Annotated in this window: 55 protein-coding genes, 2 tRNA genes, 1 rRNA gene, 1 other RNA gene and 1 other annotated feature (2 of these 60 running past the window's edge); of the genes, 17 read left to right on the top strand and 42 right to left on the bottom strand. The window is 46.8% G+C overall.

The genetic code is table 11. The features are described 5' to 3' along the window. The 4 genes from dnaX to ACKKE8_RS00475 all read right to left on the bottom strand — a co-directional run. Positions 1-1,398 carry the 5' portion of a DNA polymerase III subunit gamma/tau gene (gene dnaX / locus ACKKE8_RS00490; RefSeq protein WP_409176527.1) on the bottom strand. Its footprint begins 300 nt before the window's first position, so 1,398 of the gene's 1,698 nt are visible here — the first part of the coding sequence; its start codon is at positions 1,396-1,398; the stop codon falls past the left edge of the window. Between the two features lie 138 nt (positions 1,399-1,536). Beyond that, entirely contained in the window at positions 1,537-2,970 is a 1,434-nt protein-coding gene (locus tag ACKKE8_RS00485) for an ATP-binding protein (protein WP_409176526.1), read from the bottom strand. Between the two features lie 230 nt (positions 2,971-3,200). Then, positions 3,201-3,465: signal recognition particle sRNA large type (ffs, locus tag ACKKE8_RS00480), an RNA gene on the bottom strand. Between the two features lie 55 nt (positions 3,466-3,520). Further along, a complete protein-coding gene (locus ACKKE8_RS00475; protein WP_409176525.1) occupies positions 3,521-5,284 on the bottom strand; it encodes an HD-GYP domain-containing protein in 1,764 nt (587 codons plus the stop codon). Positions 5,285-5,496: 212 nt separating this feature from the next. On the opposite strand from ACKKE8_RS00475, the gene ACKKE8_RS00470 reads away from it, so the two are divergent. After that, the gene (locus ACKKE8_RS00470; RefSeq protein ID WP_409176524.1) at positions 5,497-6,387 is read left to right on the top strand and encodes an EamA family transporter; all 891 of its coding nucleotides are present in this window, start codon (positions 5,497-5,499) and stop codon (positions 6,385-6,387) included. A gap of 123 nt (positions 6,388-6,510) precedes the next feature. Here the strand turns inward: ACKKE8_RS00470 and ACKKE8_RS00465 are convergent, their stop codons facing one another. Both ACKKE8_RS00465 and ACKKE8_RS00460 read right to left on the bottom strand, forming a co-directional pair. Beyond that, positions 6,511-7,170: a DedA family protein gene (locus ACKKE8_RS00465; protein ID WP_409176523.1), complete on the bottom strand. Its 660-nt coding sequence runs from the start codon at positions 7,168-7,170 to the stop codon at positions 6,511-6,513. A gap of 12 nt (positions 7,171-7,182) precedes the next feature. After that, a complete protein-coding gene (locus tag ACKKE8_RS00460; RefSeq protein WP_409176522.1) occupies positions 7,183-7,782 on the bottom strand; it encodes a class I SAM-dependent methyltransferase in 600 nt (199 codons plus the stop codon). Between the two features lie 237 nt (positions 7,783-8,019). Between ACKKE8_RS00460 and ACKKE8_RS00455 the strand changes: the two genes are divergently transcribed. Then, the gene (locus ACKKE8_RS00455) at positions 8,020-8,328 is read left to right on the top strand and encodes a DUF4870 domain-containing protein (protein ID WP_069852527.1); all 309 of its coding nucleotides are present in this window, start codon (positions 8,020-8,022) and stop codon (positions 8,326-8,328) included. A 77-nt stretch (positions 8,329-8,405) separates the two neighbouring features. Here ACKKE8_RS00455 and ACKKE8_RS00450 read toward each other — a convergent pair whose 3' ends face one another. The 8 genes from ACKKE8_RS00450 to ACKKE8_RS00415 form a co-directional block, all read right to left on the bottom strand. Continuing rightward, on the bottom strand, positions 8,406-9,038 hold the full coding sequence (locus tag ACKKE8_RS00450) for an NAD(P)-dependent oxidoreductase (protein WP_409176521.1): 633 nt from the start codon (positions 9,036-9,038) through the stop codon (positions 8,406-8,408). A gap of 189 nt (positions 9,039-9,227) precedes the next feature. After that, entirely contained in the window at positions 9,228-9,617 is a 390-nt protein-coding gene (locus ACKKE8_RS00445; RefSeq protein WP_409176520.1) for a rhodanese-like domain-containing protein, read from the bottom strand. Between the two features lie 24 nt (positions 9,618-9,641). Further along, positions 9,642-9,908 carry a metal-sensitive transcriptional regulator gene (locus ACKKE8_RS00440; RefSeq protein WP_012683835.1) on the bottom strand — a complete coding sequence of 89 codons (267 nt, stop codon included), beginning with the start codon at positions 9,906-9,908 and terminating at the stop codon, positions 9,642-9,644. A gap of 92 nt (positions 9,909-10,000) precedes the next feature. Next, the gene (locus ACKKE8_RS00435; RefSeq protein WP_017246905.1) at positions 10,001-10,486 is read right to left on the bottom strand and encodes a DsrE/DsrF/DrsH-like family protein; all 486 of its coding nucleotides are present in this window, start codon (positions 10,484-10,486) and stop codon (positions 10,001-10,003) included. An 84-nt stretch (positions 10,487-10,570) separates the two neighbouring features. Further along, positions 10,571-11,359, bottom strand: coding sequence for a sulfite exporter TauE/SafE family protein (locus ACKKE8_RS00430; protein ID WP_409176519.1), 789 nt, complete (start codon positions 11,357-11,359; stop codon positions 10,571-10,573). Positions 11,360-11,699: 340 nt separating this feature from the next. Beyond that, the gene (locus tag ACKKE8_RS00425; RefSeq protein WP_409176518.1) at positions 11,700-11,924 is read right to left on the bottom strand and encodes a sulfurtransferase TusA family protein; all 225 of its coding nucleotides are present in this window, start codon (positions 11,922-11,924) and stop codon (positions 11,700-11,702) included. Positions 11,925-12,112: 188 nt separating this feature from the next. Continuing rightward, complete coding sequence (locus ACKKE8_RS00420) at positions 12,113-13,264, bottom strand: MBL fold metallo-hydrolase (RefSeq protein ID WP_409176517.1); 1,152 nt, start codon at positions 13,262-13,264, stop codon at positions 12,113-12,115. Positions 13,265-13,277: 13 nt separating this feature from the next. Continuing rightward, positions 13,278-13,859 carry a sulfurtransferase TusA family protein gene (locus ACKKE8_RS00415; RefSeq protein WP_409176516.1) on the bottom strand — a complete coding sequence of 194 codons (582 nt, stop codon included), beginning with the start codon at positions 13,857-13,859 and terminating at the stop codon, positions 13,278-13,280. 175 nt (positions 13,860-14,034) lie between these two features. Here ACKKE8_RS00415 and ACKKE8_RS00410 point away from each other — a divergent pair, with 175 nt between their 5' ends. Further along, the gene (locus ACKKE8_RS00410) at positions 14,035-14,463 is read left to right on the top strand and encodes a DUF4275 family protein (RefSeq protein WP_409176515.1); all 429 of its coding nucleotides are present in this window, start codon (positions 14,035-14,037) and stop codon (positions 14,461-14,463) included. 80 nt (positions 14,464-14,543) lie between these two features. On the opposite strand, the gene ACKKE8_RS00405 is transcribed toward ACKKE8_RS00410, so the two are convergent. Together ACKKE8_RS00405 and ACKKE8_RS00400 are read right to left on the bottom strand one after the other, a co-directional pair. Continuing rightward, the gene (locus ACKKE8_RS00405) at positions 14,544-15,854 is read right to left on the bottom strand and encodes a penicillin-binding transpeptidase domain-containing protein (protein ID WP_409176514.1); all 1,311 of its coding nucleotides are present in this window, start codon (positions 15,852-15,854) and stop codon (positions 14,544-14,546) included. Continuing rightward, complete coding sequence (locus tag ACKKE8_RS00400) at positions 15,838-16,359, bottom strand: RNA polymerase sigma factor (protein ID WP_409176513.1); 522 nt, start codon at positions 16,357-16,359, stop codon at positions 15,838-15,840. Before ACKKE8_RS00400 ends, ACKKE8_RS00405 begins: the two co-directional genes overlap by 17 nt. 147 nt (positions 16,360-16,506) lie before the next feature. On the opposite strand from ACKKE8_RS00400, the gene ACKKE8_RS00395 reads away from it, so the two are divergent. Then, positions 16,507-16,950 (top strand): GNAT family N-acetyltransferase, encoded by a 444-nt coding sequence (locus ACKKE8_RS00395; protein WP_409176512.1) that lies wholly within the window; start codon positions 16,507-16,509, stop codon positions 16,948-16,950. A 63-nt stretch (positions 16,951-17,013) separates the two neighbouring features. Here the strand turns inward: ACKKE8_RS00395 and ACKKE8_RS00390 are convergent, their stop codons facing one another. Both ACKKE8_RS00390 and ACKKE8_RS00385 read right to left on the bottom strand, forming a co-directional pair. After that, a complete protein-coding gene (locus ACKKE8_RS00390; protein ID WP_409176511.1) occupies positions 17,014-18,762 on the bottom strand; it encodes a methyl-accepting chemotaxis protein in 1,749 nt (582 codons plus the stop codon). A 524-nt stretch (positions 18,763-19,286) separates the two neighbouring features. Continuing rightward, positions 19,287-19,375, bottom strand: a tRNA-Ser gene (locus tag ACKKE8_RS00385). Positions 19,376-19,534: 159 nt separating this feature from the next. Here ACKKE8_RS00385 and ACKKE8_RS00380 point away from each other — a divergent pair. Then, a complete protein-coding gene (locus tag ACKKE8_RS00380; RefSeq protein ID WP_174231699.1) occupies positions 19,535-20,254 on the top strand; it encodes a pseudouridine synthase in 720 nt (239 codons plus the stop codon). A 46-nt stretch (positions 20,255-20,300) separates the two neighbouring features. Here ACKKE8_RS00380 and tadA read toward each other — a convergent pair whose 3' ends face one another. Beyond that, a complete protein-coding gene (gene tadA, locus ACKKE8_RS00375) occupies positions 20,301-20,783 on the bottom strand; it encodes a tRNA adenosine(34) deaminase TadA (RefSeq protein WP_409176510.1) in 483 nt (160 codons plus the stop codon). A 183-nt stretch (positions 20,784-20,966) separates the two neighbouring features. Between tadA and ACKKE8_RS00370 the strand changes: the two genes are divergently transcribed. The 6 genes from ACKKE8_RS00370 (at position 20,967) to nagE (ending at position 26,950) form a co-directional block, all read left to right on the top strand. Continuing rightward, complete coding sequence (locus ACKKE8_RS00370; RefSeq protein WP_056496045.1) at positions 20,967-21,464, top strand: ribonuclease H-like YkuK family protein; 498 nt, start codon at positions 20,967-20,969, stop codon at positions 21,462-21,464. 368 nt (positions 21,465-21,832) lie between these two features. Beyond that, complete coding sequence (gene glcT / locus ACKKE8_RS00365; protein ID WP_409176509.1) at positions 21,833-22,690, top strand: glucose PTS transporter transcription antiterminator GlcT; 858 nt, start codon at positions 21,833-21,835, stop codon at positions 22,688-22,690. A gap of 129 nt (positions 22,691-22,819) precedes the next feature. After that, positions 22,820-23,317, top strand: coding sequence for a PTS glucose transporter subunit IIA (locus ACKKE8_RS00360; protein ID WP_409176508.1), 498 nt, complete (start codon positions 22,820-22,822; stop codon positions 23,315-23,317). 30 nt (positions 23,318-23,347) lie between these two features. Beyond that, a complete protein-coding gene (locus ACKKE8_RS00355) occupies positions 23,348-23,614 on the top strand; it encodes an HPr family phosphocarrier protein (RefSeq protein ID WP_012683821.1) in 267 nt (88 codons plus the stop codon). A 31-nt stretch (positions 23,615-23,645) separates the two neighbouring features. After that, positions 23,646-25,358 carry a phosphoenolpyruvate--protein phosphotransferase gene (gene ptsP / locus ACKKE8_RS00350; protein ID WP_409176507.1) on the top strand — a complete coding sequence of 571 codons (1,713 nt, stop codon included), beginning with the start codon at positions 23,646-23,648 and terminating at the stop codon, positions 25,356-25,358. Between the two features lie 152 nt (positions 25,359-25,510). Continuing rightward, positions 25,511-26,950 (top strand): N-acetylglucosamine-specific PTS transporter subunit IIBC, encoded by a 1,440-nt coding sequence (gene nagE, locus ACKKE8_RS00345; protein WP_409176506.1) that lies wholly within the window; start codon positions 25,511-25,513, stop codon positions 26,948-26,950. A gap of 293 nt (positions 26,951-27,243) precedes the next feature. Here the strand turns inward: nagE and ACKKE8_RS00340 are convergent, their stop codons facing one another. Beyond that, positions 27,244-27,456 carry a helix-turn-helix domain-containing protein gene (locus ACKKE8_RS00340; protein WP_017246886.1) on the bottom strand — a complete coding sequence of 71 codons (213 nt, stop codon included), beginning with the start codon at positions 27,454-27,456 and terminating at the stop codon, positions 27,244-27,246. Between the two features lie 166 nt (positions 27,457-27,622). Here ACKKE8_RS00340 and ACKKE8_RS00335 point away from each other — a divergent pair, with 166 nt between their 5' ends. Continuing rightward, on the top strand, positions 27,623-27,979 hold the full coding sequence (locus ACKKE8_RS00335) for a helix-turn-helix domain-containing protein (RefSeq protein ID WP_409176505.1): 357 nt from the start codon (positions 27,623-27,625) through the stop codon (positions 27,977-27,979). A 95-nt stretch (positions 27,980-28,074) separates the two neighbouring features. On the opposite strand, the gene ACKKE8_RS00330 is transcribed toward ACKKE8_RS00335, so the two are convergent. After that, positions 28,075-28,422, bottom strand: a complete 348-nt coding sequence (locus tag ACKKE8_RS00330; RefSeq protein ID WP_409176504.1) for a winged helix-turn-helix transcriptional regulator — start codon at positions 28,420-28,422, stop codon at positions 28,075-28,077. Between the two features lie 197 nt (positions 28,423-28,619). Between ACKKE8_RS00330 and ACKKE8_RS00325 the strand changes: the two genes are divergently transcribed. After that, entirely contained in the window at positions 28,620-29,030 is a 411-nt protein-coding gene (locus ACKKE8_RS00325) for a DoxX family protein (protein ID WP_173620790.1), read from the top strand. A gap of 66 nt (positions 29,031-29,096) precedes the next feature. On the opposite strand, the gene ACKKE8_RS00320 is transcribed toward ACKKE8_RS00325, so the two are convergent. Next, positions 29,097-29,705 (bottom strand): hypothetical protein, encoded by a 609-nt coding sequence (locus ACKKE8_RS00320; protein WP_409176503.1) that lies wholly within the window; start codon positions 29,703-29,705, stop codon positions 29,097-29,099. 93 nt (positions 29,706-29,798) lie between these two features. Here ACKKE8_RS00320 and ACKKE8_RS00315 point away from each other — a divergent pair, with 93 nt between their 5' ends. Next, positions 29,799-29,975 (top strand): hypothetical protein, encoded by a 177-nt coding sequence (locus tag ACKKE8_RS00315; protein ID WP_170207346.1) that lies wholly within the window; start codon positions 29,799-29,801, stop codon positions 29,973-29,975. A gap of 69 nt (positions 29,976-30,044) precedes the next feature. On the opposite strand, the gene ACKKE8_RS00310 is transcribed toward ACKKE8_RS00315, so the two are convergent. From ACKKE8_RS00310 to ACKKE8_RS00300, 3 genes are all read right to left on the bottom strand, one after another. Then, positions 30,045-31,226 carry a NupC/NupG family nucleoside CNT transporter gene (locus tag ACKKE8_RS00310; protein ID WP_409176502.1) on the bottom strand — a complete coding sequence of 394 codons (1,182 nt, stop codon included), beginning with the start codon at positions 31,224-31,226 and terminating at the stop codon, positions 30,045-30,047. Between the two features lie 141 nt (positions 31,227-31,367). Continuing rightward, entirely contained in the window at positions 31,368-31,775 is a 408-nt protein-coding gene (locus ACKKE8_RS00305) for a RidA family protein (protein ID WP_409176501.1), read from the bottom strand. 91 nt (positions 31,776-31,866) lie between these two features. Further along, complete coding sequence (locus ACKKE8_RS00300; protein ID WP_409176500.1) at positions 31,867-33,441, bottom strand: hypothetical protein; 1,575 nt, start codon at positions 33,439-33,441, stop codon at positions 31,867-31,869. A 179-nt stretch (positions 33,442-33,620) separates the two neighbouring features. On the opposite strand from ACKKE8_RS00300, the gene ACKKE8_RS00295 reads away from it, so the two are divergent. After that, positions 33,621-34,046, top strand: coding sequence for a hypothetical protein (locus ACKKE8_RS00295; protein ID WP_409176499.1), 426 nt, complete (start codon positions 33,621-33,623; stop codon positions 34,044-34,046). A gap of 39 nt (positions 34,047-34,085) precedes the next feature. Here ACKKE8_RS00295 and ACKKE8_RS00290 read toward each other — a convergent pair whose 3' ends face one another. Beyond that, positions 34,086-34,616, bottom strand: coding sequence for a hypothetical protein (locus ACKKE8_RS00290; protein ID WP_409179050.1), 531 nt, complete (start codon positions 34,614-34,616; stop codon positions 34,086-34,088). 1,038 nt (positions 34,617-35,654) lie between these two features. Between ACKKE8_RS00290 and ACKKE8_RS00285 the strand changes: the two genes are divergently transcribed. Then, entirely contained in the window at positions 35,655-36,932 is a 1,278-nt protein-coding gene (locus ACKKE8_RS00285) for a hypothetical protein (protein WP_409176498.1), read from the top strand. A 346-nt stretch (positions 36,933-37,278) separates the two neighbouring features. Here the strand turns inward: ACKKE8_RS00285 and ACKKE8_RS00280 are convergent. The 15 genes from ACKKE8_RS00280 to guaB form a co-directional block, all read right to left on the bottom strand. Next, a tRNA-Arg gene (locus ACKKE8_RS00280) sits at positions 37,279-37,355 on the bottom strand. A 176-nt stretch (positions 37,356-37,531) separates the two neighbouring features. Beyond that, positions 37,532-38,542, bottom strand: a complete 1,011-nt coding sequence (locus ACKKE8_RS00275; protein ID WP_409176497.1) for a histidinol phosphate phosphatase domain-containing protein — start codon at positions 38,540-38,542, stop codon at positions 37,532-37,534. Further along, complete coding sequence (locus ACKKE8_RS00270) at positions 38,536-39,336, bottom strand: DeoR/GlpR family DNA-binding transcription regulator (RefSeq protein WP_409176496.1); 801 nt, start codon at positions 39,334-39,336, stop codon at positions 38,536-38,538. The genes ACKKE8_RS00275 and ACKKE8_RS00270 overlap by 7 nt, the downstream gene beginning before the upstream one ends. Further along, entirely contained in the window at positions 39,320-40,339 is a 1,020-nt protein-coding gene (locus tag ACKKE8_RS00265) for an ABC transporter ATP-binding protein (protein ID WP_409176495.1), read from the bottom strand. Before ACKKE8_RS00265 ends, ACKKE8_RS00270 begins: the two co-directional genes overlap by 17 nt. Next, positions 40,339-41,127, bottom strand: coding sequence for an ABC transporter permease (locus tag ACKKE8_RS00260; RefSeq protein WP_409176494.1), 789 nt, complete (start codon positions 41,125-41,127; stop codon positions 40,339-40,341). Before ACKKE8_RS00260 ends, ACKKE8_RS00265 begins: the two co-directional genes overlap by 1 nt. Beyond that, positions 41,124-41,969 carry an ABC transporter permease gene (locus ACKKE8_RS00255; protein WP_409176493.1) on the bottom strand — a complete coding sequence of 282 codons (846 nt, stop codon included), beginning with the start codon at positions 41,967-41,969 and terminating at the stop codon, positions 41,124-41,126. The genes ACKKE8_RS00260 and ACKKE8_RS00255 overlap by 4 nt, the downstream gene beginning before the upstream one ends. 60 nt (positions 41,970-42,029) lie before the next feature. Then, positions 42,030-42,839 carry an alkaline phosphatase family protein gene (locus tag ACKKE8_RS00250; protein ID WP_409176492.1) on the bottom strand — a complete coding sequence of 270 codons (810 nt, stop codon included), beginning with the start codon at positions 42,837-42,839 and terminating at the stop codon, positions 42,030-42,032. Next, positions 42,829-43,926, bottom strand: a complete 1,098-nt coding sequence (locus ACKKE8_RS00245; RefSeq protein ID WP_409176491.1) for an ABC transporter substrate-binding protein — start codon at positions 43,924-43,926, stop codon at positions 42,829-42,831. Before ACKKE8_RS00245 ends, ACKKE8_RS00250 begins: the two co-directional genes overlap by 11 nt. A 191-nt stretch (positions 43,927-44,117) precedes the next feature. Beyond that, a complete protein-coding gene (gene aceA, locus ACKKE8_RS00240; protein ID WP_409176490.1) occupies positions 44,118-45,407 on the bottom strand; it encodes an isocitrate lyase in 1,290 nt (429 codons plus the stop codon). Between the two features lie 26 nt (positions 45,408-45,433). After that, complete coding sequence (gene aceB, locus ACKKE8_RS00235) at positions 45,434-47,041, bottom strand: malate synthase A (RefSeq protein ID WP_409176489.1); 1,608 nt, start codon at positions 47,039-47,041, stop codon at positions 45,434-45,436. A gap of 420 nt (positions 47,042-47,461) precedes the next feature. Further along, a complete protein-coding gene (gene serS / locus ACKKE8_RS00230) occupies positions 47,462-48,742 on the bottom strand; it encodes a serine--tRNA ligase (RefSeq protein WP_409176488.1) in 1,281 nt (426 codons plus the stop codon). Between the two features lie 52 nt (positions 48,743-48,794). Then, positions 48,795-49,020: a binding site (T-box leader), on the bottom strand. 127 nt (positions 49,021-49,147) lie between these two features. After that, a complete protein-coding gene (pdxT, locus tag ACKKE8_RS00225) occupies positions 49,148-49,723 on the bottom strand; it encodes a pyridoxal 5'-phosphate synthase glutaminase subunit PdxT (protein ID WP_409176487.1) in 576 nt (191 codons plus the stop codon). A 10-nt stretch (positions 49,724-49,733) separates the two neighbouring features. Then, the gene (pdxS, locus tag ACKKE8_RS00220; protein ID WP_012683798.1) at positions 49,734-50,618 is read right to left on the bottom strand and encodes a pyridoxal 5'-phosphate synthase lyase subunit PdxS; all 885 of its coding nucleotides are present in this window, start codon (positions 50,616-50,618) and stop codon (positions 49,734-49,736) included. A gap of 105 nt (positions 50,619-50,723) precedes the next feature. Further along, positions 50,724-52,040, bottom strand: coding sequence for a D-alanyl-D-alanine carboxypeptidase family protein (locus tag ACKKE8_RS00215; RefSeq protein ID WP_409176486.1), 1,317 nt, complete (start codon positions 52,038-52,040; stop codon positions 50,724-50,726). Between the two features lie 188 nt (positions 52,041-52,228). After that, a complete protein-coding gene (gene guaB / locus ACKKE8_RS00210) occupies positions 52,229-53,689 on the bottom strand; it encodes an IMP dehydrogenase (RefSeq protein ID WP_409176485.1) in 1,461 nt (486 codons plus the stop codon). 166 nt (positions 53,690-53,855) lie between these two features. On the opposite strand from guaB, the gene ACKKE8_RS00205 reads away from it, so the two are divergent. Beyond that, positions 53,856-54,869 (top strand): YaaC family protein, encoded by a 1,014-nt coding sequence (locus tag ACKKE8_RS00205; RefSeq protein ID WP_409176484.1) that lies wholly within the window; start codon positions 53,856-53,858, stop codon positions 54,867-54,869. Between the two features lie 108 nt (positions 54,870-54,977). Here ACKKE8_RS00205 and ACKKE8_RS00200 read toward each other — a convergent pair. Continuing rightward, a 23S ribosomal RNA gene (locus ACKKE8_RS00200) occupies positions 54,978-56,771 on the bottom strand (it continues 1,135 nt past the right edge of the window).

Below are 56,771 nucleotides of genomic sequence, written 5' to 3'. Positions count from 1 at the left end.
GTACTGGATCTTGATCTTTTTCAGTTCGGTCAAAATTTGACTCCACTGCCCGCGCACCTGTCTCGTCAAATTCTCATCCATGGCCTTCGCGACTTCCCTGACTCTATTCAACGGGGTTCGTGAACCACCAGAAGCCGCAGCTATGCGCCTTGGCTCGTTCTTGCGCGTTTCTTCGGCCTTTTGCTGGCCGGGAATGCTCACCTGACCTTGCATTACTTGAACCAAACGCTCTTCCAAAACGCGGATGCGATTGGACATCGCGATCAGTTCCTCGCTGTTAACGGGTGAGGCACCCATAGATTCCGTCGCATTCGCATTAGGCTGGCACATTTTGACAAGGGTTAGTTCAACCAGCACCCTTGCATAGGTCGACCATTTTAATTGCGACAAAGCCTGATTGCAGGTCTCAATCGCTGCGTAAAGCACCGGAAACGAGTACAGTTTTGCAACCTCTGCAAATTGATCATCAATCATGGTCCGCTCGACAATCTCTTCTAGCTGCGGCGCTGTCTTCAATAACAGCATATCGCGGTAATAGTAGAGGAAATCGTGCAGGAATTGCTCCGGGTCTTTCCCTTGCACCATGACTTGATCAAATTGCTCCATAACTTGCGCAATATCATTTTCGGCAATATGTCGCGCAAGCACAGAAAAGTAAGATTGGGCAACTGTGCCCGTAATCTGCATAATATCACTAGCACGAACCTCGTCCTTGCTATAGCTAATCGCTTGGTCCAACAAGCTAAGAGCATCACGGGCTCCACCTTCAGCCATCTTCGCTACGAGCTGCAGGGCCTGCTCCTCCACCTGCACCCCTTGTGATTGGCAAATCCTTTGCAAAAGATCAACCATCACTCTCAGTGGAATTCGGTGAAAATCAAAGCGCTGGCAACGAGAGATAATCGTAGCTGGTAGCTTGTGTGGCTCTGTCGTCGCCAAAATAAAAATGACGTGGGACGGCGGCTCTTCGAGGGTTTTTAACAAAGCGTTAAATGCCTCTGTCGTCAGCATATGCACCTCATCGATGATGTACACTTTATACCTGACGTCGCTAGGGGCAAATTTCACTTTATCGCGAATATCGCGGATCTCTTCAACACCACGGTTGGATGCCGCGTCGATTTCCAGCACATCGGTTACAGAACCGTTGGAGATGGCTCTACACGTATCGCATTGATTGCATGGCTCACCATCTATGGGCTGCTCGCAGTTCACTGCTTTCGCCATAATTTTGGCTGCACTTGTTTTTCCCGTACCTCGGGGACCGTTGAATAAATAGGCATGGGACAGCCTATTTTCGCGTAAAGCATTACGCAAGGTTGTCGTAACATGCTCTTGTCCGACTACGTCTTGAAAAGTCTGCGGTCGGTATACGCGGTATAGCGCGGTATAAGCCATGTTCGTGTGACACTCCCCATCTGCACAGTCCTCTTCTATATCCTTTTCAGTATACACGATTGCCACCGTTCGTACAAAGTGAACGGACATGTCTCACAGAAAAACGCCCCGTTCACAATTGTGCGGGACGCATTCTTCTTAATACGGCAGCATGATATGGAAGGTCGTCCCAAACCCTTTGGAGGAGACACGGATTTGACCGCCAATATCGTGAATGATTTTTTGGCAGACAGACAATCCGAGCCCTGTCCCTTCCTCTTTCGTCGTAAAAAACGGATCAAAAATCTTATCAATAATGTAAAGCGGGATGCCCGGACCTGTATCGTGAATATCGATACTCACTTTGTCTCCATCCTGATCGAAATGATGGGAAATCCGAAGCGACCCTTGCTCTCCCATTGCTTCTATTCCATTTTTGCAGATATTAATGAACACTTGCTTCAATAGCTCGGTATCCCCGACGACCATCGGAAGCTTACCCCGAGAGGCAAACTGGACATCAATTCCGTACAGATTCGCCTGTGACTCGACGATTGGCAAAATTTCCTCAAAAACAGTATTTAAGTCGACCATGGAATATTGAATATTACGCGGCTTACTCAATAATAGGAATTCACTGACTAAAGAATTGATGCGATTGATTTCGGTGAGCATGATTTCGGTGTACGTTTTCTCCCTGTCCATGCCGCTGTCACCGAATAACCTGAGGAACATTTGCAGAAATCCTTTGATTGAGGTAAGCGGATTGCGAATCTCGTGTGCTGTACCAGCAGCAATTTGCCCGATCATCGCCAAGCGTTCATTCCGCTCGAGTTTTTGGGCGAAGGATCGCAGGTTTGTTATGTCTTTGAAAAGAATAAACGCCCCTACTGTTTTCCCTGACTCGTCTTGGAGCGTATTTGCGTCGACAATCAGCTCATAGCGTTGGTTGTCATTGGTCCAGGAAGTCGCGACATTTTGCAGCTTTACGCCTTCCAACAGTTCTTTTTTAATGAACCGATGCGGTTCGGGGATGCCGCTAAATACTTGATCGACGTGTTTATTGATAACGTCCAGTCTCTCCATGCCCAGCAGCTTGCACGCCGTCTGACTGGCTTCGATAATGATCGATTTCTCGTCGAGGATAAACAAGCCCATGCTTGTATCATAGGTCAGTTTGGTCAGCAAGCGTTGCGACAAAAGCTGGTCGCTTTCTTTTGCGAGTTGGGGAAAATGGATCATGTACAGAAGTTCTTCTGCTTGCTGCACCATGATCATGACAGATGTGCTCCTGCATCTCCCCTGTTTATCACACCATTCCAGTTCGACCTCGCCTTTGGTTCCCACTTCTTCTTCCTTTCGCAAATATTCCTCATACAGGTGCTCCATGGAACCCCGATGGGGAAGAAGAGAGCTGATAGGCTGATTGATAAGTTGATCGCGTGAATATCCGGTTACACGAAGCAGTTGTTCGTTGACCTCCACGATACTACCCGCTTGATTCACCAATAAAACGGCAGTAGGCAGTTGATGCATGAACCGCTGCAATCGACCGGACGAGCCAACGAGATGTAACGAAGAAAGAGCACTCATAGCTTGTCCCTCCTGGCCTATGACGTATTTTGAAAGGAAAGAAACCAAATCCTTTCCGCCTATTATGAAAATTCGTGAAAATGCTCGTAAAACCTTCATTCTATCCACCTGAAAAGCACGGAAATGTTTCGCTAGTTATCGTCAATTTCCAACAAAAAATAATTGGATCGCAAAATAAAAATAGCATGCTTCCCTTCGGAAACATGCTATCTGTACATGCGTGATAAGTACCGTGCACCTATCTTCGATAATCCTTATCCGAGCGTTACTTATGGTAGCAGCTCAGAGCAGGCTACCCTGCGGCACACGCGATGATCCACTTATGGCTGCTTCCTTCCGGACCTGACCAGATTCATGGGTTCGCGTTGCACAGGACCCGCTCCTCAACACCGCCGCCATAAGGCAGCCTCACATAAGAAAACCTAGGATAGGAATTCAACCCTGCTATTGCGGATTGCAGGTTACAGGGCACCGCAACCTCCCCGTCTAGCACGGTAGAACTAGAATACCAAAGTTAGTAGCCGATAGCAAGGAGTAAACCTATCCAGTGCTAGGAAATCTCTCTATCCTTACTAACTCTTCCCTTACAATCCGCCGATTGTGTAATCTGAATAGCTCCATCTTCAAAAGCCTTCTTAAAAATCGAAACAATGGAGGGGTCGAACTGTGTTCCTTGGCATCGCAGGATTTCTTCGTACGCCTCTTTTGCGGACATGGCTTTGCGGTAGGAACGAGTAGAGGTCATGGCATCAAACGTATCTGCAACGGAAAGAATACGCCCAATCAGCGGGATTTCTTCCCCTTCGAGCTGATCAGGGTAACCTTTTCCATCCCATCGCTCATGATGATGCCGTACCCCTGGACTGATATGTGACAGGTTTTCTATCTGCTCCACAATTTCTCCGCTGATGATGGAATGAGTTTTCATGCATTCATACTCATCAGGTGATAGCTTTCCTGTTTTTAAAAGGACGTGATCAGGAATGGCTACTTTTCCGATATCATGCATTAAGCCAGCATAACGTAAATCATTTCGTGAAACTGCTAGTTGCTCCTGTTGCTGTAAATAATCGTAAATGATAAGGGCATAGTGCGTAACTCGTTCTGTATGTCCTGCTGTATAAGGGTCCTTCATCTCTACGGCTAAATAAAAGCTGCGAACGATTTGATCCAGGCTCTGTTGCGAATACTCTCGCTCTCGGATAATTAACGCATGCATCTGTTCTGCCATCGTGTTGAACTTATTTTCCAGAAGAATTATTTCTTTCATCCCCCGTATCGGGACGCGTATGGAAAAATCACCGTTCAACAAGGAGTCAGTAGCGGATACCAAGCTATAGATCGGCTCACCAATCCATTTTGATAATCGATGAGCCACATAACAGGCAAATAAAACAACGATAAAAAGGGTGAAAAAAAAGATGAGGTTCAATCGTTGCAATCGTTCATTAATTCCTTCTCTCGGCAACCATTCAAAATAAGCACCGCCGCTTTTTTCAGATACTTGACGGTATACGTAAATATCCTTGCCTTGGATGAGCAAGGAAAAGAGTCCATCTTCATTAGATTGTTCCCACTGACTGCGTGCCATTTCATAATAAGGTAGCACCGAAACATGATTTCCAATCATAGCTTTATCGGTGTGAATCATAATGGTTCGGGAGGGGGAAAGGACTACCATGCCATACTCTTTTGGAACGACATAAGTACGGATCCAGTCTGTCAGTTTATCCAGATCAATTTCCACTAATAAAAGTCCCGTAGCTTTTGGATTCGAACTCTCCAGACGCTTCTCGAGAAAAAATGATTTTGGCCACCCCTCTTGCTCCCTTTTGGTAAGGAAATTTACCCTGTTTTCTCCGGTTCCCCATTGCTCACGTTCCAGAGATTGATTATCCGTACTCCAGCTCTTATCTTCGCGTAAGGAGAAAACTCTTCCATCCTCACCGAGAAAAACAATATTTCCTACCACATTTTGGTTACGGGAGAAACGCTCAAATAGATTTTGGACGGCTTGTTCCTGCGATGTCCATTCACGCCTGAAGCCAATCTTTTTTGCTTCGACAAAAGATGGTTCCTCTGTTATTCGCCTGGTCAGTCTATTCGCCAATTCATCGGTATCCTTTTGGATAGACTGAAAAAGGGACAAAAGCCGTTCATCGACGAGCCCTATATTCGCATCCATGTTCGTCTCGTACAGTACAAATACTGCCTCTTCGGCTTCTTCATAAAAAAGGAAGCAAATAAGAATAGTAGGGCCAAGAATCAACAATAAAAATGTGGAAAATAATCGATCCCTCCACTTCAGGTACACGAGCCTCCCCCTTTTTTCTGAGCTGTTCCAAACCTATAGCTACTCCATTTGTAGTGGGTACGATTACATAGTGTCATTTCACTATTTCCCGCTGGGATCAAACGTAAACCTTTGTTCGGATCAAAAATGGAATCTTCCTCATCCATAGACAAACGGACGCCTTCGTAATATCCTAGCTAAGAATTATTATCGTATGTGAGGAGATGCATCAGATGAGATACATCCTCCTGGTTTTTCTCGGAGCATGTAGTTACGGCATACTTTCAACCATCGTAAAGCTTGCCTACAAGCAAGGCTATTCGCCTGCAGAAGTAATTGGTGGGCAAATGTTTTTGGGCTTTGTGCTCACCTGGCTACCGGCTCTTTTCTTCCTGCGGACCAAGCCTTCCCTTCCCCAGTTGCTATTATTGGTCACCGTAGGTCTGTCTGTCGGTTCCACGGGAATTATGTACTACAACGCCCTGCAATATATCCCAGCCTCGATCGCCATCGTCCTTTTGTTTCAGTTCACATGGATGGGCGTACTGGTTGAAGCTGTGATGACTCGCCGAATGCCTGGAAAGGAGACGATTTTTTCCCTCCTATTGCTGCTGGCAGGGACCCTTCTTGCAGGGGGAATTTTTGAGAGCGGCGGATTGGCCCAATTTCATATCCTTGGTGTCGTCTTCGGTCTTCTCTCAGCCGTATCTTTTACGTTGTTTATTTTGTTCAGCGGGAAAATCGCCATTGCTGTTAATCCGTGGATTCGTAGCTCCAGCATGGCGACGGGCTCTTTTCTGTTGGCCAGCCTGATTTACCCACCTGTTTTTCTAGTTAACGGAGCATTGTTGGACGGGTTGTTTCCATACGTATTTTTGCTCGCCTTCTTCGGTATTTTGATCCCGACGGTTTTTTTCAATTATGGTATGCCCCACATAGGCCCGGGGATGGGAGCTATATTAGGAGCAGCTGAGCTACCGATGGCTGTGCTCTCCTCCTATGTCATTCTGAATGAATCTGTCTCTATACTCCAAGTGAGCGGTGTCGTGATCATTCTACTCGGAATCATCTTGCCGGAATGGATGCGCCAGCGAAACATTCGAAGAAACAAGGCTACCTCATAAACGTTGTCCAAAGCCCATCCATTGTGCCACTGCCGCACATACGGACGGGCTTTTTTATGATAAAAAGCAAAAACCCTCTGCTTTACGCAGAGGGTTGCTGACTTCGTCATTATTACATTCAGATTACTCTTGTCGATCACGATCGATCATCATAGGCTGTGGTGTAGCTGCGATGCTTTTTTGTTTTCTCCAAACGGTAAAGCCATAATAAGCAGCAGCAATGAGAACCAGCACACCTAAGACAGAGAAAATCACGGTCCGATTATTCAATAAGGCCACATAAGAAGTAAGCATCTCCACCTTATTTCCCATGAAATGACCGAGCAAAAACAAGATCAACGTCCATACAAAGCCGGTTGTGTACGAAAACAGGGCGTACCGTGGAAACGTCATTTTCCCGATCCCAACCAAGTAAGGAACCACATGCCTGACGACAGGAAAGAAATAGCTGATACATAGAGCGTAGCTTCCGTAACGATCGAGTAGCGACTGCGCTTGATCTACATACTTGTTCATTCCTTTTTTGCGACTAATCCAGTTCAATGCAGGTGCACCTAGCCATCTCCCGAGCACATATCCTAATGACAGCCCAGACACTACACCCAAATAGGTCGCAATAAATGCAGGAAAAACATGTAGAAGTCCCATCGAGGTCAGCACTCCTGCAGACAGCACGATCACCTCGTCAGGAATCGGCATACCAACAATCCCTAGCCATAACATAAAGAAAAGAGCAAAATAGCCAAACTGACCCACAGACTCGGACAGCATATCGACAATCATTTAGAAATCCTCCTAGCCGACACCCTTGCCATCATCCTTCCGGCAAATGTAGACAAAGGCAGGTGGCAGATTCAATGGAACCATCTTCACCGATACTTGCTCAAATACAGAGGAAAGCTGCTTTTTCATTTGCAGCGAATATTGAAAGGCGACAAATACTCCGCCTGGTTTTAGCGCATGATATACCTGATCCATAATTTGATCGCGCAGCTCTTGTGGGAAGTTGGCAAATGGCAGTCCTGACAAAATACAGTCGGCTTTGCCCAATCCCGCTTCCGAAAGAACCCGATTCAAATCTACCGCATCTTCGTGGAATCGTACATCGGGAAATAGTGGTTCCAACCTTTTGCGCATCTTGGTCTCCTTTTCAAAAGATACCAGTACGGCTTCCGGTTTTTTCTTTAGCTCGATCCACTTCGTAAAAATCCCCGTTCCTGCTCCTAATTCCACAATTGTATGTGCTTGCTCCCAGTCGATGGGCGCAACCATTTGTTTACAAAGCGCACGGGAGCTAGGAGTAATACTGCCTACTTGGCCTGGTGACTGCAAAAAATTATAGAAGAACATCAGCCGATCCTTCATGCTGGATGGATGATGACAATCGATCATCATGTCAATATGCTCCCTTCTCAGTTCTTGCTTATCCATTATCATATCCAAAAAACATTACGAATTATCTACCAAAAACGAAAGATTTTCTTACTACTATAACAGTAAACGAATGGAAATAAAAATTCCTCCGTCTATAGTCGGATCAAATAATCACGCTCATGATGGTTTTTTGAGTGATTTCCATAGGTTACAATGACAGTAGATCAAGTTTTACATCTAATCAAGGAGGACTTATTTATGGATTATAAAGGTGTAAAAGTCATAACGCACGCTAGCACATTTTTTGCACCGATCCTTGTGCCCATTCTTGTCTGGCTGCTCGTACAAAATCGTGACGCCAAAAATATGGCGCTGCAAGCTTTGTTCTTCCACATCATTATGACGGTGCTTATCGCTATTTCCTGGTTCTTCACCTTCCTGTTGATTGGGATTCCGTTCCTGATTGTGTTTGGACTGATGGCGATCTACTACCCGATCAAAGGTATCATCTATTCTTTAAATGGACGCCCGTTTTCCTACCCATTCGTCGGTGGGATTGGTAGATAACCTCGATACACAACAAAGACCAGCTATCCTTTAGAGGAAGCTGGTCTTTGTGTTAAGGAGCCTAATTTGAATCGAGATTAGGAGCCTACTGTGAAGCGCTCATTGCGATGCTTCGGATTTTCGATTTCATCGAGCATGGCTACAGCATAATCGGCATAGCTCACATAGCTCTGTCCGCTAGCGTTCACTAACAGATGGTCTTTTCCGAGTCGGTACGCACCTGTTTTCTCCCCTGCTGGGTCAAAAAAGGCAGATGGACTGATATAGGTCCATTGAATGCCGTTTGACTCTTCCAATACACGCAGGTACTCTCCATGCTTTTGCGCAGTTGCCAAGTAAGCCTTAGGGAACTCAGGAGTTTCTACTAGGCGCAGTGTTTTGGCTTCGTCTACAAACAGACTGCCTGCACCACCTACAACGAGCAGTCGTGTAGAAGGAGCACCCTTCAACGCTTCAATCAAAGCCTTCCCTGATTCTACATGCAGTTGTTCTTGACCTGCTGGTGCCCCAAAAGCATTCACGACTACGTCAAAGCCATTCAAATCTGCTGCTGTCAGGTCAAACACATCTTTCTGAATCACAGCTACATCGGCTTGCTCGATTTTGGATGCATCACGCACAATCGCTGTCACTTGATGACCACGATCCAACGCCTCTTTCATAATCACCTTACCCGCTTTACCGCTTGCTGCTACAATTGCAATTTTCATGATGATATTCCCTCCGTTTTGTACGTTGTAGATGTAACTGAATTAGTTACAACTCTCTCAAAAAGAATAGGCGTTACCGCATCGCCTTGTTGTAATCATTTTAGTTACAACTAAACAAAATGTCAACCCTGTTTTTTCATCGGATAAAAAAAGCACCCGGGTATTCACACATACACCAGGTGCTAGCTGTTACTTCTTTTTCGTCAGACCATTCCAGGTAATGAACCCGCTTTGCAGATGGGCCATCTGCGGAATGCCGTGTTTTTTTAAAATTTTTGCTGCCTGCTTACTACGCATCCCGCTCCGGCAGTATAGCAATATATCGTTTTTGCTGGAAATTTCTTTTGCACGATGGTCGAGCTGAGACAAAGGGATGTTCACCGCTGATGGAATATGACCCGCTTTATATTCGTGTGGCTCACGTACATCGATGAGCAACACCCTGCTTTTTTGGTTGACCCGTTCCTTGAACTGATCTGTTTTGAGATTTTCTAATCCCTTCACAGGAAGGAAGCGAGAGACCAAATACCAAATGATGATCGCGTAGCCTAACAGCAAAAGAATCGTAGTGAAACTCATAGGAAGCTCCTCTCCAAAATCGGTTTAACGGCTCTTGACCAAAAGCTCTACGGCTTCTTTCACCAGCTTGCTAGTGTCTCCTCCAGCAGCCTGCTCTTCTAACAAACAGCGTTGCAGGTTTTCCGCTACAATCTGGGCAATAGCCTTATCTGAAGCGTTGCGAACAGCGGAGAGCTGCGCTACTACGTCTTTGCAGTTTTTCTGCTCGTCCATCATTTTCAGCACACCGCGGACTTGTCCTTCGATTCGTTTTAAACGTCTTTTGATATCGTCACTGTAGTTGTAATCCATATGAATTCCTCCTGTTTCACGACAAGGCATACGTATACAGGTATCTTATGCGAAATTCAGGTAATGTCAAGCAAGCTGCCTATGCGTGCTGTTTAAATAAACAGGTTTACTTTTGCCTGTGTCGCATCCCCCAAATAAGCGGCTACACCTGCATACTCCATTCCGTCGAGCAATTCCTCCTGTTTGAGACCGAGCAAGTCCATCGTCATCGTACAAGCGACCAGCTTCACTCCCTGCTCCTGAGCCAGCTCGATTAGTTGTGGAAGCGTCAGGGCATTGTGTTTTTTCATGACATGCTTGATCATCTCTGGTCCCATGCCCATCATGTTCATTTTAGACAGTCCGAGCTTCTTGGCACCCCTTGGCATCATCCAACCGAACGCTTTTTCAAGCCATCCCTTTTCTACCTTCACGATCTCGTCCTTGCGCATGGTATTCAGTCCCCAGAAGGTGAAGAAAATCGTGACATCATGATCATAGGCCGCAGCTCCGTTCGCAATAATAAAGGCTGCAATCGCTTTATCCAAGTCACCGCTGAACAACACAATCGTCGTTTTTTCTTTTTGTTGTTTTTCCATGTAAGAACACTCCTTTACAATACTTATACTTGTATAGGTATAAAAATAAGCGAAAGAAGCTTTTGCAACGAAAAGCATCTTTCCTTATAGAATGTCACTCCAAATCTTGATAGCCGTTCCACAGATCAGCACTATCAGGCCATAACGCAGATATTTCACATCGCTCTTGGCGCTGACCATACTGCCTACCGGTGCCCCCAAAACACTTCCGATGACCGTATACAAAACGGGCAAGAGCGGAATTTGCCCACCCGACAGCTTCCCGATCACACCACCTATTGCGGAGATGAATACAATAGCCAAAGATGAGGCAATCGTCACACGCGTAGGTATTTTCAGTACGGTCAGCATAATCGGAATGAGGATGAACGCTCCCCCTGCACCGACAATCCCGGATACGATTCCTACGGCAAACGCAGTACCAGCAGCAATGAAGCGATTATATGCGACTTCCCCAGCTGCCGCTTCTGTCCCCCTATTTTTCACGAGCATCAAAATCACGGCGATGATCGCCAGTATCCCGTACACCAAATTGATGCTTTCATTCGACAAGTATTGGGAGAGAGCCGCACCAATCAAGCTACCCGCCAAGATGCTTGCCCCCATATCTCTAACGAGTCCTTTATGAATCAGGGGCGAGCTTTTCCCGTTTCTTTTGCGGAAAGCCAGTACGCCAGACAGCGACGCGAAAAATACTTGAAACATCGATATCACCGAAACTTCCTGGGCGGAAAACTGCGCCACACCTAGTGCCGATGGTATAAACAGGAGCATCGGATAGCTGATGATCGCTCCGCCAATCCCGAGCAATCCGGAAAAAAAGGAGCCGACAAAACCGAGAGAGACCATGAGCAGAAGCAGTAAAACGTCCATATATCCTCCTCGCATTCCTACCTAACACATCGGAATGCTCAACCCTCTTTTCAAATGAACCTTCTTCAAGTAAAATTAATTCCAAGTAAATAACTGTGAATAAGGTGATTTAAATGATCCGCTTTTTCAAATCCATTTTTCAGCATCGGTGCCCCACCTGCCAAGAACCTTTGCGCTCACACAAAAATGCCTTGTTCAGTGAAAAGCAATGCCCTAATGGCCACTACAAAGAAGAAATCTATACGCACCTTGGCGTACGTATCGTTTATGAAAATCAAGAGTAAGCGAGCACTACTTGAACCGTTAGCGGCTTCATTCAAACGTGCTCGCTTTTGTCTCCCTACAGCTTTTTCACTAAAAATTTGTACACACCGTTCTCAATCTCGTGTGAAACCAGCTCATTCCCGGTTTGCTTGACCCAAGCAGTAAAGTCGTTCAGAGAGCCTTTGTCCGTCGAGAGTACTTCCATGGTTTGACCGGATTGCATTCCGTCCATTGCCTTTTTTGCTTTGACGATTGGCATCGGGCAAGCCAGACCTTTTGTATCTACCATAATATCCGCCATTTTTCATTCCTCCTGTTATATAAATGCGTGTTCAAAAAGTCGGCTTTTCAGCACCGAGAAAGTGGTGAGAACCTGAAAAAGGAGGAGCGGAGTGTAGGGGACCTACATGAGCACCGGACTTTGAAGGTGAACGCCAATTTCGATGCCGATTCAACTTTCAGAACTACTTCGTGATCAAAAGACGACCGTTATTTATCGTGAATGGCGCAGCGATTTGGCCCTACTTCCATCTCTTGTTGTTCCTCTTCGCTCGGTTTTAATTTCCCCATGTTCACTTGACGAATCTCTTGATACGCATTCGGCTGCGGCGGCAAATGATGCGTAACGATATGCCGGAATTCACTTTCATCCGCAATCGTTAGCCCTGGATTGTTGCGATACAAATCACCCAAACGAGCAGATACGACACCCATTGGTCCAAGCTCGGTGTAGCTGCCAAAATGAGCAGGCAACACGACTAAATGCTCGGGAAGCTCTTTATATCGATTATACAAGGTGTTGTGCAGGTCTCCCACCCAATCTTCTGCTTTCCCAGCCAAATCCGGGCGTCCGATCGAAGCTACGAACAGACTGTCTCCCGTGAGAAAATACGTATCATCAACAATCAGTGAGGTACTCCCTATGGTATGTCCAGGTGAATAGATCGGCAGGATCGCGATTTTGGTTGCACCTACCTGAATTTCCTGCCCTTCCTCTAGTTTACGATAGGAATACGTAACTTCTTCCGCATCTTTTTCTGGAAGCCAATACGATGCATCGACTCGATCTGCCAGTTTCTTTCCACCGGAAATATGGTCGGCATGCAGATGAGTATCGATGGTGTGCTTGATCGTCCACTGATGCTTTGCTGCAAATGCTTCGTACACATCCGTCATCCGCAGTGTATCGACGACAGCCGCCTCCCTTCCTGATACGATCATGTAAGACAAGCAGCCTTTTCCAATGCGGACAAACTGATAAATCGCACCGCCATCACGGAGGTCACCCACCTTCACGGGCTCCAGATGCTCACTCCACGCCTTCATTCCTCCTTGCAGGTAAGAAACATCCGTAAAACCCGCTTTTGCTAGCATCTCTGCGACAAAAATGGACGAGCCCTCTTTTGCACAGACGACCAACACCTTCTGTTTCACAGGGATTTTCTCAAGAACGGACTCCACTCCATCCAGCAAATCAAAGTAAGGAATGTTCATGCTCACTACTCGATGTCCTTCGATTTGCCAAGCCTCGTAATCGCTCGTATTGCGCACGTCGAGAATAAACAATTCCTCCTGTGCAAAGAGAAGCTGAGTTAGCTCGTGTGCTGTCATTGCCTTCACGCCTGTTTGTTGTTCCATCATCTTTCTCTCCCCCTTATTGTTTTTCTACCGGGCCATTCCAGCCAGACATACCCGGTACTACATTAGTGATTTTGGTAAAACCTTTTTCGGCCAGCAACTGACAAGCCATGTCGCTGCGTTTGCCGGATCGGCAGATGATATAGATGTCGTCATCGGGCTGTAGCTCATCCAAGCGCTCTTCCAATACTCCCAGGGGTATTGAAATGGCTACAGGAATGCGATGAAAAGCGTATTCTGCCGGTTCTCGCACATCAATGAGTGTCAGCTTCTCGTTGGCCTCCAGCTTTTTTTGCAGTTCTTCATTGGATATGGTCCGCAGGAAGTTCGCCTCCTCCTTCACCTCATGGGTACTCGCTTTTCGCAGGAAATGCTTCCAGACTTCCCCCTCCTGAATCGTGTCCAAAAATTCATGCCCGGTATTGTTTGCCCAGCTCTTCAGGTCAGCCAATGACCCTTTATCCGTCGCCTGTACTTTCATCACTTGACCCGGTAACATCTCTTCCATCGCTTTTTTTGTGCGTACGACAGGCATTGGACATGCCAAGCCTTTGCAATCTAATGTTTTATCAGCAGAAAAATTCGATTGTACAGACATGTTGTCTACCTCCTACGTTTTGAGTGGAAATGTGATCAATCAACTATATACATATACCCCTACGGGTATTATAATATGCGCCTAGTTTTTCTTTGTCAATAGGCGAGACGTGACCGACCCACTCTTTCATACGTATTTTCTTAGAGATGAACTTGTACCAACATGGAGGCGCCCAATGAAACTAGCTGATCGGATGAAGGAGAAGAACACGAAGACAACGGAGCTGTCTATTTGGGGACCTTACTTACGGGAAGAATGGGAGAAGCATTTTGCGAGCCATCTGACCGAAGAAGATAAAGAGAGGCTTTTTCTCAAAAATAAAGACGGCTACCAGGGGTATCTGTGGCATTTATTCAGCAATAAGCTGAGGGATTGTCTTGAACGAGAGGAAGCGGATGAGGCCTTTCAGCAAGTGGCCCATGAGTCATACTATGTGTTTTACCAGCTTTCCAACGAAGTGTTGATCTTGGAAAATGCTGCGAAGTTTTCTGTCGCGGACTTGGAAATGGAATACGATGTGTATGTCGTGGATAAGGATTTTACGTGGACGTATGTGAAGACCCATGAAACCAAGTGGTGTGGGCCTTATTTTTGTAGGAAGTAGAACGGGGAAAACAAAGAGAGGAAGCATACGGATACCTTTAGGGGTATGCCGCCATGCTTCCTTTTTGATTGATGGGTGGATTATCGTTCTTGGAGATACTGCAAACTGTTTTCCATGATCTCTTTGAAAGGGGGGGCAACAATTTCTTGTCCCCATAATCTTACCCAGAGGTCTGTATTCGGGTTATCAACAGATATGTAAACTAATAGCTTTGGATCATCGCTTGGTGCAAATCCGATAAACGAATACGTATATTTTCCTTCGATGAAGTTTCCTTGCTGGTCGCGTTTCCCCACTATTCCTGTGCGCCCAGCGACTGCATATTCTTTTATGGAAAAGGCTGTATCTAAGCCAGGTTTGTTTTTTACTACCACTTCTAAAACTTCTCGAACCTGTTTGGCTGTTTCTTCTGATATGACTCGACGCCCTTTGTCAATGTGATTCCTTTCCTCCCTCGTGACATGGGGTTTCATCAATTCACCCCCGTTGGCGATGGCCCCAACAGCAGCTACTTGTTGAATTGCAGAGGCAGAACCCCCAAGTCCATAAGCTGCCATTGCTTTATCATAGGGAGTATCCATGTTTGGTATCTTTCCAGGCTGTTCATTGATTTGTTCGGTACCAGTTTTCGCTCCAAAACCGAACCGTTCATAATATTGCTGCAACGAATGATTGGTTAACTGTTCACTGAGCTTGGCAAAAGCGATATTCGAAGAACGTTGGATACCTTCTAAATACGAAATCTGTCCCCACCCTGCACCATTATTGTGGTCTTTTATAAACTTGCCCGGGGTAATTTCGTAGGTTCCGGACTCGTAGGTTTCGTAGTTCTTATACTTTCCCTCTTCAATAGCAGCCGCCAATGTCACGATCGGAAATGCGGCGACAGGATCTGGTTTCGCTTTTACTATATCTGGAACCCGGTCATTGGCATCCTGTTTTCTCAGATTCATCCCAAGAATTTCCCCGGTATTTGGATCGGTAACGATTACCGTCATATTCTCGGGCTGATAGGCTTTGTCGGTCTTATGTATCGCTTCTTCTACATACTCCTGAATTTGTGAATCGAGGGTCAGAACCATATCTGCTTGGGGTGGAGTTTCCGCGGCTTGTGCCTTTTGACTCTCCCCTGTATTCATCTGTTGTGCGCTTGGCACGGAAGGGGTTACCTCCAGAGGCATCCACTGATAACCGATAAACAATAAAGCAAATGAAGCAGCTACGCCCCCGATGACCTTGGCATACTTTTTGCGCCTTTTCATCTGTATGAGCAACTCCTTTTCTTGACGGATATGACTCGCGATTTCACGTCGCTTGTCCTCGTCCATCTGAAGCGACGGAAATGATTGAAGCATTGTGCTTATCTCTTTTTCTTCAAAAGATGATGTCATGTAGATTGACCTCCCTGCCCATTTGTTTTTGCAATTCCTTGATGGCTCGATGGAGCGTCGTGCTGACTTTTGCTTCACTCCAGCCCAAGATTTCTGCTGTCTCTGCTGTAGATACTCCCTCGATCAATCGCAGGATTAGAACCTCTCGATACGTGGTTTTGAGGTGATTCATCGCTTCATAAACTTCTTGCAATTGTTCCTTTAACACCAGTGCCTTCTCAGGAGTGCGCTCTTTGGAAGTGAGGAGTCGGAGGACGTTTTCGGGGAACCAATCCATCATTTTTTGCTTTCTCCTATAATCAATCGCTGTATGGCGCGCGATGGTCAGAAGCCATGTCTTGGGCTGTGCCCTGCCTTCGTAGCTTGATACGGATCTTAGCGCCTTCGTAAAAACTTCCTGGACTAAATCCTCGACATCTCTACGTCCGGTAAAATACGCGAGGTAATTGTAAATATCATTGCCGTATTGCTGGAACCATCGCTCTATTCGGTCATCGGAATCCATTCGTACGCTCCTTTATGAAGTTTGTATCTTATTAGACGCAAAAATGAAATTTGCTTACAGTTTTTGTGATATAAAAAAGAAAATGCTGTCCCACCTGAGTCATTATCCAGGAGGACAGCACCCAACAACGAATTGAGGCATTCAAATATGGGAGAAAAAAGTGTGAGAGAAATCAGGGTCGCGGATTATCGTGATATTTATTTGTTAAACCTAGAATTTAACCCGAATCTGCATCTATTTACCGAAGATCAGGTAAGAGAGAAAATTGAAATCATTACAAAGAAAACAAAAGATATGATCTTTGTTTGTGAGCAAAACAACGAAGTCATCGGATATATTCACGGAAGCCCCTATGAATTGCTTTTTTCCGACTCTCTCGTAAACGTCCTGGGGTTTGTTGTGAAAGAAAAACATAGGAATCACGGTGTAGGCAACATGTTGATTGAACATCTTGAACAGTGGGGAAAGCGCAATGGATTTTCTGGGATGAAGCTGTTATCCCATCCAAGTCGCACACATGCTCACAGGTTCTATGAGCGACGTGGCTATCTATTTACAAAGGATCAGAAAAATTTTATAAAAAAGTTCTAAGCTAATGAAAAAACGCTTCTCCTGCCGCCCAGGGCAGCAGAAGAAGCAGTCTAATGTTTTAATCTATACTTTGAACTTGTTAATCTGCTCCTGAAGCTCCTCAGCCATCTTGGAGAGGGAACCCGCAGACGAAGCGATCTCCTCCGTGGAAGCCAGCTGCTGCTCCGTAGCGGCAGAGACGTTATTCACGCCGCCCGATGCTTCTTCCGCAATGGCTGAAATCTTCTCCACGTAATGGACGACCTCGTCCGTGCTTGCCGCCATCTGTTCCGCGCCTGCGGATACTTCCTGAATCTCGCCCGCGACCTTGTTGACCGCATTCGAGATGTTCTCAAATGCCTGTCCAGCTGCTGTGACAATCTCCATGCCGCTTTGCGTTTCGTCGCTGTTCATTTTGACTGCCTCAACCGCCTGCCTTGTATCATTCTGGATCAGCTGCACCAGGTCAGTAATGCGCTGCGCAGACAATGAGGATTCCTCGGCCAGCTTCCGAACCTCTTCGGCAACGACAGCGAAGCCGCGGCCATGCTCTCCAGCTCTTGCGGCCTCAATCGCCGCATTCAGTGCCAGCAGGTTCGTCTGACTCGCCAAATTATTAATGACCTCGGTGATCGTTCCGATCTCTGCCGAACGTTCTCCCAGTCCCGTAACCAGCTCCGATAGGGATGTGATAGAATTACGGACAGTATTCATCTGTTCGACCGCTGACTTGATGATCATATTTCCTTCCGCAGACTGGTTGGCCGCGTCAACGGCCGATATCGATACGCTCTGTGCCAACTGTGCGATCTGTTCCGAACCCAAAGCCATTTCGCCCATGGCCTGAGAGGAACGCTTGACAATATCCACCTGCTCGGAGGTACCCGTAGCCAATTCCTCCACTGTTAGGGTAATTTGCTCGGATGCCTTCGCATTTTGCTCTGCGCTGGCTAACAGTTCTTCCGACGAAGCTGCTACTTGCTCAGAAGTCGTAGCTACTGATTCAATCATAGCGCGCAGATTCGCCGTCATCGTGTTGAAGGATGCCGCCAACGTGCCCAGCTCGTCCTTGTTACGCAGCACAATCGTCTCGCCCGTTAGATCGCCACTCGCAATCCGGACAGCCGCCTGATTTATTTGCTGGATTGGCTTTGAGATGATATGTGCCATGAAGAAGGCGATAAGCAGCGCAATGGCCGCCGCTACGAAAGTAGCCACAAGAATGATGACAAACGCTTGCTGGGAAAGCTCCGAAGCGCTTTGACTAACCTTTCCGGCCCCCTCATTGTATATATCGATTAATTTGACAATATTATCATTGGCCGTGTACCACAAAGGGTAGGCCACGCTATGTAACTTACTTGCCTCATCATATTTGTTTTCTCTGCCCAACTTCACGAACGCAGGCATTTTTTCCAAATAAGCATCGTATTTGGTGTTAAACTCTTCAAACAGATTGACAATCTCACTGCCTTCCGCATTGCTGGCATACACAAGCGTCTTCAGTTGTTTCCGTTCATCCTCGATCTTGGCAAGCAGTTGATCCAGAGCCTCCTTCTGCTTCGTGAGCTCCTCCTCGTTCTGTTCAACGATAATGTTGAGCGCAAGACGCTCCACGTCGGAAATGTCTCCATTCACCGTGCCAAGCAGGGTAACCGCTGGCATCCATGACTTATCGATATCCCCGGATATCATGGTCAAATCTCTGATCTGGCTTAATGCAAATGTACTCACAAATGCTAGGAGCGCAACAACTGTAAGAAACCCCGCCAGTAATTTGGTGCGAAGTGTAAGCCCTGTTTTTCCTGTTGCATTTCCCAACTTGCCGCTCATAATCCCCACTCCCCCAGCTACAAATAGATAAAATATATAATGAATATATCTAATTAATATATCGTCATATAACACAATGAAGTATAGAGTGAAAAACGAATTTTATTCTTTATACATCAACAAAACGTACGGCTTTAAGTACGACTCAAAATTGCTTCATGCTTTTGCACACGGCTGTAATAGGTAATTATTGTTAAACCCTCCTGCTTCTGACTGCGGGGCCTACCGAACGCAACGCCGCTTGCCTTCGCAACCTTGATCTCTTCTGCCTGCCGCTGTCTGTTCTTCTTCCGCTCCTGCTCGGCCATGTAGACCAGTATACTCAAGAATTGATCAAGGGTTTTGGAATGAAAAAGGGGGTATCTCAAAAGTCGATTTTCCGACTTAGAGACACCCCCTTTTTCTGTGAAACATTATATACAGGCAGAGCTGATGTTGAAGTATATTCTTGCCAAAAAATGGAAGCATATCTCCGCCTCATCGGCAAAAATATGCTTCATTCTCTTCGATCTGAAAAATCTAAGCGGAGAGAGTGGGATTCGAACCCACGCACGCCTCACGACGCCTAACGCATTTCGAGTGCGTCCCCTTATGACCACTTGGGTATCTCTCCATATTTGGTTTATCAGAAACATTACTTACTATAGCAAAATACAGTCAAAAATGCAAGTCCGATTCCTCTGCATGCCCCTTGATTTGCGCGGCTCATTAGGCCAAACTAATAACAACACACACGATTGGTATCCGATCAGAAGAAAAGTGAGGAACATATATGAAACGTGAACGTTTGGACAAGGTGCTGGCCAATATGGCAATCGGCACGCGCAAGGAAGTGAAAGCATTAGTGAAACAGCGACTGATCGTCGTGGACGGCGTTGTCGCAACAGACCCGGGGATGCATGTCATTGCCGAGGAACAGGAAATCCTTGTGGATGGAGAACCGCTTAACTTTAAGCGCTGGGTATACGTTTTGCTGAACAAGCCGCCTGGAGTGGTTTCTGCTACAGAGGACAATGTCCATGAAACCGTAGTGGACCTGCTCCCATACGAGTGGGCAATCAAAGTGCATCCGGTAGGCCGACTGGATATTGATACAGAAGGTCTCTTGCTCTTGACCAATGACGGTCACCTCTCCCATAGCCTCTTGTCCCCGAAAAAGAAAGTGGACAAGGAGTACTTTGCCCGCATCGATGGCCGGGTCACTGAGCACCATGTACAGGAGTTTGCCAAAGGCGTGGAATTAGAGGACTTCACGACACTGCCAGCCAAGCTGGAGATTATCTCTTCGGGAGAAACATCAGAGATTCGCGTCACCATCATGGAAGGAAAGTTCCATCAGGTAAAGCGGATGTTTGCTGCTTTCGACCTGCAGGTCACCTATCTGCAACGGATTCGCATGGGCCCGCTTCACCTTGACCCGTCACTTGCCCCTGGTGAGTATCGCGAACTGACCGAAGAAGAGCTGCACATGCTGCAAAACGTAAACAAATAAAAACCGCCTGCATGTGAGTTGCAGACGGTTTGTCCAGACAGCCCGGTCATTCCTGTACCGGCTGTCTTTTTTTTCGCAATCCACGAAAGAAGTCCTTGAGCATCTGCCCGCATTCCTCTGCAAGAACCCCCTCTATGACTGGCACTTGATGATTGAAGCGCGGTTCCTCCAATAGGTTCATTAATGTCCCGGCACAGCCCGCCTTCGGATCGCGAGCGCCATACACGACCAGTTCGATACGGCTTTGAACGATTGCACCCGCACACATTGGACACGGCTCCAACGTCACGTACAGCGTACACCCGATCAAGCGCCATCCACCCAAGCGTTCACTTGCCTCCCGTATCGCGATCAATTCCGCGTGCAAGGTAGGGTCTTTTTGTGTTTCCCGCAAGTTGTAGCCGCGACCTACAATTTCCCCGTCGCGCACGATGACCGCACCGATCGGAACCTCACCAATTGCAGCGGCTTTCCGGGCCTCTTCCATGGCTTGTTTCATATAATAATCATGTTCATTTACTTGTATCACGTTTCCCTAAAGCTCCTTCAAAAACAGTCTTTCGTCCCGAACAAACGGACCCTTTTTCCCAAAAAGTTGATTCAAGAAGTTTTTGTCCCTACCCGTTCACATACTATCTGCGAGATTACATACATTAATGATGTAAGGGAGAAGTATGAAAATCATTGTTAGCCTCTTTCTGGAGGGATGTGAGTGGGCTTAACCTCTGCAAATACGTTATTTGATCGCTTTCACAGTCCGACTAGAGGTCTACTGGCAAAAGAAGAAGTGTTTTCCCACATCGAACATACCATCTCATCAATAGGTGGTCCATTTGAAATTATTGTGGGGGCCGACTCTCAATTAAAAAGCCGCGGAACTTTTTTTGCTCTTGTGATCACAGTGATCCGTCCCGGCCATGGGGGCACCTTCTTTTATCACAAATTTCAGGAACGCCGGTATTCATCCTTGCAACAGCGTATATTTCAGGAAGCGATGTACGCAGTCGGACTTGCCACAGAAGTACGCCAATATTTGCGGGACCACCACTTAGATACTCCCATCCGCCTGCATTTTGATATCGGTACGAATGGCCCTACCCGTAAGTTTATCCAGTCTTTGTTGAGCTTAGCAGAAACCAATCACTTTCGTGCCGAGATCAAACCGAACTCCTTCTGTGCATCTACGATTGCCGATAAGTACACCAAGTAACAAAACAGGCGGATTGCTAATGAGGCGTCCGCTTGGCTTTGTTTTGCCCTTATCCTGTTGGTTCAAACAATTCGGGACAGGCTTCTGCATCTCCTGCACACCGTGTTTTTTCCCGCTAACAGGGTGATTGACAATGTACGAGACGTGAGCTATTATAAGCTTTAATTGAAGCGTTTTCACAAGGCGTGTTACTGGTAATGCAGGCATGAGCCGAGAAGATCTTTTTCTTGTTAAAAAGGTTTTTTCGGCTCTTTTTTCTGATTAACGTCATGATTCATCGGCGTTTTTCATTAAATTGGATGTGACCGCTTGCGGTAAGCAAATACGGTCATGGACCGTTTTTGTCTATCAAAAGGTGGTGGAATGGATTGTCCCGTGAAAAGGAAAAAACGTACGCAATTACGCGTGTGTTGAACCATAACGTCGTACTCGTGGAAGAACCCGGCTCCGGACAAGAAATTGTCCTGTTCGGAAAAGGAATCGGATTTGGCGCAAAACCCGGGAATACCGTCCCCGCCCAAGACTCGCGTGTGGAAAAGCGCTTCAGGCTCGAAAATGAAAATCATCAGAAGCAGTATCAAAACATTCTGAGCCAAGTAGATCCTGCTGTCGTAGGAATTGCGGAAGAAATTATCGCTCTCATTGCGAGTGAGATTACGCCAGAATTGAACGAACACGTCCACGTTGCCTTGCCTGACCATATCCAGTTTGCGATCTATCGGCTCAATAACGGCATGGAGATCGTGAATCCGTTCTTGTTCGAAATCCAGACGCTGTACACGAAGGAGTACGCGCTGGCGAACCGGGCAGCGGATATGATCAAGAACGCATTCGACCTGGACATTCCAGATAGTGAAATCGGATTTCTGGCCTTGCACATTCACTCCGCGATCAGCTACGTTCCAGTAAAAAAGGCTGTCCAATTCACCAACATCATCACGGATTTGGTAAGCCTGATTGAAGAGCGAACAGGTATTACGATTGAACGCAGTACCATTGATTACGTTCGCCTCATTACGCATTTGCGCTTTGCCGTTGAGCGCATCCGTCAACAAAAATTCATCAAGAACCCGCTTCTGGACCGAGTCAAGACCACCATGCCAGAAGCCTATCAATTGGCAACAGAGCTGGCTGAATACATCTCCACCCGTCTCGAGATCGCTGTACCAGAAGACGAGGTTGGTTACATGGCTCTGCACCTTTATCGCTTATTACAACAAAATTAAATCATAATCCTGCGTGTTACTAGCTCGACTAGGCATGAGCGGTGAGATCATACGGACATAGTAAGTATGTCGTCGTATGAATTCAACCGTCTCATGCCTTTTTTGGTTCAGACGCAAAAGGAGGATACTATGCTACGCAGTCTTTTTTCCCGGAAAAAACAACAACAAGAGGTAACCTTTCTTGCACCATTAACAGGTACCGTACTACCCCTGTCCGAAGTTCCTGACCCTGTATTCGCAGGTAAAGTCGTCGGTGATGGTGTAGCGATTTTGCCAAGTGCAGACACTCTCGTCTCCCCTGTCGATGGAAAGGTAACGCATCTTTTCCCTACTCACCATGCTATCGGGCTTTCGACTGAAAGTGGTCTTGAGATATTGATGCATATTGGAATTGATACCGTGAAATTAAACGGGAAAGGCTTTACCCCATTTGTTTCGGTTGGAGACCAAGTGAAAGCTGGCGACAAGCTCATCCAATTCGACAAGAGTGTACTGGAAGATGCGGGTTGTCCGATCGTAACACCGATCGTTATTACGAACGGTGATCGGGTTGCTGAAAAAAATGTGGTGGCAAAAGCAACTGTGCAAGCAGGCCAAGAGCCACTTATGACTGTCGTCTTAAAATAAAGCGAAGCGCATGGTTGAAGGAGGTACAACATGGTTCAATTTGAAGTAACCGTCAATGTAGAGGGTGGGCTCCACGCGAGACCAGCAGCTCTACTCGTGAATTGTTCGTCACAATCTCAGTCAAAGATTACGCTGAGCAAAGGGACAAAACACGCAGATGGCAAAAGCATTCTCGGCATCATGACGTTGGGTGTCTCCCAAGGCGACACACTGACCGTTCAGATCGACGGCGCGGATGAACAAAACGTAGCCACTGCGATCCAGCAGCTATTGGAGCAATCCTCGTCAAACATATAGTGTAAACGACGGACAGGAAGGTGAAGGATGTATGTTAAAAGGAATCCCGGTTTCCGCTGGCATTTCAATTGCCCCTGTTTTACGCCTCACACACGAAACAGCCATCACGCAGGCAGAGTCCACCACTTCAGTGGATACGACGCAGGAGCTAGGACTATTTAGCAAGAGCGTAGAGCAAGCACGCGAACAACTGGAAAAGCTAAAAGAACAGACAGAGGAACAATTAGGCTCGGAAAAAGCGGCCATCCTCTCTGCTCATATCGCCTTTTTGGATGACCCGGCATTTGTCGGGGAGATGAGTGCGCTCATCGAAAACCAACAACTGGTGGCATCTGCCGCCGTCTCGCAAGTAGCCGATCAGTTCATCGCTCTCTTTGAGAGTATGGACGATGCCTACATGAAAGAGCGCGCGGATGATATTCGTGATGTGAGCCGCCGTCTGATTCAAAATATTTCGGGCGGTGACACCGTCATCTCCTACCCGGAAGAGCCTTTTATCCTGGTTGCATGGGACGTCACCCCATCCGAGACGCTTCAGCTTCCACTCCAGCATGTACGAGGAATTGTCACGGCAAAAGGCGGCGCTACCTCTCATGCAGCCATATTGGCACGCTCTCTCGGTATTCCCGCTATCATGGGCGTTGGAGATACCTTAATGGAAAAAGTAGACTCCGGAAGTTTGCTGATCATCGACGGAACCTCTGGACAGCTGATTGTTTCGCCTGATGCGGATACACTGGCTGCCTATCAGGAAAAGGCTGCGCAGGAAGAAAAGGAACGCCAATTGTACGAAGCCATTAAGGAACTGCCTGCCGAAACAACCGATGGCCACCGCGTTCACCTGATGGCAAACATGGCCGTGCCAGAAGAATCAGATGCACTGATCGCGTCTGGTGTAGAAGGAATCGGTTTGTTCCGCTCCGAGTTTTTGTTCATGGATCGCAGCACCCTTCCCGATGAGAACGAACAATTTGCTGCATACAAGCATGTAGCCGCTGCTTTTGGCGACAAGCCGGTCATCATTCGCACCTTGGATGTTGGCGGCGACAAGCATTTGCCGGCACTCGCGCTTCCACAGGAGGAAAACCCATTCCTTGGCTTCCGCGCCATGCGCATCTCGTTAGCCAGACCGGAATTGTTCCTGGTGCAATTACGCGCTCTCTTGCGTGCCAGTGCATTTGGTCGCCTACTGATCATGTTCCCGATGATTTCCCATCTGGATCAGCTGCGTGAAGCCAAACGATTGCTGGAGCAAGCGAAAGCAGAGCTGCGGGCAGAAGGGATCGCTTTTGACGAGAAGATCGCAGTAGGCATGATGATGGAGATTCCAGGGGCTTGCCTGCAAGCAGATGCGTTTGCGAAAGAGGTAGACTTTTTCAGCATCGGCACGAATGATCTCGTTCAATATACGCTGGCTGTAGACCGGATGAATGCCAATATTGCCGAGCTGTACAGCTACTACCATCCAGCCGTTTTACGATTGATTTCCCAAGTCATCGAAGCTTCCCATCGGGCGGGGATTTGGACCGGGCTGTGTGGGGAAATGGCGGGAGATCCGTTGGCTACCAAGCTCTTGCTCGGTTTGGGGCTCGATGAGTTCAGCGGTGCCGCTTCGGTCATGCCAAAAGTCAAAGAACGTATCCGCTCCACCAGCGTAGAGGAAGCGAAGCAATTGGCTGAGCACGTTCTTACACTCTCTACTGTAGACGAGGTTGTTCAATATCTAAAAGACAAAGCCTTATAAAAGGTTTTGTCGCCCGAGCGATGTAAGCGCTTTCAATAAATCGATCAGAATGGTCTCTCTCCGGCTTATTCCTTGTGCCCTCATCATTTTGCCATTCATCCGGAGAGCGGCTTCCCTGATAAATTCATTCCATTCCAAGGAGGTTTTATCCTATGCTCGCTTTTCTGCAAAAGATTGGGAGAGCCCTCATGCTCCCGGTCGCAACGTTGCCAGCCGCAGCGATTTTGCAAAGCTTTGGTCTTCTCAAATTCGAGAAGGACCTCAATCTCGGCGCCTTTGGTGCATTCATGGACTCGTACATCGCTCCGCTTTTGGCTGCTGGCGGTGCAGCCATTTTTGACAACCTGGCATTAATCTTTGCTGTCGGTGTTGCCATTGGCTTGGCTGGAGATGCTGTTGCTGCTTTGGCCGCTGTCATTGCCTACGTCGTATTGACGAAAGTACTTGCAGCTGTTCCTGCTGCCATGCCTTTCATCGCGGACGATTTAAAACTGAACATGGGTGTCATCGGCGGTATTATGGCGGGTGGTATTGCAGCGTTTTTCTACAACCGCTACCATTCGATCAAGCTGCCAGAATGGCTAGGCTTCTTCGGTGGAAAGCGTTTCGTACCGATTATCACTTCTCTTTCCATGGTTGTCATCGGTTTGATTTTCGGGATCATTTGGGGGCCCATCCAGATTGCCCTCGACTCATTGGGCTCTTGGATCGTAGGTCTCGGCGCAACAGGTTCTTTCTTGTTCGGATTCTTCAACCGGTTGCTCGTTCCATTTGGTCTGCACCACGTACTCAATGCGATTGCCTGGTTCCAAATCGGTGACTTTACCGATGCGACAGGAAAAGTGGTACACGGCGACTTGCATCGTTTCTTTGCGGGAGACCCATCAGCAGGAATGTTTATGACTGGTTTCTATCCGATCATGATGTTCGCACTTCCTGGAGCGGCTTTCGCTATTATTCACTCTGCGCGTCCTGAAAAACGCAAAGTAGTTGCTTCTATGTTTATCGGTGCAGCTCTCGCTTCGTTCCTGACCGGGATTACCGAGGTAGTTGAATTTGCGTTCATGTTCGCTGCTCCGCTCCTGTATTTTGTCCACGCGATATTGACGGGTGTGTCCGGGTATATCGTAACCTCTCTGGGCATCAAGCACGGTTTTGGATTCTCAGCGGGCCTGATCGACTACGGTATCAACTTCCACCTCTCTACGAATGCTTGGATGATCATCCCGATTGGTCTGGCATTCGCCGCGGTCTACTACGTCCTGTTCCGTTTCTTGATCGTGAAGCTGAACCTCAAGACGCCAGGTCGTGAAGATGACGAAGATACAACAGCTACAGCTACGGGAAGGAACAATTCGATGCAGGAAAAAGCGATCCATGTGCTCACTCACATTGGCGGAAAAGAAAACATCGTTAGCGTAGACGCTTGCATCACTCGTTTGCGTCTCGTCTTGAAGGATGACAAGAAGGTCAATGACAAAGCCTTGAAGGATCTCGGTGCAGCAGGTGTTATGCGATTGGGTCAAGGAAGCGTGCAGGTCGTCTTCGGAACCCATTCGGAGCTGCTAAAAGAAGAGATCAGCAAGCTGTAAAAGATAACGAATGCCCGGTCACGGCGAAGTCCGTACCGGGCTTTTTTCTGTTTCCTGAATGGGTAACGGACGCGACCCGGTATCATTCCCATCATGTGTCGTACTATATGGGCATCGCGCGTTGTTTTCCAACTCCTTTTCAAATAGTACCAAGCGCTCGAGAAATCCCTCGCAAGCCGGCAAACTCTGTGGCGCCATCATTTCAATTTCGTAAGCGACGGTTTTTCTCCATATTTCCAGCTGCCTTCTATTTGCCTCCCAAGCGTTCAAGCCACCCCACCCCTTTTGCCAAATCAGCAAACCATCCTGATAAAAAGATCAAGCATGTTACATCGTAGTTTTTTAGCCAACACTGGCAAATGATTAGCCTTGAAGTCATATTCCCCCTTCTCGTACTTCAAGTATGTCGAAGCATTTCGAAACCCGAGTGCTTCCGCCATTTCTTGCAGGGTCAGCTTGCACTCATTACGTCGTTGCGCGATAAACGGAAGGTTGAGTCGTTCCACCAGTTATCCCCTCCTGATTTGCAAAAATGGCAAATATTTATAGTTACATCATATCCTTTCAATTTTAGCAAAGTCAATACAGATTTTGTCATATTAGCAATCTTGTTTTTTCCGTTTTGGAAAATTGTTAGAATGGAATTGCCAAAACGATAAAGGTGGTCTCACGATGTCCATAGTTGGTCAACGCATAAAATGGCTGCGCGAACAAAAACAATGGTCACAACTTCAATTAGCTGAAAAGCTAGGCATACATAATACGGTACTTTCGCGGATCGAGTCAGGCGAAAAGAAAGGCGTCGATTTTCATCTGATTTCCAAAGTCGCAGATTTATTTGAAGTATCCACCGATTTTCTCCACGGGCGCACGGAGGAACTATCTTGGCAACGTGGTTCTGTCCGGGAAACACCGGCGACCTTCTTAGATGTCGATGGCCTGACAGAGGACGATCTGGTTGAGGTCAAGCGCCATATTGAATTTTTAAAGTGGAAAGCTTTGCAAGAAAAGAACGAAGACCCTTCGTAAAGATTAACAGATAACAGAAAAACCCCTGTCTCCAGGGGTTTTCATCGTGGCAAGCGTCAGGCGTACTCTCCTGATGCTTTTTTATATAGACTGTGTTATTCTTCGCTGTCATTAGCCATTTCGTCTGCATTCAACTCGATCCAGCTCTGCGACCAAGACTCAATTCCTTTGAGCACTGGAGTCAGAGCTTTCCCCATCTCCGTTAAGGAATACTCTACGCGGACAGGAGCAGAATCAGTAAACACCTGCCGATGCACGAGTCCTTCCTTCTCCAAATCCTTCAAACGCTCAGAAAGTAGCCTTCCGCTTACTGGCAGGGCCCCTTCCAATGCACAGAATCGCTGTGGTCCCGACAACAACTGGTATAGGATTAGACCTGTCCATCGCTTCCCCAACAACTGCATACCTTTTTCGAACTTCGGACAGAGGGTAGACTCTTTCATAGGTATCACCTCATTCTCTTTCCAGTATACCGCTCTTTGTTCAATCCATCAAAACCAATGATGCGAATCAACCTTGAAAATTGCACTTGCCAACTGTTGGGATTTTATTGAATCACTTGACTTAGGAAATTATTATTGTATACTTACTAACGAAAAGTAACTTTGTTACGCATTTAAATTTTCGGAGGGATTCATACATGTCTAATCGTTTTGAATGGAGCGCACTTATTCTACGTGTAATTGCTGGTCTTACTTTTGCCATTCACGGAGTGGCTAAATTCCAAATGGGGCTGGAGAATGTCGCTGGTTTCTTCGGGACCATGGGACTCCCTGCATTCATTGCTTACCTCGTAGCCTTCTTGGAGGTAGTAGGTGGTATTGCCTTGATTCTGGGTCTGGGTACTCGCGTGTTCGCAGGTGCGTTGTCTGTTGTTATGCTTGGTGCGATCTTTAAAGCCAAGCTCGCTGCCGGCTTCCTGGGCGGTGAAGGTGGTGCTGGTTATGAATTGGATCTGGCCTTGCTTGCGATGTTGGTTTCTCTGGGTATCAGCGGCAGCTCCAAGTTCGCGCTGGACGCTATCCTGTTTGGAAAAAGCTCGGTTGAGTAATTCCATTGTTACACATATAAAAGCCAAGCCTGAAGGTCATTTAAGAGCCTTCTGACTTGGCTTTTTTTATTCTTTCTGCGGTGATTCCTCGAGCATTTTTTTATTGATGATTCTTATTTTGTCTGCTGGTGATTTCTCGTCCTTTGCACTAATAAATACGGAATTATCTCCCGCTTCAAAAAACATGACATAATCCTCATCGGCCATGCTCTTATCTTCACTGACAGGCGCTCCCAGATTTTTACGGATTGTGTCCAGATTCGTTTCATTTAGATGAAGACCGGCCAAATCAATTCCATATACGCGATCTTGCCCATCAAAATAAATGAGCGCACTCTCTAGCTTCTCAAAGACTTCATAGCGTCGGCCATCCCAATAATCTTGTTTCGTTACCTTGCCATATAGCGCAGAAACCTCATCCCGCTTCATCCCGATGTGGACATCGAAGCCACTGATTTCGTTTTTGGCAAGCAGCTGCAAAAATTGCTCATCCAGAATAATTTGACGCACGGTAGCAGTTTGCTTCTCTTGCTTTTGGTCGCCCTCGCTTTTTCCCGCCTCTTGCTGCTGCTCGGCTACAGGCTGTTGTTTCGAATCTGTTGATACGCTCGTGTTAGATGAACAGCCTCCCGCAATCAAACCTGCCACTACAGTCATACACACCCATTTTCTCATCCGACTTCACTCCTTCATTTCCTCATGAATGGTTTCATCGCAACTTCGTCACTGGTAAGACGTATCTTTTAGTAAAAGTGAGGTGTTGTATGAATGCCACTCTGGTTACTCGTCGTACTTATTTTCGGAGGTCTCTTGCTGATTGGAGCCATCATCGATTGGATTGCCAAGCGCCGGAAGCAGAGAATCCTCATAGAGCGTAACAACCGTGATTCCCATTCCTTTGATGAAGGATACGATCCGAGAAACAAAGACGAATATCTCAATTGATAGACGCTGCTTCCCATCATTTGGTTACGAAACCGCCCCTAACAAAAAAGACCCCGAAAAGGGTCCCCTTCACACCACGATGCTGATGATAATTCCTGACAAAATGCTGACGAGTGTTGCCCCATACAACAGCCTCAGTCCAAACCGGGCGACGACATTTCCTTGCCTTTCATTCAAGCCTTTTACCGCGCCAACAATTGTCCCGATGGAGCCAAAGTTCGCAAACGAAATCAAAAACACAGACACGATCGCGACCGTTCTTTCGCTCAACTGACCTTGAATCTTCGTAAAATCGAGGATGGCGACAAACTCGTTCGCCACTATTTTGGTGGCCATGATACTTCCTGCTTGTACGGCTTCGTGCCAAGGAACCCCCATAAGAAAAGCGAGCGGAGCAAAGACATACCCTAACAACGCTTGGAACGAGATACCGAATAACGCACTGAATAACCCGTTCACCATCGCAATGAGTGCAATAAATCCGAGCAACATCGCGGCAACGACCACGGCTACTTTAAATCCATCCAGAATGTACTCCCCAAGCATTTCAAAGAAAGCCTGTTTCTCTTCTTTTTCTTGATCGAGCAAGTCATCTTCCGACTTCACTTTATACGGATTAATAATGGAAGCAATAATAAAACCACCAAATAAGTTGAGTACCAACGCAGCTACCACATACTCCGGTTTGAGCATGGTCATGAAGGAACCAACGATCGACATAGACACGGTGGACATCGCAGAGGCGCACAGCGTGTACAGCCTGTTTTCGGGTATGGCACCGAGCTGTTTTTTCACGGTAATAAACACTTCAGACTGCCCGACGATCGCCGAAGCAATCGCATTATATGACTCCAATTTTCCCATGCCATTCACTTTACTCAATACGAGTCCTACATAATGAATAAATAAAGGGAGAATTCTGGTGTACTGCAGAATGCCTATCAATGCGGATACGAACACAATGGGCAGCAAAACTTGTAAGAAAAATGGCGACGCACCCGGATTCGCAATGCCACCGAAAACAAAATTAATCCCCTCGTAAGCATAATCCAGGAGTACGGAAAAACTGCTGGCAATGCCTGATATTAAAATGAGTCCAATACTGGTTCGCAACAGCAGCAAGCCAAACACGATCTGAATCAGAATCATGATGAGGATAGGACGATACCGAATGTGCTTTTTATCACTACTTGCCAGCCAAGCAAGCAAAAATACCGTAATTAAACCTATACCTGCGATGATATAATTCATGCGACCAACTCCAATAGCAAAAGATTTAGAGCCGACACCGTTCCATTGCCGATCCGCTTATCTCGCTCCATAATCTTCCCAAAAGAGCACAAAAAAACCCTCCTGAACGATGAATAATCGAACAGAAGGGGGATGAGACAACTATATATCTGCAACGGCGATGGCCTCAATCTCAATCAACAGCTCGTCCCTGATGAGCTTGCTCACTTCAACGGCAGAGCTCGCTGGCGGGGTTTCTGTATTCACGTACTGATCTCGAATCTCACGGACAATATGCATCTTGGAGATGTCGGTCACGAAAAAAGTCAATTTCACTACATGATCAAAGCTGGTTCCTGCCGCTTCTAAAGCGAATCGAATATTTTCGAAAACTTGTTTTGTTTGTACGGCTAAATCGCCTGTGCCGACCACTTGGCCCTCCCGGTTGAGAGCCACCTGACCCGATACATAAATCGTCCGTGCGTTCCGAACCTCCACCGCATGGGTGTAGCCAAACGTAGGTGGCATTGTTTCAGGGTTAATGAATTTGACTCGCTTATCATTTTGCATCTGCCATGCTCCCTCCGATTCACATTTGTTGGTAAACCATTCTATCATACCTGATCCCGTCCCCAGCTAGGCTGAGGACGGGTTTTGCTTTTTACTGTTTTTTGTTTGAGGAATTAAATTGATCAAACAGCGCACTTCCAGAGCTTTTTGGCTGTTCTTTTTTGTTTGCGGCTTCTAATTGCTGAAACAGTCCGCCGTCATACTTCTTTTTTTCTTCTACTCTTATTTCTCTCTTTTTGGGTAGGGGTTGTTGAATCGGTGTTCTTTCTGGCTTTACATTCTTTTTCTTTACCGTATGGTTGGTATTTTTCTTCATGATCTTGCTAGGGGGTTGCTTCTTCTTCTTTCTTTTTCTGGTCATATACCAATAGGATAAAGGGAAAATACCGAGCATAATCGAACCCGCTGTAATCAAATACAGCTTCCAGATCGATTGCCTTTTCTCTTCCTCCTTTTTTTCTTCCCGCATCTTTTGGACAACCTGTTCAAAATCACGAACCTTATATTTTTCTTTAACAGACGACAGGTTCTTTACAAACCCAACCGAACCGCTTCCATAATAGATAAAATTCCGCGGGGTATTGTTCACTGTCATCTGGTATATGTATCCTGTCGGGACACCTGAATCCTGGATTTTTTCTTTGATCTCGTTCAAAAGATCAGGAGAAGTCGGATCAATCATTTGGTCATATTCCAAAACTTCATAGTTCTTGCTTTCCTTTTTCCCAACTAACTGAACATTTTCTTCATTATTGAACAGAAAATACCTCGGAATCTTATTGATATTCTTCCGATAGACTTTGTTTTTCGGGAAATTATACAAGGCCATTTCGTTGCTGTGCATTTCCAGTGTTTGCTCTGACAGCAGTACCTCTTCTGCTTCTATGATGGGGAGGTTTTTCTCTAAGGCTTCATATTTAGGGAGCCATTGAATGATACCATCCGGGTCTAAAAACATGTAAATATCCTGATATTGAAAGGGTGCCACATAGATTTGATTGGTTGGCAGGCTATGAAGATAAAACTCTTTTTCAAATGGTGTTGGATCGAAATTGTATGGGATGTTAAATACTGTTGCCCCATTTATCTCACTCTCATCTACCTCTTCTAATTGTCCGTTATTATGTACGGTAAAGTATAGGGAACCATTATGAGTTGGGTCACCCCAAATGGTCGTTTGATAATATTGATTCGGTTGTAAATGGTATGGTCCAATACCGCTATCGATCTGGATTAAGAGTTCGGACCGCTTGATTCTTTCCTCTTCCGCAGCGGCTTCTTCGCTCGTCTCCTCTTCTTGGCTTGAATCTTCTTCCACGTTTTCTTCATCATCATCGTCATCGTCATGCTTTTTGATTTTAACCGGCTTGGATGATTTGAAACCGCTTGACGGTTTTGAGCTTTTTATCGTGGAGCTTGAGCTTTTACTGGAAGAGGAAGAGCCTGTTCTCGATGACCCTGATCTTCTGCCCGACGAATATGAGCTGGTACTAGACGAGCCTGAACTTTTGCCGGACGAATATGAGCTGGTACTAGACGAACCTGAGCTTCTGCCTGAACTACTGGAGCTAGATGAACTTGACCCTCTAGATGACGCAGGCTCTATAGGAAGGATTACTAGACTAATCATTACAGCGCTAAGAAAATAGGCAAGCAGTTTACGCATGAAATATGACCCCTCAATGAACCAACCAATGGTTCTCTCTATATAACAGTTAAATACTACCACCTCGCATCATGGAAATGCTACAAAATTCCTAGCCTTCCTTCTTCATCCTCTTGTGGCTTTTTACCGTTAAATCTATCCTGTATAATTTTTAGAAAATAGAAAGAGAGGATTTGCTTGTGGCAACGGTATACGATAAAGCGAAATATCATTACGAAAACTTTGAGGAGGATCTTCCTCAAAAACAGGCATATGTACATACAGGCTTCTTCATTGGCTGGTTGATTGAAAATGATATGGTTAGCGAAGATTTTCAAAAGAGTTTCGAAAACCTAATCGCTGATTTTAAACAAAGGAAGATTACTGGCCCTGAAGTTTATGAGAAGTCGGGTGGAGTATTTGCTAAAGACATGCTAAATGAAGAAGGAAACCAGTTCACGATGTTTTACTTCGATTTCGATACTGGGGAGTATCGCTATCATTACCTCGAAGCGTTTGATTGTGAGCCAAGTGTGTATCACGTGGAAGATACTTGGGAGAATTACGATCATATCAAAGATTGGATCGACAATGAGTACGAGTACTGGTGCGAGAAAAATGAATAAGACCGCGTGACTGCGCGGCCTACAATCTTAATAAGTATCCTATTTCTTCAGGATGAAATCAGACATAACTGCCTTTTCCCATTGGATTCCTTTTGGACTCACATTGGTGTAAAGAGTTATGGAGTCCGCATCTTCAACTACGGCCTTCAAATGAAAGCTCATTTCCTTGGGCTGCAGATATTCATCATACAGCTGTTGGTAGTTGGGATCGTTCTTTTCTTTTGCGGCTTTGATGTAGTCCACGGTGTCAGGGTCTTTCTCAAAGTTTTTGTATTTCACCTGATACCCGAATGTCGCTTCTACTTTCCCGTCAACTGTCTTCTCTTCATAATCTGATACGGTAAACTCTACAAGCTCATAGTAGGGGGAGAAAGCTTTCTTGCTCTCTTCTTCCATATAGCTTGCGATTTGGTTATAGGTTGTAGAGCTGTCTAGCGATTGTTTCGGTTCTGTGCCAGTGTTCGTTACTTCTTTTGCAGGTGGCGCGGCAGTCTGATTTTGTACGACCGCATCTGAGCTGCATCCGCTTAAGTAAACCGCCAAGACCATAGCCATACATCCTACAATCACTTTTCTCAAAAAAAATCCCCCCTTATTTCGTTCGTCATTTGATATACGTTATACATTTCAAGCATGCTACACGTCTCAACAAAAAAAATAAAAAACCTTGATACACCAAGGCCAGAGTGTAGAGAAAATCCCCTTTCGCAAAAAAGGGGACTTTTAGTGCCATTTTAGGGGGGCAAATATGTCTTCCCCGCCCTCGTAAAACGTCTTAGAAGCAATTCTAGAAGGTCAAAAATTTTTAGCCCAATCCGAGAATTTCAGAGTGTCGGTTTATCAACAGTCTGACCTTGATCCACCAAGGCTTTTTCTTCGATGGCGTCCCCCGAGAGGATTCGAACCTCCGACCTACAGTTTAGGAATTATAAGAAATGCGCCTTATCCTCTCCGTGGCGAACTATCCGCTCCTGAAAAACCTTATGATATCAAGTTTAAACTTCGTAAGTTCTCTGATTTGTGATGTCCTCATAGCCAATCTGTTTATTCACAGCGCTCACAAATGCCTGTGTGCTCAATTTATCCATCGAACTCTCAACCACAAAAGTTACATTTTGTTCATTACCGTGTACCGAAGTCTAATCAAGGTCATAAATAATACCTATTGTTGTTTGGTCTTTGTCCCAACATCTTATGTTCCTCCAACAAGTGCCCTAAACAGAACTGCAAACAAATAAGCCCGCCTTTCTATTCGTAACGCGGCGGCTGTAATCTATATTGTTTCAAGTTATAACAATGATATCTCTATTCAATCCACTGACTATCCTTATCGTCAAAGTTTAATTCTTCCGTCAACTTAACTACCTCCTGTAATACTAATAAATTCAGCAATAGTTGCCAAGCGCTCAATGATCTTATCTATTCTGATTGCTATATAAGCTGAACTAAACGCTATTACCACGAAACAAACAGTAATTATCCAAGACTGTACATTATTAAATGACATAATGATCACACCTTTACTTTTTTGTGAATTTTCCTTTTTTTGGTTGTACACACTTATTCTGTATGGTAAATTATATACCATAAAAAGGGGGGGGTGTTAAAATGTCCAAAAAAAATACTAAATCATCTGTTACTAGCTTCGTTTTGGCTGGTATTTTAGTATCTGCTGTAGTGTTACCAAATTTTTCATTTCAGAGTGCTTTTGCAAAATCATCTAAAGAGTTGCTGTTTTCATCCGAAATGAATTCTGAAAATTCAGAAAAGGAATTAAATCTAAAACACGACTCTCTGAAAAGTGTCAAAAAGACTCTGGAAGATAAAAAAATCCAAGTAAAATCGATAAATCCAGAGGATAAAGTGGATTTATCAGAGTACAATTCTATTGCATATAATTTTAAAGATGTAGAAAAAAACAAAGAGCTACAGAAGGCATTACAAGAAGAACTTCAAAATGGTAAGAAAGTGTATTTATTTGGCGGACTTACTATAAAAGAATACTGCGATCTGCTAGGTATTGACAAATTGTATACTCAAACAAAAATAGAAAGTGGAGATTCCCAAGAAACAATCGAGCTTGCTTTCTTTAATGAAGAGGATGAGAAAAAAGAAAAGAAAAAGAAAGATGGTACTGATAAGAATAAGGATTCCGAGAAACATGAAATTATAGGTTACACATTAGATGAAGATACCCCTTATAAAGTCTTTATTTCAGATATAAACAGCTATGATGATGAGGGTAAAATTGAAATTGAAGATGAAATTTATCTCTCAGAAATCTTGCAGCACGAAAATAAAATTATTGAAAAGAGTGACTCCGAATTTTCTACTCGATCGAGCCGAATTGTAGATAGTGATTACGATATTATTGCCTCCGCTTACTATATAACAAAAAAAGCCGGAGAAATTAATTCGCAATGGAAACTGTACAAAGTTACCGATGAAGACGATAAAGAATATGACTATTTCTATGTAAAAGATACAAGCACTATTGAAACATATGAATGGCTTTGGGATGCAGAAGAGTTTACTATCAGACATGATCTGGTATTTGATAGTGACGAATTAGATGATGCTGAACCAAATGATACCTCCAGTAACCCGTATAAAGTAAGTTTAGGTTACCCTTATAGCATTGGTTTCGAATATGAAATTGACACAGAACCAGACATGGATCTCACTTTGAATAAATCTAATGATTATGCAAAATGGAAGGTTACTGGAAGTCAATTAGAATCATCAGATGACTATGAATTCGTGACTGCATGGGCTGCTACAGGTAGCTACACTAAACTGGATATCAGCCATAAAGTTAATTTTTATGCAGGTATTGACGTTGAAACAGATGCAGACCAATCTATTTCTATTAGTTACAATTACTAATATGCCTTAATTACTATGTTGGTGTAGTTTCTTTTTACAATTTGACTCACATGTTATTGCCCTCCCCGGATTGTTCCGATGGAGGGCTTCAAACTTTTCAGATAAATATCCATCTAGGAAAGTAGTTGTAATGATTTCCATTTTTCACCTTATATGGAGTATTATTTTCATGTATTAATAAGAAAGTTGAATCCTAATTCTATTAGTAGAATTAATATTCTATGTTGAATATTCCTCCGAAACATACTATAAATTATCTTTTTGCGAGAGCAAGTCACAGCCTTCCAACAACACAACATCCATAAAAAGCAAAAAACCTCGATATATCAAGGTTTTTTGCTTTTTATGGCGTCCCCGAGAGGATTCGAACCTCCGACCTACAGTTTAGGAAACCGTTGCTCTATCCTGCTGAGCTACGGGGACAAGTATGGGTTGTGGCAAAGAGACTTTTTCTGTCGCCTCACCTACTTTCTTATTATATGTGCATATCCATTTTTCGGCAAATACAAGTCGGATGTGAAGATAACAAAAAAACCTTGGCATTCCATTCCAAGGTTTTTTGCATCTCAAATAATATTTTGCCCAAAACATGCTGCTTTTCACAGTAAAGCATTATGAATTGGTTTCAAGATCCGTTGACGACCGGAAAAAGTGGCAATCTCCGTTACTCCCATTGAACGAAGGATTTCCAGATTCTCTGCCACGTATCTCCCAATATCGTCGGGAAAGTGCGCGTCGGACGAGAGTGTCAGCGGAACACCATGCGCCACCAAAACGTCGAGAAAAGCGGGACTGGGGCACATTTCCTTAACGGGATAGCGGTAGTACAGGCCCGCATTGATTTCGGTCGCTGTATCCGTTTCTTTCAAAGCAATTGCAATCCGGTGGTAATAGGGGACAAGCTCCGATTCCTCTGGGCGATAGGAGAACACCTTCAGATTGTCCAGATGGGCAACAAAATCAAACAAGTTGCTCCTGATCATGGACTCAACCGTGTGGAAAAAGTCTGCGTATAACTGTTTCAGGTCATGTTGCTCAAACAAATGGCGAGTCTCGGGATTGTCAAAGCCCCAGCCTTGCAAAAAATGAACAGAACCGATCACATAATCCCACGATGCGCCTGAGAGCAAGCTTTCCAATTCTGCTTCCCCGCCGATAAAGTAATCAGCTTCGATCCCCAGCCGCAGCTCTACACCGCTTGCCGACCAACGCTGTTTTGCTGCCTCAATGGCGACACAAAAGTCGCTGAGGCTCTCGGTGCATACTTGATCAAGCCAAGTGCGCTGCAAGCGACCTAATTCGGTGTCACCCAGCTCCATATAACGTTCAAAGTAGGGACGGGCTTCACGAAAGCGGTATAAATGATCGACAATCCCCACTTCCTTCAAGCCTTTGCTTAACGCTTCACGCAAATACAAATCGATCCAGGACGGGTCATATGCCCCAAGAGACATGCGGTTATTTAATCGCGCAAGACTGTCCAGCAGCCAGGCGCGGGTATGTCGAGATTCAGTCAGCGGATAAAAGTGGTCGAGGGCCGCATTGGTACGGTCGAGCCAACGCAATGAAAAAGGCCCTTCTTCCAGATGAAGATGATAGTCGATCAGCATGTGAAGTCTCTCCTTCCCGGATGTTCGCTTATCCAGGTAGTTTGAATGCCAGACGAAAGCCATTCATCCGGCATCGGCTGGTCACAAACAACCGCGCTGACATCCTGCCAGCCGCAAATACGAAAAAATTGCGTTTGGTCGATCTTGGATGTGTCTCCCAATACATATACTTGCTCTGCCCGCTGTACCATCATGGTCGAGCAAAGAGTCTCCTCCATATCATAGTCGGTGAAGCCATCAGCCGTAATTCCTCCACAAGAAATAAAAGCTTTATCAAAATGAAAACGAGAGAGCAGCTCGCAGGTAAACGCCCCCGCAACCGATTGTTGGGCCGGATGGGTCAGCCCCCCCAGCATAATGACCTGACCGTTGAATTGATTGGCTTCCAACAGCTCGTTTAGTAAAGAAGCGGCGGGGAGCGAATTCGTGACAATCGTTAATTGATTGAGGCCTTTGATAGCACGTGCCAATTCCAATGTTGTCGTCCCGACATCGAGCGCGATGGTATCCCCGTCAGACAAAAGTTCTGCCGCGATTTGCCCGATTTTTGTTTTTGCCATCTGTTGGATCGCCTGTTTCTTTTCAAAGTGCGGCTCACGCTTTGCCAAATGATAAGGGATAGCTCCTCCGTACACTCGTTTTAACAAACGCTGCTGTTCCAATTGGTCCAGATCACGTCGTATAGTCTCCGGTGTTACAGCCAGGATTTTTGCCAGACTCATCACCTGAATTTTACCGTGGCGGTTTAATTCGTCCAGAATCACTTGCTGTCGTTCTTCAGGCAATAGTGTCATAAAGCGGAATCACATCCTTGGGACCTACATACAATGTTTTTGTTGTGCCTATCTGTTCCTGCTCGAAGGACAGGTGAAGAGTGTCCACCAGTACAGGAACATCGCCAATGTTCAGCTCGTAACGGGTAATGTTACCGAGCATGGTTACTTGAGCGATATTCCCGGTCAAACAGATGTCCTCCCCGGTCAAGGGTTGTTCGCGAAACGTCTCGGGACGGATTGCGAAACGTTCAACTGCCGGATGAGACAAATGAGGCGCGATTTGGCTAAGCTGCTCGGCAGTCAGCACGTTGTAATTGCCAATAAAGCGAGCGACAAATTCGGAGCGAGGTTGCGTGTAAATCTCTTGAGGACTGCCGTGCTGAACGATTCGTCCACCATTCATGATATAGATGCGGTCACTGACAGCCATAGCTTCTTCCTGATCATGCGTAACCAGCACAGTCGTCATGTTTAACTCTCGTTGGATCGTGCGTAGCTGCTTTTGCAAATTTTTTCGAATCTGGGCATCAAGCGCACTAAGCGGCTCATCGAGCAAAAGCACTTTTGGCCGGGTGACCAGAGAACGAGCGAGTGCCACACGCTGCTGCTGGCCACCAGACAATTCACGTGGGTAGGCCTGCTCCTTTCCCACCAATCCCACCAGCTCAATCATTTCCTGAACACGCACCCGAATCTCCGTTTTCGAGATTTTGTTCATTTCCAGGCCAAAGGCAATGTTTTGACTGACCGTAAGATTGGGAAAGAGCGCATACGATTGGAACACCATGCCGATCTGCCTGTTTTTTGGCGACATGTCCGTCACATCTTTGCCGTCAATGTAGATCATGCCCGTATCAGGAGCCGTCAAACCACTGAGGATGCGTAACAGCGTACTTTTGCCACACCCGCTAGGGCCAAGCAAAGTTACCAGCTCGCCTTTTTCAATCGCAAGATCGAGTTGCTGCAACACGTGTTGACCGTGAAAGGTTTTGGACAAGTGTTCGATTTGGACGTAGCTCATCAGGGAACCTCCTTGCGTGCGAAGCTTCGGCGCGTGAATTTTACAACCAGGCCAGTGATGATAGCCATCAGGACAAAATAAGTGACGGTAATCGCGCTGGCGACATGCCCACTTGACGATAGCTTGGCGTATAGATACATCTGTAGTGTTTCGTATCTTCCTCCCACCAGGATGTTAATCAATACGAATTCACCGAACAAAATGGAAAACGACAAGAGTGAGGAGACGAAAATTCCAGACATGATATTCGGAACGATTATCCGTACGAACGCCTGCCAGTGGCTCGCACCCAATAGCTCGGCTGCCTCCATCAACGAACGTGCCTGCATGGCAAGCAGGCTGTTGCGCGTTCCCTGATAAAGATACGGAAGCAATCCGACCAAATACGCCCCAGCTGTGATGATGACCATTGGAATTCCGTTTCCTGAATAAGTACGGATCAATCCGACCGCCATAATGACACCCGGAACGGCATAGCTCAGCATCACCAAAATCTGAACCAGCCTCTCCATCCGGGGAGCGTAGACGATAATGGAAAATACAGCAGGAACAATAATAACGACGGCAACGACAGTCGTCAGAAAGCTGAGCAGAAAAGAACGCCCGAATGCCTGCAAGAATCGGGGATCAGCATACAGCTCCGCGAACCATTTTCCTGTGAGTCCTTCCGGCAAAACCGTACTGTTCCACTCGGTTGCCAGTGAGTAAAGGATGGTAGCAGCGACTGGCAAAAACAAATACAGCATGACCAACGCAAACGACAAGGATGGCAAACTGATCCGCTTCAAGACAAATCCCTCCGAATCTTCCGCGTCAGCCACTCATTCACGAGCAGGGCGGCGGCAAGCGTCAGGCCGAGCAGTACAGCGAGAGCGCTACCCAGCTCGGGTCTTGCAAAAATATCTCCGGAGACAAGTGCACCAATCCGAATGGGCACCAGATTATAGTTGCTCCCGGTGAGCGCGTAAGCAGAAGCGTAGGCACCCATTGCGTTGGCAAACAGAATGCTAAATGTGCCGACGATGCCTGGAAGCAGTACCGGAAAACCGATTTTCAGCCAAAACTTCCAGGGACTGGCCCCAAGCAGCTCGGCCGCTTCCATCCATTGTTTCTGAACGGCGTTGTACAGGGGATACAACAGCATTACCGCCAGGGGCAGTTGAAAATAAATATAAACAAGCGTCAAGCCGCTCCACGAATACAGAGTAAAGGATTGACCAAAATCAATCCCCAGTTGCTTCGCGAGCAAAACAAACAATCCACTGTTTCCCAACAGGACAATGAAGGCAAAAGCGAGCGGAATCCCCGCAAAATTGGAGGTTAGATTGGTAATGACAAGCACTCGCTGTTGCAGAGATTGCGGAAAACGGGTAATCGCATAGGCAGCGAAAACAGCAACGACGATTCCAATGAGAGCAGACAGGAACGAGATGAGCACGCTGTTCTCAAAAGCCTGCAAGTAATACGGATTTGAAATGATCTCACGATAGTGACTGATGGTAAAACCGCCGTCCCCCTCGGCCTGAAAGCTCCCTCCAATCATGGAAAGCAATGGGACGAGGAGAAACAGAGCGATCATTGCAAAGAACGGAATCGTCGTGACCCAAAGCATACTGACAAATCGTTTCATCGCAAAAGCTCCTTTCTTAGAGGAAAAGACGCCCCCTTAGGGAGACGTCTTACTCAGCCCTCATACGTTCAATGGCTGCATCTCTTTCGAGGGGGAGATACCGAGCAAATGGCAGGCAAGCGGAGCCACCTGCAATTGCGGAATTGCCTCCTCGCGAATACCCGGAGATATCAGGTTGCTGATGACAAACAGGGGGACGTCCCGGTCAGCGCTAGAAGTGCCGCCATGATTTCCATCGGCTGTCATCCCATGATCGGCTGTTACGATGATTTGATAACCCGCATCGATCCACGCAGGAAGCACATTTGCCAGTATCGAATCTGCCGCTAGCACGCGATTTCGATATCGCGCGGAATCGGCCGTATACTTATGTCCGTCATCATCGATATTCATGGAGTGGACGTAAAGAAAATCCGGATTGTATCCATTCAACAAAAAGTTGGCGTCAGCAAACAAGTGTGTATCCGGATAGTGATCTTCCCAGTAGAACATCCCGTTTTGTATCGGCTTGTCGGTGTTCAGTTGGATTCGGTCGTGAAACGGATTGAATGGGGCCTTGTTATAAAGCTCGCTTACCCAGCAATAAGCGGCAGCAGCGTTGGACATTCCGTTTTTCTGCGTCAGGTGAAAGAGACTCTCCTGGTGCGAAAGCCTAACCGCCTGATTGCTGGAAATGCCGTTCTTCCACACAGGGGTTCCCGTTAAAAGAACCTCGTACAAAGGGCGAGAGAGACTGGGCAATTCCGATCGTACCTGAAAGCGGGCCGCGATGCCGTACTCGACCAGGTGATGCAGGTACCCCATGTGCGAGACGGCTGTGTCAAATCTCAATCCGTCGAGCACAATCATGACGAGCTTGCTAGCGCACATGGATTAACACCTGCTCTTGCCATAGCTGCGGCAATTTTTTAGCCGTCTCTTCCCAAGCAGTCAAATCGCCCACCGGACGTGCGTTTTTATACATTTCATCAGGGAGCAGCATGGCTTTAGCGGATTCATCCAGCTTGGCGTTAGCCCGAATCGGTCGTGCATAGCCACGAGCCAGATTGGACTGTCCGGCGTCGGAGAGAATGTATTCACGAGCCAGCATGGCAGCGTGCGGGTGCTTGGCGTACTTGTTAATAACAGTTGCGTACCCGCTGCTGACTGATGCTTCCTCCGGGATGAGGACATCAAAGCGGTTTTTGTCGATTTTGTCCCGGTACCCGAGCGCGTTGAAGTCCCACAAGATAGCGACTTCGACCTCACCCTTTTCTAGATTGGCAAGGCTCGGATCGCTCGTACTGAGCCGCTTGTTTTTTGCCAACTCAGCGAAAAAGTCTATGCCGGGCTGAATGTTCTTCTCATCTCCCCCATTAGCATAGGCCGCGGCCAGTACGGCAAACTGCGCCTGATTCGCTTTCATGACATCGCCGATCGCGATCTTGAAGCTGCCGTTTTTCAAATCTGCCCAGGTCTTGGGGGGATTTTGCACCTTTGTCTTGTCAGTGATAAAGGCCAGTGTTCCGGTATAGCCCAGCAACCAATGTCCTTCATCATCTTTTGCCCAGTCGGGAATGTCGTTCCAGTAAGAGGTTTTGTAAGGCAGCGTCAGCCCTTTTTGCTTGGCTAACGGTCCAAAAGCGATGCCTACGTCGCCGATATCTGCTGTGGCGTCTTCTTTTTCTGCTTCAAACTTAGCCAATTCTTCTGCGCTCGACATGTCCGTGTCCGTATGCTTCAAGCCGTATTCCTTTGCGAGATTGCCCCAAGTCTCTCCCCAGTTTGCCCACGTGTCCGGCATACCCACGGAGTTGACTTCTCCCTCCTGCTTCGCTTTTTCCACGATTTGATCCAGGGTCAATTGCGACGTATCCAGAGAAGTGCCTGATTTCGTCTCGGTGGCACATCCCGCAAGCAGAAAAACGGATGTCATGATAACAACGGTTCGTTTCCAGCTTAACTGGTTCCCTCTCATCTTTAAGGCCCCTTTTCGTTTTTATTTGTGTTTGATTTCTTTGTTTTTCCTAAGCTAATCGTAAACAAACAAAATGAAACTGATATAAATGCGTTGTTAAAAAGCTATTAAGACTCTATGAAAAATAGAAGTGAACGCAAAAAGTGGCCCTCTGAATACCAGAGAACCACCTATTCCTTCGCTTTTCCTATTTAATTATGAGCAAATTGCTCCTCTTCCGTCGACCCGCTGAGCGCAGTCGTAGAGGAATTGCCGCCGGAGATAACCTGCGCAATCTCATCGAAATACCCGGTACCCACTTCACGCTGATGACGAGTTGCCGTATAGCCATGTACTTCGCTGGCAAACTCCGCCTGCTGCAATTCAGAGTAGGCAGCCATTCCGCGGTCACGATAGCCGCGCGCCAGTTCAAACATGCTGTAATTCAGGGAGTGGAAGCCAGCGAGCGTGACAAATTGGAACTTGTAGCCCATCTCGCCGATCTCTTCCTGGAAGCGAGCGATGGTCTGTTCATCCAGCTTCTTTTTCCAGTTGAAAGAAGGAGAGCAATTGTAGGCTAACAGCTTGCCCGGATATTTGGCATGGATCGCTTCTGCAAAACGGCGTGCTTCCTCCAAATTCGGCTCAGAAGTCTCGCACCAGATCAAATCAGCGTAAGGAGCGTACGCCAGTCCACGGGCAATCGCTGCATCCAATCCGCCGCGTAGACGGAAGAAGCCTTCTGCTGTTCGTTCACCCGTCAGGAATGGTTTATCCTGCTCGTCGATGTCGCTGGTGATCAGGAAAGCGCCATTGGCATCGGTACGTGCCACGATAATCGTTGGAACCCCCATCACATCTGCTGCAAATCGTGCCGAAATCAGGTTACGGACGGCTGCTTGCGTCGGAATCAGAACCTTCCCACCCATATGGCCGCATTTTTTCTCGGAAGCCAACTGGTCCTCAAAATGCACCCCTGCTGCACCTGCTTCAATCATACCCTTCATCAATTCGAAGACGTTCAGTGGCCCACCAAAGCCCGCTTCTGCATCTGCTACGATCGGAGCAAACCAATGCGTGTCGGTACCACCTTCTGATTGATCGATCTGATCAGCCCGTTGGAATGCCTGATTAATTCTTTTTACGACTTGGGGAACACTGTTTGCCGGGTAGAGGCTTTGATCAGGATACATCTGACCAGACAGATTGGCATCGGCCGCTACCTGCCAGCCACTCAAATAAATCGCTTTTAATCCTGCCTTTACCTGCTGAATCGCTTGATTCCCGGTCAAAGCCCCCAACGCTTTAATATGGTGCTCGGTATGCAACAGACTCCACAGACGCTCTGCTCCCAGACGAGCCAGTGTATGTTCGATTTGTACAGAACCGCGCAAACGAATGACATCTTCTGCCGTATACGGACGTGTAATTCCTTGAAAACGCTCGCCTTTCCAGCTTTGCTCCACCTGTTGAATCGCTTCTTGCTTGTTTACTTTTGTCATTTTCATTTCCCCCACTCTTTTTATTTTTACAAATAGCGATAACCCGGTACAGTTAAGAAGTCTTCGAAATCTTCTGTCGTTACCAATTGCAAGAACAGATCACCAGCAATCGGATACTTGCTGTTGTCGTACCTCTCTTGGCCAATTGCTTGCTTGATCGCTTGCAGCTCCTCACTCAGCCACTGCTTTACCAAGCCTTCCGTCACCTTCCTACCATCCTGCACGACTCCGTGACGATGACGCATCCATTGCCAGACTTGTGCCCGCGAAATTTCTGCTGTAGCCGCATCCTCCATCAGGTTGTTGATCGGGACAGCCCCAGAGCCTCGTAACCAAGCCTCGATGTACTGCAAGCTGACGCTTATGTTCGTACGGACACCCGCTTCTGTAATCGTGCCCTCTGGGACTGCCAGCAGGTGACTAGCAGATACGTCTACATCTTCACGTTTGTACCAGATTTGGTTCGGCTCTCTCATCAAGCGATCGAACACTTCCATGGCTACCGGCACTAGCCCAGGGTGAGCAACCCAAGTCCCATCATGTCCATCGTACGCTTCCCGCTCTTTGTCAGCGCGGACTTTGGCGATGGCTTCTGCATTTTGTACCGGGTCATTTTTCACCGGAATTTGTGCAGCCATTCCGCCAATGCAAGGAGCCATCCGTTTATGGCAAGTCTTCACGGCCAGCGTGGTGTATGCTTTCATGAACGGAACTGTCATGGTTACTTGAGCACGATCCGGTGTAATTACATCAGGCTGATTCCGCAGCTTTTTGATATAGCTGAAAATGTAGTCCCAACGTCCGCAATTCAGTCCTGCACTATGCTCGCGCAGCTCGTACAGAATCTCATCCATCTCAAAAGCTGCGAGAATCGTCTCGATCAGTACTGTCGCGCGAATCGTACCGCGTGGGATATTTAATTCATCCTGCGCGAAAAGGAAGACGTCGTTCCACAGGCGAGCCTCCAGATGGTTCTCCAGTTTCGGTAAGTAGAAATACGGTCCTGTTTGATTCGCGATAAGAGCATCTACGTTGTGGTAAAAGTAAAGTCCGAAGTCAAGCAGGCTGCCGGAGATCGGTTTCTGGTCGAGTCGGATGTGTTTTTCATCAAGATGCCAGCCACGCGGACGCACGATCAAAACCGCTGTCTTCTCATTGAGGGAGTATGATTTGCCTTCCGGACTGATGTAAGAGATATTGCGGCGTACCGCATCCTTCATGTTGATTTGGCCTTGGATGGTGTTCTCCCAGGTCGGTGAGTTCGCGTCCTCAAAATCAGCCATGAAAAGCCGAGCACCCGAGTTCAGTGCATTGATGACCATTTTCCGATCACCCGAAGGTCCCGTAATCTCCACCCGTCTGTCTTGCAAATCTTTGGGCAATGGAGCAACAGTCCAATCTCCTTTGCGAATATCCGCTGTTTCCTGTAGAAAATCGGGCAGTTGACCTGCATCGATCTGCAATTGACGCTCCACGCGTTTAGCCAACAATTGTTGTCGTCTGTCGCCAAACCTTTGTTCCAGCTTCATCACGAATTGAATCGCTTCTGGTGTCAGGATATCTTGATAACCGGGGTGCATCTCACCGGAAATCTGCACCTCCAGCGGATATGGATTCGTTGGTACGGTAGTCAAAACAGCTCCTCCTCCCTCACTTCAAAGTTATTATGATACAGATCGATAAAATGTTTTTTATTATATAACAGTAGGAGCAAAAAAAATGTCCTTACTCCTGATACCCGCTGCCACTGCAATGGCTGCAGCATACATGCCCATCTCCCAAGCAATTGTGGCAAGCCGCTCCGTTGGCATCATGACCAACGCCTCCACATTTTGGGCAATTTTGTTCTCCGTTTCCTTCACACCGATAGCAGTCCATTCTCCATTCCTCCGTTTCTGTATTAAAACAATATTCTTAAAATTTGTTTTTATTATATAACACAGATTGATACAGTGCAACACGTTTTTTGAAAAATTCCACCTGTATTAGTACACAATATAAAACAGCCCTTGACCCGTTATGGATTAAGAGCTGCTTTCCTAATCTCTCGCTTATTACTTCGGTGCGATCTTGTCTACTCCGCCCATGTACGGACGAAGAACTTCTGGAATCACGATGGCTCCATCTGCCTCTTGGTAGTTCTCCAAGATCGCTGCTACTGTACGTCCAATCGCCAAACCAGAGCCATTCAATGTATGCACAAATTCCGGCTTCGATTTCGTATCGCGACGGAAACGGATATTGGCACGGCGCGCTTGGAAATCTTCAAAGTTCGAGCAAGACGAGATTTCACGGTATGTGCCGCCGCTTGGAATCCAAACTTCCAGGTCGAATTTCTTCGCAGCCGTAAATCCTAGATCGCCTGTGCACATGCTCAGGACACGGTACGGCAGTCCAAGCAGTTGAAGCACCTTCTCAGCGTTTTTCACCAGCTTGTCGAGCTCGTCATAAGACTCTTCTGGTTTCACGAATTTCACCAGCTCAACTTTGTTGAATTGATGCTGACGAATCAACCCACGTGTATCACGGCCAGCAGAACCCGCTTCCGAACGGAAACATGCGCTGAAAGCAGTGTAGTAGCGAGGGAGATCTGCTCCATCCATGATTTCGTCACGATGCATATTGGTGACAGGCACCTCGGCAGTTGGAATCAGGAAGTAATCTGGTCCCTCGATTTTGAATGCATCCTCTTCGAACTTAGGCAATTGACCCGTTCCCGTCATGCTCGTGCGGTTGACGATATACGGTGGAATCACTTCTTCATAGCCATGCTCATTCGAATGCAGATCCATCATGAAGTTCATCAGTGCGCGCTCCAGACGTGCGCCCAAGCCTTTATAGAAAACAAAACGGCTTCCTGTTACTTTTGCCGCCGTTTCAAAATCGAGGATGCCTGCTTGGCTAGCCAGCTCCCAGTGAGGCTTAATCTCGAAGTCAAATGCACGTGCCTCTCCCCATGTCCAGGCAATCACGTTATCGTCTTCTGTCGTACCGATCGGCGTGCTCTCATGCGGCAGGTTCGGGAGGCTCAGCAAAATGAATTCCAGCTGTTCATCCAGTTGGCGCAGCTCTTCATCCAAAGCCTTGATGCGCTCATTTACTTCTTTCATTTCGGCGATCAGATGGTCTGCATTTTCCTTATTGCGTTTCATAACCGCTACTTGCTCGGATACTGTGTTACGCTTATTTTTCAGCGCTTCTGCTTCTTGGATGACTTGGCGACGCTTTTCATCTATTTCTACGAATTGATCCAACGCAGAAATATCTTCATTGCGGTGAGCCAAACGGCGTTTTACCTCTTCCAAATCCTGGCGTAATACTTTTACGTCCAACATGTGTAAATCCCTCCGAATCGTATTGAAAAAAACAAAAAACACCCGTCCCCTGGTAAGGGACGAGTGTTGTATACCCGCGTTGCCACCCTCGTTGACACATACAGCAACCCTTCATGCATATGTCCACTCTTCCGTCATAACGGGACGGCTCCGGGCAAAGTTGTTGTTCCTTTGCCACTCCGAGATGGATTCCTTCACATAACCGGATCGGTTTGCACCTACCACCGACTCTCTAGGCCTGGCTCTTGTGAAGTACTTGTTCTCATCATCGCATTCTCATTCATGAATACTATTATTGTTAACTGTACTACAGGTTCTATACGTATGTAAAGAGCAGCCCACCTCGATCTTTACATAAAAAAGGAAGATCGGCACCTTTTAACGGCCGATCTTCCGGTATGACAGCTAGCTTCTGTATTCCTTGACCATGTCGAGGAAGTATTTGTGCAGTCGTGTATCTTCCGTCAATTCTGGGTGAAAGGCTGCTGCCAAATAGTGACCGTTTCGGGCGACAACAATCTTGTCTTCGTGCTTGGCCAAGACTTGACCGTTCTCTCCCACTTCCATGATATACGGTGCCCGGATGAACACTGCCGGGTAATCTGCCGCCACACCCGCAACAGGCATCAAGACTTCAAAGCTCTCCTTTTGGCGACCAAAAGCATTCCGCTCTACTTTGATGTCCATCAACCCTAAATGGCAATCGTCTTGTCCTTGAATCTGTTTTGCCAGAAGGATCGCTCCTGCGCAAGTTCCAAAGATCGGCTTTTTCGCCTTACCGAACTCTTGAACCGCCTCCATGAATCCGTACTTGTGCATCAGCTTGCTAATCGTGGTGCTTTCTCCGCCGGGAATGACCAGCCCGTCGAGGTCATCCAGTTCTTCTACTTTTTTGACCGGGACAGCTGTGGCACCAACCTCTTCTAGCAGTCGCACATGTTCTGCTACAGCTCCTTGTAGAGCGAGTACGCCGATTTTCATGCTACTCACCTTACCAGCCGCGCTCTTGCATGCGATCAGCTTCACGAATTTTGGAGATTTCGATTCCTGGCATTGCCGTTCCCAAGCCTTTGGATACGCGAGCAATCAGTTCGTAATCCGTGTAGTGGGTAGTCGCTTCCACAATCGCGCGAGCAAACTTCTCTGGATTCTCTGATTTAAAGATACCAGAGCCAACAAACACGCCATCGGAGCCCAATTGCATCATCAGGGCAGCATCTGCTGGTGTTGCTACTCCACCTGCTGCGAAGTTTACAACTGGCAGCTTACCTGTTTTGTGCACCTCTTCAAGCAGCTCGTATGGGGCACCCAGATTCTTGGCTTCCGCCATCAGTTCATCGTAGGACATGGCTTGCACTTTGCGGATTTGGGACATCATCGTACGCATGTGACGAACAGCCTCTACAATGTTTCCGGTTCCAGGCTCACCTTTTGTGCGGATCATGGATGCACCTTCCCCAATACGGCGGAGAGCTTCACCCAGATCACGGGCGCCACATACAAACGGTACCGTGAACTCTTTTTTATTGATATGGTACAAGTCATCTGCCGGAGTGAGTACTTCACTCTCATCGAGATAATCTACACCCAGAGACTCGAGAACACGCGCTTCAACAAAATGACCGATACGAGCTTTTGCCATAACAGGGATCGAAACAGCATTCAGTACTTCCTCTACAATGCTCAGGTCCGCCATACGCGCAACTCCACCAGCTGCACGAATGTCAGACGGTACACGCTCCAAAGCCATTACAGCAACAGCACCCGCTGCTTCTGCAATTTTCGCTTGTTCAGCATTTACGACGTCCATAATAACGCCGCCTTTTTGCATTTCAGCCATACCTCTTTTAACGCGGGATGTTCCTACTTGTACCATGTCATTACCCCCTACATCATGAGTCAGAACCGAAACTGTTATGTGGTGTTATGGTTCCTGTTACCGTCATTGTAAACGATAGATGTAGGGGAAAACAACAGTTATTTAATTTCCTGTTCCACTGCTAAACAAATTGCTGAAAAACTCGATGATGCTACGGAAGAACAGACGAATCCAGCTGGCTTCTTCTACTGCTTGACCTGCTACGATATCCACACCTGCTTTTGTTGCATCTTCAGGCTGCAAGTAATCCGTTTCCTTCGTACCTTCTTCTTTCAAAACGATCTTACCGACAACTTGTCCTTGCGTAATCGGTGCGGTTAGCTCCTGGAAGGTAACCGTTGGTGTGAATTTTGCTTCGGTACCGGTTTTTGTAATCATATTTACTTCACTGCCTGTAACAACTGGTACAGTTACCTCTACACCGTTTTTCACAGAAGCTGTTTCAAAGCCTTTGACTGGTACATTCTTGTCCATTTGCTTTGTCAATTTGAAATTGCCAAAACCGTAGTCAAACAGTTTTCTCGTCTCAGCAAAACGTTTTGTATTGCTGCCTGTATTCATCACGACGCTAATCAGACGCATGTTGTCGCGAACAGCAGTACCTGTAAAGCAGTAGCCTGCGGCAAGTGTATGCCCTGTTTTCAATCCATCTACACCTGGGTAGTAGCTGATCAGACCAGGTAGCATCCAGTTATAGTTTTTCTTGCTCCACTCATTTGGTGTACCTGTGCGGAAAGAGAAGTTTGGTTTTTTGGAGGTCTCCAACGCATCAGGGAAATCGCGAATCAGAGCACGGGCAAGGATCGCAGCATCACGAGCAGACATCAGGTTTTCTGTTTGATCGGTCTTCACAGAGTATGGGCCCAACTCATTGGCCGGCAAACCAGTAGAAGTGACAAACGAGGTATTTTTCATACCAAGCTCTACTGCCTTTTTGTTCATCAATTCAACAAAGGCTGGCTCACTGCCTGCGATTTTCTCTGCCAAAAGTACAGTAGCGTCATTCGCAGATACGATTACCATCGCTTCATACAATTGTTTTACTGTAAACGATTCGCCTAAATTCAAGTACACGCCGGACGAATCAGAAATTTTGGCGATATAAAATGCGTATTCACTTACAGGGACGACATCATCCCATTTGATTTTCTTTTGCTTGATGGCATCATGGACCAGATATTCGCTCATCATTTTACTCATACTCGCAGGCGGAAGTGCTACGTCAGGATCTTTACTATAGAGAACCTTTCCCGTCGATGCCTCAACAAGAATGGCAGACTTCGCTTCCAGTTGTAAATTCGCTTGAGATGCTACAGGGGCAGCCTCTACCTTTGAAACCGTTCCTCCCATTGCTGTAGCAAAAACAGCGACAGAAAGGAACAGACCTGTCAATCGCTTTGTCCATGTCTTTCGCTTCATGTAATCTCTCACTCTCCTATTTCTGTCGATTTCATTTTTTGCATGAAACAAGCACACAATTGTAAGTGTACCATAGGTTGCAGGGTGGCTAAAGCGTGTTTCCTCCTATTTCCACATGTTAGCAGCTAGTAAAAATCCCCTCTCTTTTGAAAAGAAAGGGGACGTAGGTCTTCCATACTATTTTTCGCTTAGGAAATCGAGTAGTTAGGTGATTCTTTTGTAATTTGCACATCGTGTGGGTGGCTCTCACGCAAGCCAGCGCCGGTAATGCGAACGAACTGGGAGTTTTGAATCAAATCTTCGATGCTCTTCGCTCCGCAGTATCCCATACCTGCACGCAGTCCACCAATCAACTGATACGTGACATCCGCCAATGGGCCTTTGTAAGGAACCCGGCCTTCGATCCCTTCCGGCACGAGCTTTTGTGCGTTCTCTTGGAAGTAACGATCCTTACTGCCGGCTTTCATCGCGCCGATCGATCCCATTCCGCGATATACCTTGAAACGACGACCTTGGAAAATCTCGAATTCGCCCGGGCTTTCTTCTGTACCGGCGAACAGACTGCCGATCATGATCACAGAAGCACCTGCACCAATTGCTTTTGGCAAATCACCGGAGTATTTAATGCCGCCGTCGGCAATAATTGGAATATTGTACTCTCGCGCTACTTGTGCACAATCGTGGATCGCCGTAATTTGAGGAACACCGATACCTGCTACGACACGAGTTGTACAAATGGAACCAGGACCGATACCCACCTTCACCACAGATGCGCCAGCTTCGATCAGATCGCGAGTAGCTTGTCCAGTTGCCACGTTTCCTGCGACGATTGTGAGCGTTGGGTATTCTTTGCGAACTGCTCTTACCGTTTCAATTACGCCTTTAGAATGCCCATGAGCCGTATCGATCACCAGTACGTCCACACCAGCTTGTACAAGTGCTGCTGTACGCTCAAACGTGTCTGCAGATACCCCAACAGCAGCACCACACAGCAAGCGACCTTGTGGATCTTTTGCTGCATTCGGGTATTGAATTGCCTTTTCAATATCTTTAATCGTAATGAGTCCTCGCAGGGTGTTGTTCTCATCCACCAACGGGAGCTTTTCGATCTTATGTTGTTGCAAAATCAATTCTGCCTGTTGCAAAGTAGTACCGACAGGAGCCGTCACCAGGTTTTCCTTGGTCATAACCTCTTTGATCTTGATGGAGAAGTCATGTACAAAGCGCAGATCGCGGTTGGTGAGAATTCCGATCAGTTTTTGATTCTCATCGACAATCGGAACACCGGAGATACGATATTTACCCATGAGAGCATTCGCTTCTTCGACAGTATGTTCTTGGGACAAAGAGAATGGATTGGTAATAACGCCACTTTCAGAGCGTTTTACACGATCTACTTCGCTTGCTTGTTGCTCGATGGACATGTTTTTATGGACAATCCCGATACCACCTTGGCGAGCCATGGCGATTGCAAGTCCAGACTCCGTTACGGTGTCCATACCAGCACTGATCAGAGGAATATTCAGCTTCACATTCTCACTCAATTGTACTCGTAGATCAACATCCCTTGGCAAAACTTCAGATTTTGCTGGAATGAGCAATACATCGTCAAACGTTAAGCCCTCTTTAACAAATTTGTCTTCCCGCACAGTTGAAAGCTCCTCTCGGCGAATGGTTTAAGACAGTTTAACAAACGGCTTAATTTACTGTCAAGAAATGAGTATATCGTTCGGTTATAGATTCAATTAGACAGATAAATCAAAAAACAATTAGGGAAACTTAACCATATTACGAAAATTGGTAAAGGTGGGTATCATGGATAACGCTTGGAAAACATTACGCTATTTTGAGACAGAACCAACAGCACGTAAATATTTGGCTGCGTGCTATCATGACATAGGTGTTGAGCATGCCGAGCGTCTAGCTTTTCAACAAAGCTCGCGTTTCCTGTATCTCTGGAGACAAGCTAGACATTTTTATTCCACTTCCGCTGTTGCCGACTTGTCCATCCAGCCATTACTTCTGTTTTATGGATGCTCTCACTTGTTGAAGGCGATGTTATTGACTCGTGATCCGTATTATCCCCAAAACAGTCGTGTTCTTCAACATGGTGTCACGACACGAAAGCTTAAACGAAACGCCTATATGCTAATGGAGGACGAGGTTCGTCCACAAAAGGAAGGGTTTTTTGCGCAATTAGCTCACGCGTTCCAGCTTGCGCCGTTACAAGACCGCTATTCAGTCCATGACTTATTTTCATCCATCCCTAGTGTCAGCGATAGTTACGGAATTGCTACGGATAAACCACGTAACTGGATAACGCTAAAGTTTGATCATATAAGTCAGGATGATTCGGTTCGCATTACCTTTCCTGAAAAAACGGACGGGCCATTATCCTATTCACCCGAGACCTTCACCCAATACATTCGTAGGCTTGCTCCATCTGTTTGTAACTTGGAAAAACTCGCCTCAGTAAATAACAAAAACATAAAGGAACTGACCCTTCCTCATTGTGCCCTGTCTGAACTGGATCAACACCCGTTATTTCGTTTGCATCAGAACGTCCTCTTCTTTTGGAATGGTTCTGCTTCCTCTCTACCTCTTCCCGAATGGGCAAGTCATTACTTGCTGCTTTATTTACTCAGCATGCTTTGCCGCTATGAAACGGAGTGGTGGGGAGAGCTATCGATGTCTCACGGACTTGTTGAGCGATATTTGGTCGAACATTTTTTGGATAACCATATGGATACTTTCCCCTCGGTTATTCGAGGGCATTTTCACCGAAATCACCGGATGCCCCTTCCCTCTTTGCCGTCGGATCTGTATTAGTTTTCCTGCCACTGCTTTATATACACGAAAAAACCTTCCTGCCATCATCAGCAAGAAGGTTTCTTTTATTCCCTGAAAACTGGATCTGCATGATCAATTGCTAAGTGTGTGGATAAGTCCTCGACCGATTAGTATTCGTCAGCTCCACGCGTTACCGCGCTTCCACACCGAACCTATCAACCTCATCGTCTATGAGGGGTCTTACCAGCTTGCGCTGTGGGAAGTCTCATCTTGGAGGGGGCTTCACGCTTAGATGCTTTCAGCGCTTATCCCGTCCGCACATAGCTACCCAGCTGTGCCACTGGCGTGACAACTGGTGCACCAGCGGTGCGTCCATCCCGGTCCTCTCGTACTAAGGACAGCTCTCCTCAAACTTCCTACGCCCGCGACAGATAGGGACCGAACTGTCTCACGACGTTCTGAACCCAGCTCGCGTACCGCTTTAATGGGCGAACAGCCCAACCCTTGGGACCTACTTCAGCCCCAGGATGCGATGAGCCGACATCGAGGTGCCAAACCTCCCCGTCGATGTGGACTCTTGGGGGAGATAAGCCTGTTATCCCCAGGGTAGCTTTTATCCGTTGAGCGATGGCCCTTCCATGCGGAACCACCGGATCACTAAGCCCGACTTTCGTCCCTGCTCGACTTGTAGGTCTCGCAGTCAAGCTCCCTTCTGCCTTTACACTCTACGAATGATTTCCGACCATTCTGAGGGAACCTTTGGGCGCCTCCGTTACCTTTTAGGAGGCGACCGCCCCAGTCAAACTGCCCACCTGGCATGGTCCTCTCGCCCGATAAGGGCGACGAGTTAGAAACTCCGTACATCAAGGGTGGTATCCCACCGACAGCTCCACAGAGGCTGGCGCCCCTGCTTCTCAGCTTCCCACCTATCCTGTACATGATGCACAAAGTTCCAATACCAGGCTACAGTAAAGCTCCATGGGGTCTTTCCGTCTTGTCGCGGGTAACCTGCATCTTCACAGGTATTATGATTTCACCGGGTCTCTTGCCGAGACAGCGCCCAAGTCGTTACGCCTTTCGTGCGGGTCGGAACTTACCCGACAAGGAATTTCGCTACCTTAGGACCGTTATAGTTACGGCCGCCGTTTACTGGGGCTTCGGTTCAAAGCTTCGCTTGCGCTAACTCATCCCCTTAACCTTCCAGCACCGGGCAGGCGTCAGCCCCTATACTTCGCCTTGCGGCTTCGCAGAGACCTGTGTTTTTGCTAAACAGTCGCTTGGGCCTTTTCACTGCGGCCCCCTCGGGCTATTAACCCTACCGAGGCGCCCCTTCTCCCGAAGTTACGGGGCCATTTTGCCGAGTTCCTTAGCAAGAGTTATCCCGCGCACCTTAGGATTCTCTCCTCGCCTACCTGTGTCGGTTTGCGGTACGGGCACCTTGTTCCTCGCTAGACGCTTTTCTTGGCAGTGTGAAATCAGGGACTTCGGTACTTAAATTTCCCTCGCCATCACAGCTCATGCTTAACGGTGTGCGGATTTGCCTACACACCACACTCACTGCTTGGACGGCCATCCAGTAGGCCGCTCACCCTATCCTCCTGCGTCACGCCATTGCTCAAGCGGAACAGAGGTGGTACAGGAATATCAACCTGTTGTCCATCGCCTACGCCTTTCGGCCTCAGCTTAGGTCCCGACTAACCCTGGGAGGACGAGCCTTCCCCAGGAAACCTTAGGCTTTCGGTGGACAAGATTCTCACTTGTCTTTTCGCTACTTACACCGGCATTCTCACTTCCAAGCGCTCCACCGCTCTTTCCAGTACGGCTTCACTGCTGCTTGGAACGCTCCCCTACCCAGTCCGTAAGGACTGCCATAGCTTCGGTGATACGTTTAGCCCCGTTACATTTTCCGCGCAGAGTCACTCGACCAGTGAGCTATTACGC

The sequence above is a fragment of the Brevibacillus fortis genome, from assembly GCF_046196545.1.
Classification (GTDB): domain Bacteria; phylum Bacillota; class Bacilli; order Brevibacillales; family Brevibacillaceae; genus Brevibacillus; species Brevibacillus fortis_A.
Note: the sequence above shows the minus strand (reverse complement) of the source record. Positions and strands in the feature narration are given on the sequence as shown.

What these genes read in the sequence shown, in the direction of transcription:
- ACKKE8_RS00485 (WP_409176526.1), bottom strand. Translation starts at nt 2,970, where the DNA reads ATGAGTGCTCTTTCTTCGTTACATCTCGTTGGCTCGTCCGGTCGATTG.
- ACKKE8_RS00470 (WP_409176524.1), top strand. Translation starts at nt 5,497, where the DNA reads ATGAGATACATCCTCCTGGTTTTTCTCGGAGCATGTAGTTACGGCATA.
- ACKKE8_RS00465 (WP_409176523.1), bottom strand. Translation starts at nt 7,170, where the DNA reads ATGATTGTCGATATGCTGTCCGAGTCTGTGGGTCAGTTTGGCTATTTT.
- ACKKE8_RS00460 (WP_409176522.1), bottom strand. Translation starts at nt 7,782, where the DNA reads ATGATGATCGATTGTCATCATCCATCCAGCATGAAGGATCGGCTGATG.
- ACKKE8_RS00455 (WP_069852527.1), top strand. Translation starts at nt 8,020, where the DNA reads ATGGATTATAAAGGTGTAAAAGTCATAACGCACGCTAGCACATTTTTT.
- ACKKE8_RS00450 (WP_409176521.1), bottom strand. Translation starts at nt 9,038, where the DNA reads ATGAAAATTGCAATTGTAGCAGCAAGCGGTAAAGCGGGTAAGGTGATT.
- ACKKE8_RS00445 (WP_409176520.1), bottom strand. Translation starts at nt 9,617, where the DNA reads ATGAGTTTCACTACGATTCTTTTGCTGTTAGGCTACGCGATCATCATT.
- ACKKE8_RS00440 (WP_012683835.1), bottom strand. Translation starts at nt 9,908, where the DNA reads ATGGATTACAACTACAGTGACGATATCAAAAGACGTTTAAAACGAATC.
- ACKKE8_RS00435 (WP_017246905.1), bottom strand. Translation starts at nt 10,486, where the DNA reads ATGGAAAAACAACAAAAAGAAAAAACGACGATTGTGTTGTTCAGCGGT.
- ACKKE8_RS00430 (WP_409176519.1), bottom strand. Translation starts at nt 11,359, where the DNA reads ATGGACGTTTTACTGCTTCTGCTCATGGTCTCTCTCGGTTTTGTCGGC.
- ACKKE8_RS00425 (WP_409176518.1), bottom strand. Translation starts at nt 11,924, where the DNA reads ATGGCGGATATTATGGTAGATACAAAAGGTCTGGCTTGCCCGATGCCA.
- ACKKE8_RS00420 (WP_409176517.1), bottom strand. Translation starts at nt 13,264, where the DNA reads ATGATGGAACAACAAACAGGCGTGAAGGCAATGACAGCACACGAGCTA.
- ACKKE8_RS00415 (WP_409176516.1), bottom strand. Translation starts at nt 13,859, where the DNA reads ATGTCTGTACAATCGAATTTTTCTGCTGATAAAACATTAGATTGCAAA.
- ACKKE8_RS00410 (WP_409176515.1), top strand. Translation starts at nt 14,035, where the DNA reads ATGAAACTAGCTGATCGGATGAAGGAGAAGAACACGAAGACAACGGAG.
- ACKKE8_RS00405 (WP_409176514.1), bottom strand. Translation starts at nt 15,854, where the DNA reads ATGACATCATCTTTTGAAGAAAAAGAGATAAGCACAATGCTTCAATCA.
- ACKKE8_RS00400 (WP_409176513.1), bottom strand. Translation starts at nt 16,359, where the DNA reads ATGGATTCCGATGACCGAATAGAGCGATGGTTCCAGCAATACGGCAAT.
- ACKKE8_RS00395 (WP_409176512.1), top strand. Translation starts at nt 16,507, where the DNA reads ATGGGAGAAAAAAGTGTGAGAGAAATCAGGGTCGCGGATTATCGTGAT.
- ACKKE8_RS00390 (WP_409176511.1), bottom strand. Translation starts at nt 18,762, where the DNA reads ATGAGCGGCAAGTTGGGAAATGCAACAGGAAAAACAGGGCTTACACTT.
- ACKKE8_RS00380 (WP_174231699.1), top strand. Translation starts at nt 19,535, where the DNA reads ATGAAACGTGAACGTTTGGACAAGGTGCTGGCCAATATGGCAATCGGC.
- ACKKE8_RS00360 (WP_409176508.1), top strand. Translation starts at nt 22,820, where the DNA reads ATGCTACGCAGTCTTTTTTCCCGGAAAAAACAACAACAAGAGGTAACC.
- ACKKE8_RS00355 (WP_012683821.1), top strand. Translation starts at nt 23,348, where the DNA reads ATGGTTCAATTTGAAGTAACCGTCAATGTAGAGGGTGGGCTCCACGCG.
- ptsP (WP_409176507.1), top strand. Translation starts at nt 23,646, where the DNA reads ATGTTAAAAGGAATCCCGGTTTCCGCTGGCATTTCAATTGCCCCTGTT.
- nagE (WP_409176506.1), top strand. Translation starts at nt 25,511, where the DNA reads ATGCTCGCTTTTCTGCAAAAGATTGGGAGAGCCCTCATGCTCCCGGTC.
- ACKKE8_RS00335 (WP_409176505.1), top strand. Translation starts at nt 27,623, where the DNA reads ATGTCCATAGTTGGTCAACGCATAAAATGGCTGCGCGAACAAAAACAA.
- ACKKE8_RS00330 (WP_409176504.1), bottom strand. Translation starts at nt 28,422, where the DNA reads ATGAAAGAGTCTACCCTCTGTCCGAAGTTCGAAAAAGGTATGCAGTTG.
- ACKKE8_RS00325 (WP_173620790.1), top strand. Translation starts at nt 28,620, where the DNA reads ATGTCTAATCGTTTTGAATGGAGCGCACTTATTCTACGTGTAATTGCT.
- ACKKE8_RS00320 (WP_409176503.1), bottom strand. Translation starts at nt 29,705, where the DNA reads ATGAGAAAATGGGTGTGTATGACTGTAGTGGCAGGTTTGATTGCGGGA.
- ACKKE8_RS00315 (WP_170207346.1), top strand. Translation starts at nt 29,799, where the DNA reads ATGCCACTCTGGTTACTCGTCGTACTTATTTTCGGAGGTCTCTTGCTG.
- ACKKE8_RS00310 (WP_409176502.1), bottom strand. Translation starts at nt 31,226, where the DNA reads ATGAATTATATCATCGCAGGTATAGGTTTAATTACGGTATTTTTGCTT.
- ACKKE8_RS00305 (WP_409176501.1), bottom strand. Translation starts at nt 31,775, where the DNA reads ATGCAAAATGATAAGCGAGTCAAATTCATTAACCCTGAAACAATGCCA.
- ACKKE8_RS00300 (WP_409176500.1), bottom strand. Translation starts at nt 33,441, where the DNA reads ATGCGTAAACTGCTTGCCTATTTTCTTAGCGCTGTAATGATTAGTCTA.
- ACKKE8_RS00285 (WP_409176498.1), top strand. Translation starts at nt 35,655, where the DNA reads ATGTCCAAAAAAAATACTAAATCATCTGTTACTAGCTTCGTTTTGGCT.
- ACKKE8_RS00275 (WP_409176497.1), bottom strand. Translation starts at nt 38,542, where the DNA reads ATGCTGATCGACTATCATCTTCATCTGGAAGAAGGGCCTTTTTCATTG.
- ACKKE8_RS00270 (WP_409176496.1), bottom strand. Translation starts at nt 39,336, where the DNA reads ATGACACTATTGCCTGAAGAACGACAGCAAGTGATTCTGGACGAATTA.
- ACKKE8_RS00265 (WP_409176495.1), bottom strand. Translation starts at nt 40,339, where the DNA reads ATGAGCTACGTCCAAATCGAACACTTGTCCAAAACCTTTCACGGTCAA.
- ACKKE8_RS00255 (WP_409176493.1), bottom strand. Translation starts at nt 41,969, where the DNA reads ATGAAACGATTTGTCAGTATGCTTTGGGTCACGACGATTCCGTTCTTT.
- ACKKE8_RS00250 (WP_409176492.1), bottom strand. Translation starts at nt 42,839, where the DNA reads ATGTGCGCTAGCAAGCTCGTCATGATTGTGCTCGACGGATTGAGATTT.
- ACKKE8_RS00245 (WP_409176491.1), bottom strand. Translation starts at nt 43,926, where the DNA reads ATGAGAGGGAACCAGTTAAGCTGGAAACGAACCGTTGTTATCATGACA.
- aceA (WP_409176490.1), bottom strand. Translation starts at nt 45,407, where the DNA reads ATGACAAAAGTAAACAAGCAAGAAGCGATTCAACAGGTGGAGCAAAGC.
- serS (WP_409176488.1), bottom strand. Translation starts at nt 48,742, where the DNA reads ATGTTGGACGTAAAAGTATTACGCCAGGATTTGGAAGAGGTAAAACGC.
- pdxT (WP_409176487.1), bottom strand. Translation starts at nt 49,723, where the DNA reads ATGAAAATCGGCGTACTCGCTCTACAAGGAGCTGTAGCAGAACATGTG.
- pdxS (WP_012683798.1), bottom strand. Translation starts at nt 50,618, where the DNA reads ATGGTACAAGTAGGAACATCCCGCGTTAAAAGAGGTATGGCTGAAATG.
- ACKKE8_RS00215 (WP_409176486.1), bottom strand. Translation starts at nt 52,040, where the DNA reads ATGAAGCGAAAGACATGGACAAAGCGATTGACAGGTCTGTTCCTTTCT.
- ACKKE8_RS00205 (WP_409176484.1), top strand. Translation starts at nt 53,856, where the DNA reads ATGGATAACGCTTGGAAAACATTACGCTATTTTGAGACAGAACCAACA.